Source organism: bacterium (assembly GCA_030647555.1).
GTDB lineage: Bacteria > Patescibacteriota > Andersenbacteria > UBA10190 > CAIZMI01 > CAIZMI01.
Genome location: JAUSJG010000013.1, coordinates 57,672 through 115,342, shown reverse-complemented (window position 1 = coordinate 115,342; position 57,671 = coordinate 57,672). Strand labels below are relative to the sequence as shown.

General features: G+C 42.5%; 57 protein-coding genes and 1 tRNA gene (2 of these 58 cut by a window edge). 18 read left to right on the top strand and 40 right to left on the bottom strand.

The window, feature by feature from the left end:
• The 3 genes in view from Q7S57_04055 to Q7S57_04045 are tightly spaced (at most 4 nt apart) and all read right to left on the bottom strand, a layout consistent with a single transcriptional unit that may run on beyond the window.
• Positions 1-1,950: the 5' portion of a DEAD/DEAH box helicase family protein gene (locus Q7S57_04055; GenBank protein MDO8512421.1), read on the bottom strand. Its footprint begins 738 nt before the window's first position; the window shows 1,950 of its 2,688 coding nt (coding positions 1-1,950); the start codon lies at positions 1,948-1,950; the stop codon falls past the left edge of the window.
• Between the two features lie 4 nt (positions 1,951-1,954).
• Positions 1,955-3,640: an AIPR family protein gene (locus Q7S57_04050; GenBank protein MDO8512420.1), complete on the bottom strand. Its 1,686-nt coding sequence runs from the start codon at positions 3,638-3,640 to the stop codon at positions 1,955-1,957.
• Positions 3,641-3,644: 4 nt separating this feature from the next.
• Positions 3,645-5,741 (bottom strand): site-specific DNA-methyltransferase, encoded by a 2,097-nt coding sequence (locus tag Q7S57_04045; GenBank protein ID MDO8512419.1) that lies wholly within the window; start codon positions 5,739-5,741, stop codon positions 3,645-3,647.
• A 317-nt stretch (positions 5,742-6,058) separates the two neighbouring features.
• On the opposite strand from Q7S57_04045, the gene Q7S57_04040 reads away from it, so the two are divergent.
• From Q7S57_04040 to terL, 3 genes are read left to right on the top strand one after another with little or no spacing between them, the layout of a single operon-like run.
• Positions 6,059-7,408: a DNA methyltransferase gene (locus Q7S57_04040; protein MDO8512418.1), complete on the top strand. Its 1,350-nt coding sequence runs from the start codon at positions 6,059-6,061 to the stop codon at positions 7,406-7,408.
• On the top strand, positions 7,405-7,854 hold the full coding sequence (locus tag Q7S57_04035) for a hypothetical protein (GenBank protein ID MDO8512417.1): 450 nt from the start codon (positions 7,405-7,407) through the stop codon (positions 7,852-7,854). The genes Q7S57_04040 and Q7S57_04035 overlap by 4 nt, the downstream gene beginning before the upstream one ends.
• The gene (gene terL / locus Q7S57_04030) at positions 7,832-9,280 is read left to right on the top strand and encodes a phage terminase large subunit (protein MDO8512416.1); all 1,449 of its coding nucleotides are present in this window, start codon (positions 7,832-7,834) and stop codon (positions 9,278-9,280) included. Before Q7S57_04035 ends, terL begins: the two co-directional genes overlap by 23 nt.
• On the opposite strand, the gene Q7S57_04025 is transcribed toward terL, so the two are convergent.
• On the bottom strand, positions 9,275-9,598 hold the full coding sequence (locus Q7S57_04025; protein MDO8512415.1) for a hypothetical protein: 324 nt from the start codon (positions 9,596-9,598) through the stop codon (positions 9,275-9,277). The genes terL and Q7S57_04025 overlap by 6 nt on opposite strands.
• A 57-nt stretch (positions 9,599-9,655) precedes the next feature.
• Positions 9,656-10,807, bottom strand: coding sequence for a hypothetical protein (locus Q7S57_04020; protein MDO8512414.1), 1,152 nt, complete (start codon positions 10,805-10,807; stop codon positions 9,656-9,658).
• Positions 10,808-11,071: 264 nt separating this feature from the next.
• Here Q7S57_04020 and Q7S57_04015 point away from each other — a divergent pair, with 264 nt between their 5' ends.
• Positions 11,072-12,364: a recombinase family protein gene (locus Q7S57_04015; protein MDO8512413.1), complete on the top strand. Its 1,293-nt coding sequence runs from the start codon at positions 11,072-11,074 to the stop codon at positions 12,362-12,364.
• 1 nt (position 12,365) lies between these two features.
• Here Q7S57_04015 and Q7S57_04010 read toward each other — a convergent pair whose 3' ends face one another.
• The 14 genes from Q7S57_04010 to Q7S57_03945 all read right to left on the bottom strand — a co-directional run bounded on the left by Q7S57_04010 (position 12,366) and on the right by Q7S57_03945 (position 27,334).
• Complete coding sequence (locus Q7S57_04010) at positions 12,366-12,692, bottom strand: hypothetical protein (GenBank protein ID MDO8512412.1); 327 nt, start codon at positions 12,690-12,692, stop codon at positions 12,366-12,368.
• A 91-nt stretch (positions 12,693-12,783) separates the two neighbouring features.
• A complete protein-coding gene (locus Q7S57_04005) occupies positions 12,784-13,362 on the bottom strand; it encodes a hypothetical protein (GenBank protein ID MDO8512411.1) in 579 nt (192 codons plus the stop codon).
• Between the two features lie 55 nt (positions 13,363-13,417).
• A complete protein-coding gene (locus Q7S57_04000) occupies positions 13,418-14,959 on the bottom strand; it encodes a hypothetical protein (protein ID MDO8512410.1) in 1,542 nt (513 codons plus the stop codon).
• A gap of 649 nt (positions 14,960-15,608) precedes the next feature.
• Positions 15,609-16,448, bottom strand: coding sequence for a nucleotidyl transferase AbiEii/AbiGii toxin family protein (locus Q7S57_03995; protein ID MDO8512409.1), 840 nt, complete (start codon positions 16,446-16,448; stop codon positions 15,609-15,611).
• Positions 16,435-16,959, bottom strand: coding sequence for a hypothetical protein (locus tag Q7S57_03990; GenBank protein ID MDO8512408.1), 525 nt, complete (start codon positions 16,957-16,959; stop codon positions 16,435-16,437). The genes Q7S57_03995 and Q7S57_03990 overlap by 14 nt, the downstream gene beginning before the upstream one ends.
• A gap of 222 nt (positions 16,960-17,181) precedes the next feature.
• Positions 17,182-18,534, bottom strand: a complete 1,353-nt coding sequence (locus Q7S57_03985; GenBank protein ID MDO8512407.1) for a sigma-70 family RNA polymerase sigma factor — start codon at positions 18,532-18,534, stop codon at positions 17,182-17,184.
• 182 nt (positions 18,535-18,716) lie between these two features.
• Positions 18,717-20,546 carry a DNA primase gene (dnaG, locus tag Q7S57_03980; GenBank protein ID MDO8512406.1) on the bottom strand — a complete coding sequence of 610 codons (1,830 nt, stop codon included), beginning with the start codon at positions 20,544-20,546 and terminating at the stop codon, positions 18,717-18,719.
• A gap of 21 nt (positions 20,547-20,567) precedes the next feature.
• Complete coding sequence (locus Q7S57_03975) at positions 20,568-21,257, bottom strand: hypothetical protein (GenBank protein ID MDO8512405.1); 690 nt, start codon at positions 21,255-21,257, stop codon at positions 20,568-20,570.
• Positions 21,258-21,419: 162 nt separating this feature from the next.
• Positions 21,420-21,950 (bottom strand): hypothetical protein, encoded by a 531-nt coding sequence (locus Q7S57_03970; protein ID MDO8512404.1) that lies wholly within the window; start codon positions 21,948-21,950, stop codon positions 21,420-21,422.
• Positions 21,947-22,630, bottom strand: a complete 684-nt coding sequence (pyrH, locus tag Q7S57_03965; GenBank protein MDO8512403.1) for a UMP kinase — start codon at positions 22,628-22,630, stop codon at positions 21,947-21,949. Before pyrH ends, Q7S57_03970 begins: the two co-directional genes overlap by 4 nt.
• A 192-nt stretch (positions 22,631-22,822) precedes the next feature.
• Positions 22,823-25,282 (bottom strand): type IV secretion system DNA-binding domain-containing protein, encoded by a 2,460-nt coding sequence (locus Q7S57_03960; protein ID MDO8512402.1) that lies wholly within the window; start codon positions 25,280-25,282, stop codon positions 22,823-22,825.
• Positions 25,279-25,746, bottom strand: coding sequence for a hypothetical protein (locus tag Q7S57_03955; GenBank protein ID MDO8512401.1), 468 nt, complete (start codon positions 25,744-25,746; stop codon positions 25,279-25,281). The genes Q7S57_03960 and Q7S57_03955 overlap by 4 nt, the downstream gene beginning before the upstream one ends.
• Positions 25,747-25,841: 95 nt before the next feature.
• Positions 25,842-26,126 carry a hypothetical protein gene (locus Q7S57_03950; GenBank protein ID MDO8512400.1) on the bottom strand — a complete coding sequence of 95 codons (285 nt, stop codon included), beginning with the start codon at positions 26,124-26,126 and terminating at the stop codon, positions 25,842-25,844.
• A complete protein-coding gene (locus Q7S57_03945; protein MDO8512399.1) occupies positions 26,123-27,334 on the bottom strand; it encodes a hypothetical protein in 1,212 nt (403 codons plus the stop codon). The genes Q7S57_03950 and Q7S57_03945 overlap by 4 nt, the downstream gene beginning before the upstream one ends.
• A gap of 79 nt (positions 27,335-27,413) precedes the next feature.
• Here Q7S57_03945 and Q7S57_03940 point away from each other — a divergent pair, with 79 nt between their 5' ends.
• Positions 27,414-27,779 (top strand): hypothetical protein, encoded by a 366-nt coding sequence (locus tag Q7S57_03940; GenBank protein MDO8512398.1) that lies wholly within the window; start codon positions 27,414-27,416, stop codon positions 27,777-27,779.
• A 175-nt stretch (positions 27,780-27,954) separates the two neighbouring features.
• Here the strand turns inward: Q7S57_03940 and Q7S57_03935 are convergent, their stop codons facing one another.
• Genes Q7S57_03935 through Q7S57_03925 form a run of 3 tightly spaced genes read right to left on the bottom strand, consistent with a single transcriptional unit; the run spans position 27,955 to position 29,850 of the window.
• A complete protein-coding gene (locus Q7S57_03935; protein ID MDO8512397.1) occupies positions 27,955-28,776 on the bottom strand; it encodes a ParB N-terminal domain-containing protein in 822 nt (273 codons plus the stop codon).
• Positions 28,777-28,802: 26 nt separating this feature from the next.
• Positions 28,803-29,042: a hypothetical protein gene (locus Q7S57_03930; protein MDO8512396.1), complete on the bottom strand. Its 240-nt coding sequence runs from the start codon at positions 29,040-29,042 to the stop codon at positions 28,803-28,805.
• Positions 29,035-29,850, bottom strand: a complete 816-nt coding sequence (locus Q7S57_03925; protein ID MDO8512395.1) for a hypothetical protein — start codon at positions 29,848-29,850, stop codon at positions 29,035-29,037. Before Q7S57_03925 ends, Q7S57_03930 begins: the two co-directional genes overlap by 8 nt.
• Before the next feature lie 186 nt (positions 29,851-30,036).
• Here Q7S57_03925 and Q7S57_03920 point away from each other — a divergent pair, with 186 nt between their 5' ends.
• Positions 30,037-30,309, top strand: a complete 273-nt coding sequence (locus tag Q7S57_03920; GenBank protein ID MDO8512394.1) for a hypothetical protein — start codon at positions 30,037-30,039, stop codon at positions 30,307-30,309.
• Between the two features lie 101 nt (positions 30,310-30,410).
• Here the strand turns inward: Q7S57_03920 and Q7S57_03915 are convergent, their stop codons facing one another.
• A complete protein-coding gene (locus tag Q7S57_03915) occupies positions 30,411-30,977 on the bottom strand; it encodes a hypothetical protein (protein ID MDO8512393.1) in 567 nt (188 codons plus the stop codon).
• Positions 30,978-31,682: 705 nt separating this feature from the next.
• Entirely contained in the window at positions 31,683-32,327 is a 645-nt protein-coding gene (locus Q7S57_03910; GenBank protein MDO8512392.1) for an HAD family phosphatase, read from the bottom strand.
• A gap of 358 nt (positions 32,328-32,685) precedes the next feature.
• Between Q7S57_03910 and Q7S57_03905 the strand changes: the two genes are divergently transcribed.
• Entirely contained in the window at positions 32,686-33,657 is a 972-nt protein-coding gene (locus Q7S57_03905) for a hypothetical protein (GenBank protein MDO8512391.1), read from the top strand.
• Between the two features lie 261 nt (positions 33,658-33,918).
• On the opposite strand, the gene Q7S57_03900 is transcribed toward Q7S57_03905, so the two are convergent.
• Both Q7S57_03900 and Q7S57_03895 read right to left on the bottom strand, forming a co-directional pair.
• A complete protein-coding gene (locus Q7S57_03900; GenBank protein ID MDO8512390.1) occupies positions 33,919-34,194 on the bottom strand; it encodes a zinc ribbon domain-containing protein in 276 nt (91 codons plus the stop codon).
• Positions 34,195-34,233: 39 nt separating this feature from the next.
• Positions 34,234-34,776, bottom strand: a complete 543-nt coding sequence (locus Q7S57_03895; protein ID MDO8512389.1) for a hypothetical protein — start codon at positions 34,774-34,776, stop codon at positions 34,234-34,236.
• Between the two features lie 45 nt (positions 34,777-34,821).
• On the opposite strand from Q7S57_03895, the gene Q7S57_03890 reads away from it, so the two are divergent.
• Positions 34,822-35,031, top strand: coding sequence for a hypothetical protein (locus tag Q7S57_03890; protein MDO8512388.1), 210 nt, complete (start codon positions 34,822-34,824; stop codon positions 35,029-35,031).
• A 379-nt stretch (positions 35,032-35,410) separates the two neighbouring features.
• Here the strand turns inward: Q7S57_03890 and Q7S57_03885 are convergent.
• The 5 genes from Q7S57_03885 to Q7S57_03865 all read right to left on the bottom strand — a co-directional run bounded on the left by Q7S57_03885 (position 35,411) and on the right by Q7S57_03865 (position 38,741).
• Positions 35,411-35,497 (bottom strand) — tRNA-Ser (locus Q7S57_03885).
• Positions 35,498-35,665: 168 nt separating this feature from the next.
• On the bottom strand, positions 35,666-36,274 hold the full coding sequence (locus tag Q7S57_03880; GenBank protein ID MDO8512387.1) for a nucleotidyl transferase AbiEii/AbiGii toxin family protein: 609 nt from the start codon (positions 36,272-36,274) through the stop codon (positions 35,666-35,668).
• A complete protein-coding gene (locus tag Q7S57_03875) occupies positions 36,267-36,521 on the bottom strand; it encodes a hypothetical protein (protein ID MDO8512386.1) in 255 nt (84 codons plus the stop codon). Before Q7S57_03875 ends, Q7S57_03880 begins: the two co-directional genes overlap by 8 nt.
• A gap of 110 nt (positions 36,522-36,631) precedes the next feature.
• Entirely contained in the window at positions 36,632-38,059 is a 1,428-nt protein-coding gene (pyk, locus tag Q7S57_03870) for a pyruvate kinase (GenBank protein MDO8512385.1), read from the bottom strand.
• A gap of 256 nt (positions 38,060-38,315) precedes the next feature.
• Positions 38,316-38,741: a hypothetical protein gene (locus tag Q7S57_03865; GenBank protein MDO8512384.1), complete on the bottom strand. Its 426-nt coding sequence runs from the start codon at positions 38,739-38,741 to the stop codon at positions 38,316-38,318.
• A gap of 139 nt (positions 38,742-38,880) precedes the next feature.
• Between Q7S57_03865 and Q7S57_03860 the strand changes: the two genes are divergently transcribed.
• Both Q7S57_03860 and Q7S57_03855 read left to right on the top strand, forming a co-directional pair.
• A complete protein-coding gene (locus tag Q7S57_03860) occupies positions 38,881-39,303 on the top strand; it encodes a hypothetical protein (protein MDO8512383.1) in 423 nt (140 codons plus the stop codon).
• Positions 39,304-39,435: 132 nt separating this feature from the next.
• Entirely contained in the window at positions 39,436-39,639 is a 204-nt protein-coding gene (locus tag Q7S57_03855) for a hypothetical protein (protein ID MDO8512382.1), read from the top strand.
• A 149-nt stretch (positions 39,640-39,788) separates the two neighbouring features.
• Here the strand turns inward: Q7S57_03855 and groL are convergent, their stop codons facing one another.
• The 7 genes from groL to Q7S57_03820 all read right to left on the bottom strand — a co-directional run bounded on the left by groL (position 39,789) and on the right by Q7S57_03820 (position 49,131).
• On the bottom strand, positions 39,789-41,450 hold the full coding sequence (groL, locus tag Q7S57_03850) for a chaperonin GroEL (GenBank protein MDO8512381.1): 1,662 nt from the start codon (positions 41,448-41,450) through the stop codon (positions 39,789-39,791).
• A 175-nt stretch (positions 41,451-41,625) separates the two neighbouring features.
• Positions 41,626-41,919 (bottom strand): co-chaperone GroES, encoded by a 294-nt coding sequence (locus Q7S57_03845; GenBank protein MDO8512380.1) that lies wholly within the window; start codon positions 41,917-41,919, stop codon positions 41,626-41,628.
• 490 nt (positions 41,920-42,409) lie between these two features.
• A complete protein-coding gene (locus Q7S57_03840; protein MDO8512379.1) occupies positions 42,410-43,471 on the bottom strand; it encodes a nucleotidyltransferase domain-containing protein in 1,062 nt (353 codons plus the stop codon).
• 83 nt (positions 43,472-43,554) lie between these two features.
• Positions 43,555-44,445 carry a hypothetical protein gene (locus tag Q7S57_03835; protein ID MDO8512378.1) on the bottom strand — a complete coding sequence of 297 codons (891 nt, stop codon included), beginning with the start codon at positions 44,443-44,445 and terminating at the stop codon, positions 43,555-43,557.
• A 744-nt stretch (positions 44,446-45,189) separates the two neighbouring features.
• Positions 45,190-45,567, bottom strand: coding sequence for a hypothetical protein (locus tag Q7S57_03830; protein ID MDO8512377.1), 378 nt, complete (start codon positions 45,565-45,567; stop codon positions 45,190-45,192).
• A gap of 160 nt (positions 45,568-45,727) precedes the next feature.
• Entirely contained in the window at positions 45,728-48,589 is a 2,862-nt protein-coding gene (gene uvrA / locus Q7S57_03825; protein MDO8512376.1) for an excinuclease ABC subunit UvrA, read from the bottom strand.
• 263 nt (positions 48,590-48,852) lie between these two features.
• Complete coding sequence (locus tag Q7S57_03820; GenBank protein MDO8512375.1) at positions 48,853-49,131, bottom strand: hypothetical protein; 279 nt, start codon at positions 49,129-49,131, stop codon at positions 48,853-48,855.
• Positions 49,132-49,385: 254 nt separating this feature from the next.
• Between Q7S57_03820 and Q7S57_03815 the strand changes: the two genes are divergently transcribed.
• The 5 genes from Q7S57_03815 (at position 49,386) to Q7S57_03795 (ending at position 54,436) form a co-directional block, all read left to right on the top strand.
• Positions 49,386-51,425: an excinuclease ABC subunit UvrC gene (locus tag Q7S57_03815; protein MDO8512374.1), complete on the top strand. Its 2,040-nt coding sequence runs from the start codon at positions 49,386-49,388 to the stop codon at positions 51,423-51,425.
• 157 nt (positions 51,426-51,582) lie between these two features.
• Positions 51,583-51,933: a hypothetical protein gene (locus Q7S57_03810; GenBank protein MDO8512373.1), complete on the top strand. Its 351-nt coding sequence runs from the start codon at positions 51,583-51,585 to the stop codon at positions 51,931-51,933.
• 10 nt (positions 51,934-51,943) lie between these two features.
• Positions 51,944-52,165 (top strand): preprotein translocase subunit SecG, encoded by a 222-nt coding sequence (secG, locus tag Q7S57_03805; protein MDO8512372.1) that lies wholly within the window; start codon positions 51,944-51,946, stop codon positions 52,163-52,165.
• A gap of 81 nt (positions 52,166-52,246) precedes the next feature.
• Complete coding sequence (locus tag Q7S57_03800) at positions 52,247-52,738, top strand: hypothetical protein (GenBank protein ID MDO8512371.1); 492 nt, start codon at positions 52,247-52,249, stop codon at positions 52,736-52,738.
• 15 nt (positions 52,739-52,753) lie between these two features.
• Complete coding sequence (locus tag Q7S57_03795) at positions 52,754-54,436, top strand: ABC transporter substrate-binding protein (protein MDO8512370.1); 1,683 nt, start codon at positions 52,754-52,756, stop codon at positions 54,434-54,436.
• 340 nt (positions 54,437-54,776) lie between these two features.
• Here the strand turns inward: Q7S57_03795 and Q7S57_03790 are convergent, their stop codons facing one another.
• Positions 54,777-55,256, bottom strand: coding sequence for a hypothetical protein (locus Q7S57_03790; GenBank protein MDO8512369.1), 480 nt, complete (start codon positions 55,254-55,256; stop codon positions 54,777-54,779).
• A gap of 111 nt (positions 55,257-55,367) precedes the next feature.
• Here Q7S57_03790 and Q7S57_03785 point away from each other — a divergent pair, with 111 nt between their 5' ends.
• Together Q7S57_03785 and Q7S57_03780 are read left to right on the top strand one after the other, a co-directional pair.
• The gene (locus tag Q7S57_03785; GenBank protein MDO8512368.1) at positions 55,368-55,814 is read left to right on the top strand and encodes a nucleotidyltransferase domain-containing protein; all 447 of its coding nucleotides are present in this window, start codon (positions 55,368-55,370) and stop codon (positions 55,812-55,814) included.
• 4 nt (positions 55,815-55,818) lie between these two features.
• Positions 55,819-56,283, top strand: a complete 465-nt coding sequence (locus Q7S57_03780) for a DUF86 domain-containing protein (GenBank protein ID MDO8512367.1) — start codon at positions 55,819-55,821, stop codon at positions 56,281-56,283.
• 63 nt (positions 56,284-56,346) lie between these two features.
• Here Q7S57_03780 and Q7S57_03775 read toward each other — a convergent pair whose 3' ends face one another.
• A complete protein-coding gene (locus Q7S57_03775; protein MDO8512366.1) occupies positions 56,347-56,694 on the bottom strand; it encodes a hypothetical protein in 348 nt (115 codons plus the stop codon).
• Between the two features lie 101 nt (positions 56,695-56,795).
• On the opposite strand from Q7S57_03775, the gene Q7S57_03770 reads away from it, so the two are divergent.
• Positions 56,796-57,671: the 5' portion of a bifunctional phosphoglucose/phosphomannose isomerase gene (locus Q7S57_03770; protein MDO8512365.1), read on the top strand. 135 nt of this gene lie beyond the right edge of the window; the window shows 876 of its 1,011 coding nt (coding positions 1-876); the start codon lies at positions 56,796-56,798; its stop codon lies beyond the right edge, outside the window.

The following is a 57,671-nucleotide window of genomic DNA, read 5'->3' as shown; positions in this document are numbered from 1 at the left end:
TAATATGGTTGTATGGTGAGTTACTTCACCAACCACATCTTTGAATACTATCTCTCTTTTTTCCTCTTCGGAAAAAGTTTTTACCTTAACTTTTGCGTTTCCAAAAATAGCAACATCTAATTCCGCAAGATTTTTATATTCCCTTTGAATTCTTGGCGACATTACCGGAATTTCTATATCCAATTTCTCAATATCTTTTTTAGGATTGTCTTTATCAACTTCGATAACCATCGGCGCAATTGGTTTTGCCCCGGAACCCATTGCTCTCTTTTCAAGAATCACACCCTCGCCTTTGATTGACTCTACAAAATCCATAAAAGCAGGTGTACCGACTACGCTCACATATTCCTCGATAGTATCGTTTCCAAAAAACATTCTTCTCAAACCACGTCCAAGTGTTTGCTCTGGCAAAATTTTTGATTCTGCGGCGTATGGTCTTAGCCCAACAATTGTCGTGACGTTTTTTACGTCCCAACCTTCTTTCAACATCATGACCGAAATAATTACCTTAAATGGACTTTCCCAACTATCGATATTGTTTGCTTGTTTTCTTAGAATATCTAATTCTTCCTTGTTCTTTCCTGAAACAGTTTCTGAAATTTCACCACTCTTGTTGGTATGAATAGTTAGAACTGCATCCTTCAGATCAGCAAAACTCGTTCGAATATAATCGGCCACTTCATCACAATTGCGCGTATCATCCGTCATAATGAAAAGAATTGATTTTTTTCCCATTGGTTTGAGCGCTTCATATGTTTTACGCCACTCCTCTATACCAAGATTTATATAGTCCCTATATTTCTCGCTGAATAAGGCGCTTTGATTTTCTTTCAGTTTTCCCCTACTGGCCGCATCCGGTACAACAGGATTTTTTACAATTCTCTGGTGAATTGCTTCAACGAGAGGATAGTCTGATATTACTTGCACAAAAATAGAGCCATCATTTTTCTTGGGAGTAGCGGTCACATCTAATTGCAAAGCTAGCCCTGAACCCTTTTGTTTCAACTTATTATCAATATCCAAAATAGACTTAAACCAAGCCATTTTTTCGTCGTGGATATGATGCGCTTCATCATTGATCACTATTAATTCATCAATATCCCTGACAATCATTCCCAAATCAACAGTTGAATCGTTTGTTTTTGTGACAGGTCTGTGACCGAGAAAATATGCAGAAGTATCTTCATCATCCAAACTTGGTTCTCTGACATCACCTTCAAATACTCTATGGATATTCGTTAGAAAAATATTTCCTGTGTCGGAAACGTTTCGTAGATCATCTTGAAGATGTAGTGTTACTTGAAAATCGTCATGCCAATTTTGTCCTTGATAACCATTGTCTGGAAGAACAGGATCACTAAAAAATATCTTTAACCCTTCAAAATCATTCTTTATTCTTTCAAAGACGATTACGTTCGGTGTAATCAAAAGAAAGTTTTTGGCTAGTTGAGAATCTTGCTCATACTTTTTATGAAAATATGCCCAAGCAATAACCAAACTCATTACTTTTGTCTTGCCAGCGCCCGTCGCCATTTTGATGACAAAACGTAGCCAGTCCTCAGTAAACATCTGTGGACTTAAAACACCTGTTGAATTATAGCGAATAAGATCGTATTTATCTTTTACCTTGGCAACTTCGTATAACCAAACGACTGTTTCCATGGCCTCTCTTTGAGCAAAATAGTACCGAAAGTGCGATGCCACGCCCTGTTGGTCGTATAAAATATGTTCTTCTTTGAACCACCAATTAAGAAGTGATTTTGAAGTCTCACTAGCACCTTCATAATGTTTTTCGCGCCATTCTTTAACTCTTTTACGCAAATCAGCGACTAAGGGTGGTAAGAGCTTTTCATATCCCTTATCACGCAAGTCTTCATCAGCGGGAAACCACCGAATGCTCGGGTCTAATATTGCGTATGGATCTTTTGGGAAATCTTTATGAAGTGCCATAATATTATAATAAGTGGTTTGCTTTGAAATATTTTGGTATATCTTCGCGTTGTGTTCCAGATTTTTCAATTGTCATAGCGATTTCTTCTATCGTCTTTTTATAGTCTTCGTTGAAGCACTTTGGTAACTTCTTATTCTTTGCGGTTTTTTCTAAATCTGAATCAGCCCCAAACCACTTTTGATACAATCTTGCCGCTATGTGATATGAACCATGTGAAATGACAAGATCATCTATCTTATATTTTGGAGTCTTTCCTGCTTTTTTTGTCTTTAGTTTCTTCTGTCTATGTTCAGCCTGTCTCACCAAAACAGCATCCAAGACCAAGTGTGAAATAAGCAATCGATGCGCCAGATCAGACTTCTTAGAATCAAATATCTCCTCATAAAGAACACCAAATAATTTCCTCTTTTCCTGCTTCGCCTTGTTTGGTCTTTTAAGTTCACAACAAAGATAGGCCTGTGCAGCATCGAGAGCATCAATTATCAATGCTGTTTCCGAGACATCCTTGAATTCATTCAGTTTGCGTTCATAAAATACATGATACTTGTCCAACAAGGTCTGAATATTATACTGGACTGGATCATTGGAATGTAAATCTCTCTCAGAAATCGCATTTTGCGAGTTTGTGTAAGTTATAACAGACTGAACAAATTTTTGATCATCCGTGCGCTTAATAAATCTACAAGTAATATAAATACTTTCAGAAAGCTTACCATCATTATGTGCCCTAATTAAAGTATTTACCGTTTGGCATCCATTTACAACCTGCAGTCCTTTTAAATATATTGACGGACTATCTCCTGTCACAGCACCAGAAATTTCATCGTAAAGAATCGTTAAACCGTTATTAAAATACTCGAATTCTTCCGACGCGGCATCATCAGTAGCCGTTTCGTAAATTTTTTGATTAATTTTTCTCTCTATACCCAAATCTTTTCTAATATTATCCGTGAATAGATAGTCGCCATATCCTTTGTAATCCTTTAAACCGTCTTTAAATCCAAAGTAAATTTTTATTAATTCATTCACTGGCAATCTACATATAAACCCTTCTTTTGCGGTAAGTGGATAATATGATCTTCCTGATAGTTTTATTGGAATCGCCGTTTTCAGAACAACTCTAGAAGAAAACATTGCGGAAATATTTTGACCATTTATTTCCTCAAAAGAAAAATCTATACCCGATGTGGTTATTTCATTCTGAAACTTTGTCATTTGAGCTTTACTATCATGATTCAATACCACATCAGCACTTGAAACAAATTTAACACTTACTGAGTAATTGTTTTCGTAAGATTCTTTTTGCTCATCGATTTCTGATTTTATTTCCTTTATTTTTTCGTTTATATCCACCGGAGCATCTCCTCCAAACAACAAATAGTGCAGACCAATAATAAAATCTGTTATATCTTTATCCGAAAACGTAGCTTGAGGTTTAGAACTAAAAATACACGTGACAATATTGATTACTAATTCATCTTTACCTTCATACAGATAAACTGAGTCTATTTGATGATCACCACCGCTGTCTGAATAAAATTTTAATAATTTCTGCCCTCTGTATCCAGACAGTTTTTTTAACACCAACAACGAAAATTTCTTTCCGTCGTCATGAGCCTTGGCTTGTGTTGCAAGTTTCTTATCAATTCCATTAACTTCTTTTTTAATCAATTGGTAATTTAGATTCATAATTTCAAACCCTAACCTCAATTACTTTTGTCGTGTCGTTTCCAAAAATATCTACGACTTTAACCGCGACTTTGTAGTTTCCTTTTGGTACAGGCTTGAACGCGGAAATGAGATCCAGATTTCTGTTCTTTTTTGTTCTAAAACTCTGCCATTCGTTATCGAAAATATAATCGCCAGTCCAGACTTCTTTTTCCTTGCCATTTTCCATAACTTTGATTATTTCTTTTCTACTAGCAAAATCGAAGTCCACAGCCCAATAGTCAATCCAATCGCTCCATTTTTTTGTTAAAATTTCTTTTGAAATTTCCTCACTTTTTTTATCTTTTGAAATTTTTACGACTTGCCCGTCTTCCACAACGATCTTTGACGCGCCCGGTCGCAACGCTTCCGCTATTTCCCCCGAATCGTCTTGATTATAGAAAACAGAAAAGTCAGTAAGCTCAATCGCTACTTCTTTATTGTTTTTTCCGCCTTTAACAATTGACTTAACTTCAATAAATGCCACATCATAAAATTTTACTTGCCCTTTTTCAACTACTTTTTTATCAAATACTTCTCTTGGAATAATCCGAAAAGCAATATCAATTCCATGATCTTTATATTCTGAAAAATCCAAGCCCATCTCATAATCGAAGCCAAGAACATCAATTTTAGTAATTCCTTTTTCTTTACACTCCGTCACAATGTCTTGCACTAGTTTTGAGGAAACCGGCATATTTATTGGACCCACTGCCACCAAACGATCTCTTTTCTTGCCTACAATATTCACAAACGATTCTACTGATTCCGCCTTATATGCCGATATAATTAATTTCACAAATTCTTTTTCTTTTCTTTCTGCTTGTTTGGCTTTTTCCTCTGCACGCAAATCATCATTTACGGATAGATAATTTTCACGTTCATATCTCCCCACGTTTAATACTTCAAATGCGCGAAAATCCTTACTTGCTTTTTTTAGTTCTCTCTGCACTCCAACCATTCTCTTTCTAGAAGTATGAATACCAAATTTTCCCAAATCAGATCCGATCCATTTTCTTCCAAGTTTTTCTGCAACAGCAATGGTCGATCCCGAGCCACAGAAAAAGTCGGCGACAAGATCGCCTTCATTTGAAGAGGCTCTTATAATTCTTTCAATAAGTGCTTCTGGCTTTTGTGTTGGATACTCTAAATTCTGAGTCTTATCTGCTGGTTGTAGCATCGAAATCCGCCAGACATCGTCAATTGTTCGTTCTGTAGCCTCAATATAAATAACATGACCATTTTCGTCTTTCGCATTCACAAGTTTACTAGTGTTCTTATCCCATACTCTTTTTATTTGTTTCACCATTTGCTCCCGCTTCTCTCTAATTGGTAAAAATTTATATTTATTAGTCTTTGAGTACCAAATAATCGTATCGTGATTTGAGGCAAAACGACCCACATTCCCTTGCATTTTATTGTAATAATACCAAATTATTTCGTTTCTGAAATTATTCTTTCCGAAAATCTCATCTAACACTAGACGCATGTAGCTATTCACTCTCCAGTCGCAATGCACATAAATACTTCCATCATCCGCTAATAGGTCATACATCAATTTTAATCGCTCATAAATCATTGCAATGAAGCTATCAGCGCCATTCCCCCAAGTATCACGAAAAGCAATTTCTTCAATCACTGAAGGCTTTTTTGTAAAAGACTCTTCACCAATTTCAATATTCATTGAAAAATCCGCACCCACATCAAATGGAGGATCAATATAAATCAATTTCAAACCACCCTGCGCTTCTATTTCTTTTCGCAATGGGCCGTTTTTAAGCGAAGAAAGAATGAGTTTGTTATCACCCCAAATTAACTTGTTAGTCCAACCAGAAATCTGTCTTCCAGAAGTATCGAAAAGTGTATTTTGCATATTAATCTTTCCATCACTCCTCGGCTCGTCTATTTGTTCTATCACTTGAAAAGGTAGAACCACATTTGTCACTTCATTTGTTTTCCCATTCCAAACAAGCTCAACTTCACGGTCATCGTCAAACAGCAAAAAACGATACTTCTCCGGCAGTGGCTTCCCAGCTTCCAAGTATTTGATTACATCCCTTTTTTCAATATCCGACAGTTTCATGACATTTCTACAGAAATTTTATTTAGAATAAAATACCCCTTTAACTCATAGAATATGCTCGTTTAAGCCAAAAATCAACACTCTATTGACATCTTTTTGGGTGGTTATATAATGCGAGGGTAGTTGATCTTTTCGAAGTCATAGAAATAGAGTAAGTGGTCGAACAGTACGCCTCGACCGGCGAAAAAAACGAATGGACTGTTCAGTGAAATCAAGCTTGATTGCTTGATCCTACTGATCAGTTTTTTTGTTAGACAAAAAATACAGATCAAAGGTGTTTTAATAACACTCCATTTTTATCTGTAAGAAATAATACGATGAAAAATTTAAAGTCTAACCAAAATCAGAAAATTGATATCACTTATGTAGACATCAGCCAACTCAAGCCAAGCGTATACAATCCTCGCAAGTGGACACCTGAAGCGATGGAAAACTTAAAAGAAAGTATTCGCCGTTTTGGTGCTGTTGACCCAGTTATAGTGAACTGCGGAGCTGGACGTGAGAATGTGCTTATCGGTGGACATATGCGCATTCAATCGTTGAAGGAACTCGGCGAAAAAACCGTACCTGTGGTTTTTGTAAACATACCAGATCAGGAAAAAGAAAAAGAACTGAATATTCGCTTAAATAAAAATGCAGGTGAATTCGATCTAGATTTACTCGCAGAGTTCGATCCAAATCTGTTAGCAGGCATCGGTTTTTCGAGTGAAGAAATAGATCAAATCTTTGAAGTAGACGATACGCCTGAAGAATTTGATCTGCAAAAAGAACTCGCCAAACTGGATATCAAGGAAATTGAGCTAAAGAAGGGTGATGTCGTACAGCTCGGAGAAAGCCGGCTCATGGTTGGAGATTCCACCATAAAAGAAGATGTTTTCAAACTAATGAACGGGGAAAAAGCCGATATGTGCCTGACGGACCCACCTTACATTTTGGATTACCTTCACGGTAAAACCAAACACGGAACGGCAACGAAAGGTTTTGGTTACAAACGCGACCGGCAGTATCTCGAAACAGATTCCCTGCCTCCAGACTTTACTGAACTCTGGATGAATAACATAGCAGAAATCCAAAAACCTAGTTTCTCTATCATTGTCTACGAATTATGGAAAAATATTCGTGAGATTTGGGGTGAGATGGAAAAACATTGGAGGGTAAAGAACATGATCGTGTGGCACTTGCCGAATCGACATCAGGGATTCTCTGCGAAGTATAAGTTTTTTTCCAAGCACGATATCGCGATGGTTGGGGCAAGTAAAAGTACTGATCTCGAATTTAATTATACACCCGAACAAGATGGCCTACAAGAAGAATACGAAACGGCACTCTACGCCATTTCTGGAAAACCTCACTGGGAAGGGTACAAAAAAGGCAAGAAGATAATGCCGACGGATTTCATCGAATATAACGCTAGCGATGAAAAACATTCTGGACAAGGGGTAGTGTTTGGAACCAAACCAGTTGAAATATTAATCCCCTACATAAAAGTGCTCACAAAAAGAGGCGACCTTGTTGTTGAGCCATTTGGTGGGAGCGGTTCAACTCTCATCGCAGCAACAAAAATGAAGCGCCGTTGTTACATCATGGAAAAATCACCCGTGTATGCCGAAGTAATTAAAAAACGCTGGGAGAAACTTACAGGCCAGAAAGGAATGAAAATTTTATGAACGAAACAATTTTTGAACGCCAAAAGAAAGAAAAAGATGGATTGATCGAACAGCTGAAGAAAACTCCAATCATTCAATACGCTTGTGAAAAAGCGGGAATAAGCAGGGCAACTTATTACCGCTGGCATAAAGATGATAAGGATTTTGCGGAAGCAACAGACACTGCCCTTTCTGAAGGAAGCAACCTCATCAATGACATGGCGGAAGCACAATTAATTGCGGCAATTAAAAATCAAAATATGCCCGGCATAATATTTTGGCTGAAACATCATCACCCAACTTATGCCACCAAAGTGCAACTGGATGTTAATCAGCGCATTCCGGAACAGCTTACACCAGAACAGGCAGAAATGGTGAAACAATCACTTTTGCTTGCAGGCCTATCACACGAACAAGAATCTTTAATTAATAACATTCAAAACGATGAACAACCTAAATCAAATTAATCCAATTCAAGAAATAATTGCGTCGCGTGCAGTGCGCACCAATTTGGCATTTAATAGCCATGAGTGGTTCTTTGCAATCTATTTGCAACACTATCTCACCAATCCGACGGCACCGATGCACAAAGACTTCTTTTCAATTACTGAAAATACTAACGAGAAACTTTCAGTGATTGTTGCTTTTAGGGGATCAGGAAAATCAACGATCATGACACTCTCGTATCCTATTTGGGCAATCATCGGCGTTATGCAATGTAAATTCGTTTTGATTTTGTCACAGACTCAAGCACAGGCAAGATATCACATGATGAACCTGCGACGTGAGCTGGAAACCAATGATCTTCTGCGTTCTGATTTTGTTGCTTTTGAAGAAGACACTGATCAGTGGGGTTTAGGATCTATTGTGATTCCGAAATACAACGCTCGTATCACCGTCGCCTCTAGCGAACAAAGCATTCGTGGTATTCGTAACCAACAATACCGTCCCGATTTAATAATTTGTGATGACGTCGAAGATTTAAATTCGGTCAAAACAAAAGAAGGACGCGACCGCACATTCGGTTGGCTCACGGGTGAAGTCGTGCCTGCAGGACAACCGGGGATCACAAAAATGATCCTCATCGGAAATTTACTTCATGATGATTCCCTTCTGATGCGTCTCAAAGAACGAATTGATCATAAAAATCTCGATGGCAAGTTTTATTGGTATCCGTTGATCGATGAAAACAAGAATATTACATGGCCGGGAAAATTTCCCAGTATGGCACAGATAGAAACTCTTAAACGAAGTATTGCTTCAGAAGCATCATGGCAACGAGAATATCTGCTCCGCATCATCATTGATCAAGAACGAGTGGTACATCCTGATTGGATTCAATATTATCCTAAATTACCAAAACAGTGGGACGGTGATTATCGCTATACCGCAATTGGAGTTGACCTGGCAATTTCTAAAAAAGATACTGCAGATTATACGGCCATGGTAGCTGCAATGGTTTTCGGAAGAAGAGATAATATGCGTGCATATATTTTGCCCAATCCAGTCAATGAGCGACTAACATATCCGGAACAAATAAATCGTGTCAAACTTATGTCAGAAAATTTGCAAGACGCGAAATTGTTTATTGAAGATGTCGGTTACCAAAAATCACTTGTGCAAGATTTAGAACAACAGGGTTATGAAGCAGAAGGTGTGCAAGTACACGGAGATGATAAACGAGCTCGGTTGGCTACTATTACTCATCACATTCAAAGTGGGAAAATTCTTTTCCCTGAACATGGTGCCGAAAATCTTATTAATCAGCTGACGGGATTCGGTACTGAAAAACATGATGACTTAGCTGACGCTTTCTCAATTTTGGGACATAAAATTATTGAAAACGATACACGTTGCGCAAGGGGTTTTACATTTAAACCAATTGGATTATAGACTTTTACGGTTTTTTTCTGCCAGCCACTTTTTATTAAGTTGATCAATCATTCGCCATCTTGCGCTTGCCTTGCTAGCATTTTTCCTTGATTGAAAGAAAACATTTTGGCGATGCAGTTCAAAGTAAGTACTAGCAAAATATGTCGTATAATCTTTGCCTAATACTTGTTTTAAGACATCCAGCTTCTTGGTCTCCTTAAACAAATTATTGACAATCTCGCTATTTCTTAATGTCGGCAAGATAATTCCATCGCGATCACGCTCAAAAACAATTTTCCGACATTGCGCCTTTTTAGGTAGAGATTTGGGTTTGGGCATTAACTTCTAATGTTTTAGATAAACTAAAAATGTGACTGAAAGTTTTCACAACCAATACTATTGTTTTCTATTTACATTTATCATCTCTGATATGATTTGTAGAAATTGTTCCGTCTTGGGTAGCCATTCTGTTGCCATTATACTGGGTCGAATAGTTTTGTAGTTGTCCGGAAACGTTAACCCAATTGATTCCAGTTTAGTTTTGAATATTTCCGCCGTACGCTCGTTGTCTTTTGTGATCCATTCAAAATTGAATGCCAACCGTTTATCAGTAGAAAGTGTAAAAAGTGATTTGTTGGATAATTTTTCAAAAATTGGGCTAAACGAACCATAAGAACCCGTCCCCAGTCGAATCTCTGTAGCGTTTTGTTTTGAAAACTCATATATCCGCTCAAAGGCCACATATTCCTCGTTGGAAAGTTTTTGTTTTGCGTCATCCAACATTTCCGCTTCCGTCCACCTTCTACGAGATCCATTAGCTGACGAAACATTTATGTCTTTTTTCACTTCCGCTCCAAATATTTTCGGGATAATTATTTCGTATTCAGCGTGTTTGTAGTACTCCAATTCGACGGCATAAATATCAAACTGGCTATTCTGATTAATGTAAAGAATAAGATCCTTAAGTCGGTCATCCAATTTGTCCATCGGAATCACAAAATGGAATATTCCATCTCCGAGATTAGACTTTACTTTTTCTATCAGAATTTCGACATCTTCATCTGATATCTGAAAAAATTCCTTTATTTTGTCCGTTGTTCGCAGATTAAATGCTTTTTGCGTATGCTGATCAAGTGTCGCTAAAAACTCACTAAAATCATTGGAGTGCCTCCAGAGTGATGCGCCATAATCGAGAATTTGTGCAACTACGATACGTTTATCGGTGTTTTTATAGAGTTTCGTTTCTACAATATAGATTTCGCCTTCCTTATCTATGCCAATTGCGTCAATCGGACCGCTCTGTGTGGGAAATTCCCGTGCCAAAATCAAAAGTCGGATATCTTCTTTTATTTCATACAACGGAAGACTATCGGGATTATCAAAAATATATTTTTGCAAATGGTCTTCTTGGTCAAAATTGGTCTTATCAATCTTGACTGCATTTTTGCCATTTTTTGAGATAACGATCGCCATGGTATTTCTTGAAGAAATTAACCTGGCGGTAAAACACAAAGCCCGTCGCCAGCCGGTGATCTTGCGACCACCCATACAAGTTTCCCTGTATGACGTTAGGAACGTGCTGAACGACGGGTTCAGTATTCCTAACGTTTTTGTGCCATGCTCCGCCGAAGCGAAGTTTAGGCAACCTTAGATTTTTTCAGGTGATTAGATATTCATAAAGTGATGTATCTGTTGTAGCTTAAAAGGCCCTTTAATTCAACTTTTATAGCGACCTTGCCTTTCTGATATTTCGTGCTGTGTTATTTTCTGGCCTCGCCTTCCTTTGACAGTGGCGGTACTGTCTCCCTTGCTGTGGACAACACTCGATACTGCCTCTACGCCAGAAAATCATCGGAAAGCGATGAACTTCAAGCGCTTTCGATAGATTCTCAGATTAAAGAGATGCTCGAGATGGCTAAACGAGATGGGATCAATGTAGTCGATATTCGCAAAGAAAGTCATTCCGCAAAGGATTCAGGACAACGGCCAGAGTATATGCGGATGTTGGCGGATATAAGAGGTAAACAATTCAATGGCGTTCTGACATGGGCACCCGATCGTTTAAGTAGAAACGCCGGAGATTTGGGGATACTGGTTGATTTGATGGATCAGGGGCTTTTGCACGAGATCCGCACCCATGGCCAAAACTTCCGCAATTCCCCCAATGAAAAATTTCTATTGATGATCCTTTGTTCACAAGCGAAGCTCGAAAATGATAATCGTGGATTGAACGTGAAACGTGGACTTCGTGCAAAGTGTGAAATGGGATATCGCCCCGGCGTTTCCCCGCTTGGTTATCTCAATAATCGTTACCCAAAGAAAGGACAAAAGAAGGTTGAATTGGATTTAGTGCGTGCACCATTAATCAAGCAGGTGTTTGAAAAAGTCGCTTACGAAGGATATAGCGGACATAAGATTTTACACTGGTTAAACAACGAAACAGATTTCACAACAAGATCAGGTAAGAAGATTGTATTGAGCACAATTTATATCATGCTCCGAGATCCCTACTACTACGGACAATTTGAGTACCCAAGAGAAAGTGGCAAATGGTATCAAGTTGGACATGAATCAATTATTACAAAAGAGGTATTCGATATTGCTCAAGAAAATTTGGGGACATTCCAAAAAAGGACGAGTGGAACCAAAGAGTTCGATTTTAACAAATTAATAAAATGCGGAAGTTGTGGATCAGGCATCACACCAGAAGAAAAGTTTAAGAATATTTCTGACGGGACAAGACGGCGATATGTTTATTATCACTGCAGTCAAGGAAAACGAGTGGCCTGCAAAGAACCATACATTCGAGAAGAAGAACTCCTAAATCAACTATTAAGCTTGATAGACAACATAAACGTAGATGAAATCTGCGTCCAAGAAAAACTTTCAAGAGAGTTAGCACGCTACCAAAAATTTGCAGAAGGCGTGCTACATATATCTAACAATCCAGCGTCGCCAAAAGTGGATATAAGAAGTTATGCAAAATACGTACTCAAGGAAGGAACACGAGAAGAAAAACGAGAGGTACTTTCGTGCCTACGAACCCAACTTGTACTTCACAATCAAACTTTGTCGCTCGAAAATAACGCAAAAATTTGTGTCTGAATTATCTACTCTTGGACAACGCGAGAAAGTCCCTAACCGGTTGCGCAACTGTTTTTTCGTTGATATTTTTTTCTTTGCAATAATCTGAATCAAACCAATCCCTTAATATTTTTTGACCTCGACTGGAATTACAACTTCCACAACAAATCACAACAGTTTTCGCGTTATTCCATGGAGGCAAAATATTCAGATGCTCAATTGTTGCCCAGTTACGTTGTTTATCACCAACACAAGGAAAAACCATCTTTTTGTGACAGTATACGCACATCTTATCTCTCTGCCGGATTTTTTCCAGCTCATGATCGGGAATTCCGTACTTGTTTGCCATATTAGTTTATTGCTGAATATTTTGATGCAAAAAAACACATTCCAACCATCTTTCAGCACATGTTTTCTCAACAACAAAGAAAATCAACAGTTTAACCCTTCATGAATGAGTTTTTGATTCCCAGAATATTCCACAGTCCCTCAACCCATGCTTTATCAGTAAGAACGTAATAGGAATAATGATTATAGTGGATAATTTCGTTTTTATAGTTTTGCTTAAAATGTTCATCAAATAACTTGGCTAGCAATGAGGTTGGTGTACCGAGAACAATTAATTTTGTTTTGCTATCTATTGAAATATCTTTCATTTCTTGATTAAAAAATTTAACATTCTCACTTATTATTTCTTTAGTAAGAACGTTTCTAAATTTTGACGAACTTGGTTTAACAATGCCCTTAAAAATATCCGTAATGTATGAGCCTCTTAATTTTGTATCATTACAGGCATATCTCAATTTTCGAGCATGACTGTTGTCATGAAAATTTGACCATGGTTTGTCAGTTAATGGACGAGAGATATTTAATCCCAAAAGTACGTATTTTGAGTGTAATTGATCAATATTTTTATCAATTATTTCTGTATCGCTTGGTTTCTCGCTGTTCCAGACAGCCCAACTAGAATAAGCGCCGTATTTTGAAGTTAAATCGTTATATTTATTTACATCATACATATTCGTAGTAGTACTATGACGCTAACATCTCAAATAGCTTTTATCAATTCTTCTGTTAATTTTCCGTAGAACTAATCAAATCAGTAGAAAATATGTCTCGGTAAACATCCGGAAATAAGCAATTTTCTTTTCCTAATTCTTCTTTAAATCTTGCTGTTAAGTATGATGCCGCAGTCCACGTACTCATTTCCTTATCAGAGACTTTTTCTCCAATAACCCTTCCTATTCCGTGCCTTTGAATAAGAGACAAAGCATCTTCAAATTCCCCTATAGACATAAGAGAAAATGGCATATCATCAATCCATTCCGATGGCAATTTATTTTCTTCAAGTTTTGCTTTTACCTTGTTTTCTATTGTTTTCAGCAAAGGACCCATCAAAAACCAGTCTTCTAACGTAATAACAAGAGGAAGTATTCTTTTATCATCATCAAATTTATAAATTGGATTTTTATATCTGTTATTTTTATAGTGGTCGATGGTCTTATAAATTTGAACAACAGCGTTTGCTAGCTTATCCAATTGGTTATTCAACTCAGTTTTATCATTCAATTCGATTTTTGCAGCAACTGTAAGACGCTTTGTTTTGCATTCTATAAAAAGTGCAACGCCATCTTGATCTATAATCCAATCTATTTTAGGCTCATTTTCTGTGTTTGTTTTTTCTTCAGGAAAATAACTATATGCATAATTTTTATTTGTTTCCGCAATTATTTCCCCAACATATGATTCAAATGCATTTCCAAAATAGTTACTAAAATATTTTTCGTTAATAATTTCGTAATATAGACCGCTTGTAAATCTTTCAAAAAGCAACGAAGGCATAGGACAAACAACACTGTCTTTGGAACTTATAGTCATTCTAATCAAGGGAAATTTCTTAAACGAATGGAAATAATATGCAAACGTATCATCTATTCTGCGCTCCAAGGGAGAAATTAGTTTTTGCTTCAAATCGACAATTGAACAACAAAACAACTTCAAAAAACAATTGAGCTTTTGATTGTCAATTCCAGTTTTTCCTAAATCAATACTAGGAGGATATTCTAGAGAAAAATATTTTTGAAAAACGCCAAGAAGAGCAAACGCGATAATATATATTTCTTTAATGGAAAGATTGGTAACTCCGTACACCATATTAGCAAGCTCTGGATAGTTAAATATCTTGAAATACCTAACAACATATGCCCTGTCGAAACCGTGTTCTTGCCAAGGAAACTGTCTCTGTGAAATTCGATACACCTCCATTAAAATATTTTCTTGATTGGTGTACGTACCACTAATCTGATTTTCTATTTCTCTTACTTTGTCTATAGCATTGGCAAAATTATTCCATTTTTTTAAATCAACTCTAGATATTCCTATTTCCTGAGAGTTTATAATAATTTCTCTTGCCAATATCTCCAGACTCCAAGGATTCAAAACGGAAAATCCTTTTGACAGAACTCTCCGGTCAACTTCAACATCGGGCGAGAATGGTTTCTTTAGCCATAAATATTGTGAATACGCCCTGATTACAGCCAAAGCTTCAGACAAAACCAGTTGCTTTAGATAGTTTCGTAATGGCTTATAAAATTCAAACACTCGTCTGTCTTCCATATCAATAAGGTAGCTTTATATTTCATATTGTTAAATATCCACAAAAATAGTGATGCTAATTTTTCCGTCCGATCCCCGGGTATTCCGGACTCGAACTAAATTAAGACATTTTGCGAAAACAAAAATACCCTGACAAGAGGGTATTTTGTGCTTAATTAAGCTGTTTTCTTGGTTTTTGGGACTGGATGGGGACCGGTCGCCAGGAACCAAATCGAACTGCTCCCGGGGTCGGACTCGAACCGACAACCTACTGGTTACACTTAATTCATATTTTTCAATATGGCGTGGACTATCTCATCATCCTCGACACTGCGGTGGGATGCAGGGCGCTGTGAGTCTCTGAACCTTCAATTCTCCACTTGGAAAAAAGCTTGGCTGCGGATTACCCTGTCCTGTTAAGGATTTAGGCTTCCCGATCCGCTATTTCAGCGGACCCGCTGTGTTAGCGGGCAATTCACCCTGTTTTTCAACCTCGATTACTCGAGGAAGCTGCCATTTTCAACCCTTCGACACTGCTCAGGGTCAATCTACTGATTGACAGCCAGTTGCTCTGCCATTGAGCTACCCGGGAATATTCTAATCTAAAAAGAACAGTAGGATGAATGTATCGCGAAAATACAAGATAGGCAACCTCTTCTTGTCTTGGGCTTTATTTTAGATAGTCCTCAAAACCGTTTTTAATGATTTCCTTAAAAGACTCACTGAACGCTTCAACACTTTGGCTGGATTCGATAAAAGGTTCGAGATCTTTTTTTATCTCACTTTCTTTGATATTTTTCACTTTTTCAAGTACCATCTTCAAAACTTCATTGCGCGATTTGTCGGGAAAAGCACATTCGAGCCGTTTCCAATTCGGCGTAAAATTTCTATCGCTTTTTTTAGCCTTTTCCAAAAACCAAACCAGATCAAAAACATCTCTGGCCTTAAATGGAATTTCTTGATCGTCGCCGTTAAAAAAATCGCGATTTAAAAATGCCCTAATTTTATTGGCAAAAAGCGTTTCTAAATTGTAATTGCGCACAAAGAAAGTAAAATCCCTGGTCGAGAGAGAGCTTGTTTCTAATTTATAACTCCCCAACGATTCTTCCGAGAAATCACAGCGCACGAATAATACTTCTTCATTACTGAACCCCAAACTTTTCAAAACCGGCAACTTAATAAATACCGTATTCCCATTACCACTGATTTTTGTTTCCGCTTGCTTGTACTGCAAGGTTTCCCAAAAGTATTTTTTTAGATCATCAGCAAATTTACTTACGCTAAACTTGCTCAAAAAATCGAAATCCAAATCTTCAGAAAGACGTGGCAACCCGTATATTTTGCGCAAGCAAGTGCCTCCGGTAAATATCAGCTCTTTATATTCCTTGCTATTATAAATAAAATTTAAAATGTAATTTTGCAACTCTTCTTTTAACAGGTTCCTTAAATAAAGCGGTTTAATCACGCTTTTGTTAGCCTCCACTGTTTGCCTTAAATTATCGATTAACATTGTTGTATCTTGAAGTATCCGCCCCTTTATTCAAATATTGTAAATCGGCTAACGCTTTTTCCAAAGAAGCCTCTTTGATTTGTTTGTCGCGCCATAAAATATTTTGATAGCCATTAAACAATTCCTGTTTGATCTGACGATAGGAAAAAGTGCCGAGTTCTGTCTGATAGACTCGCGCCGTTTTTGTGGTCACCGAGGTTATTTTAAATACCGCTTCAGCTGTAACATTTCCTTTCGATAAAACGTATTCCAGCGAAACATATGACGGACTTCTTAAAACATTTGCTAGGTATTCAAGATATTTCGTTTTATCCTCCGGATTTTGGCTTACCAGATCGACATAATAACGCGACGCGTAAACCCCATTTTTTAATTTAATTAGCACACCGCTTTTTAGCATTTTTTTTACCCAGTAATCAACCGCATCCTTCTTTTTATCAAGCAAAATGGACAAATTCTGCTTTGTCAGGATTGGCATACTCTTTATTTTACGCTCCACTTCTAGTAACATATATTACTAATTGTAGAGCCAATTCGGAAAATTGTCAAGCTCTTGTCATACGAAACTGACTCAACCGATCAGGGTCCGGCCCTGACTTCGGCTCCCACTTCACTAAAGTTACGAGGGACAGGCAGGGACGGACCCTCTGGCGACGACAAAATCTCCCGCGCTGGCACCCTCTCGAACATCCACAGGATGTTCTCAGGGAATCCGCCGCGCCCCTGTTCCCTTTTAGTAATCGCGGAGCTTACGGAGCGTTCTGTGCTGGCGGATTTTTTCTAGTGCCTTTGCTTCTATTTGGCGAATACGTTCGCGGGTGACGTCAAATTCTTTTCCGACTTCTTCCAAAGTGTGATGAATGCCGTCTTTCAAACCGAAACGCATTTCCAGAATTTTTTGTTCACGGGCGGCGAGATCGGACAACACTTCCATCACGTGTTCACTCAAAATTTCACGGGACGCCGCTTGTTCGGGCGTTACCGCTTCTTCGTCTTCAATAAAGTCACCGAGTGTTGAGTCTTCTTCGTCATCACCGACAGTTTGATCGATGGACACCGTTTCTTGCGAGATTTTCATAATATGTTGAATCTTGTCGACCGGGAGTTTCATTTCCACGGCAATTTCTTCCGGCAACGGATCGCGACCAAGGTCTTGCAGTAAACGGCGTTGAACCTGGGTAAACTTATTAATTGTTTCCACCATGTGCACCGGAATACGAATTGTGCGAGATTGATCGGCTAAGGCGCGAGTAATCGCTTGGCGAATCCACCAAGTGCCATATGTCGAAAACTTATAACCGCGACGATAATCAAATTTATCAACCGCGCGAAACAAACCCAAATTACCTTCTTGAATCAAATCAAGCAAGGAAAGATTTTTGCGGCCGGTATATTTTTTGGCAATAGAAACAACTAAACGCAAATTGGCTTCCGCCAGTCTCTTGCGGGCTTCTTGATCGCCTTTTTCCGCGCGCTTGGCCAATTCCACTTCTTCTTCGGAACGCAGTAGCGGTACTTTGCCAATTTCCCGTAAATACATTTGCACGGAATCGTTACTGATATTACTGATATCGATCACGTTGTCGTCGCCACTTTTAGTAGCCGTATGTCTTCCTTTCGCGGGTTCCGCTTTTTTCCCTTTTACTTTAGGTTTTTCTTCTTCTTTGTTTTCACTGGGCAATTCATAATCGATGAGTGAGCTAACCGGTTCCTCAATGCGCAACCCACGGCTAGAAAGTTTGTCGTAAAACATTTCGAGCGCCTCAATATTATCTTCCACTTCCGGAATGGCGCGCATAATTTCTTCTTCGGTCACAAAACCAACCTGTTGCCCCTTGCGCAACAAATCCCCAACAGCCGTGGAAGCTAAAATTTCTTCCGCGGTTAATTTTACTACGATCTTTGGTTTAATTGGTTTGGTTTCGTGCTTGTGCGACTTACCGTGAACGCCTTTTTTAAACGCAATTCTAGTTTGTACGGCTGTATGTTTTTTTGCCGCCCTTGAGATTGACTTATTCTGCTTTGACCGAGTAGCCTTTTTGGCTTTCTTCTCGACGTGTGAGGAATGCTTTTTTGAAGCTACCATAAATTAGGCCTCGTCCGTAAATAAATTCCCCATCTTCTGTTCAATACGCTCTGAATACGGCCGCTTTGATTGAACAAAATCTTGAGACGTACTTTCAGTACGTTGAAAGATTTTTGATTGAGAAGTGGTTGTAGTCAGAGATGTAGTGGACATAAGATGGGAATTTATTTATGGACGAGGCCTTAAGATGTCGTAAGACTTTCCGCTTGGATCAGTTTTTCTCTTAGCTGATCAATCTCTTGCATTAAAACTGATTTTTGTCGCGGATCTGCTTGCTCGAGCTTATTACTTTGTTTGTTTAAACATTGACGGAGATAAGACTGGAGCAATTCTTTCAGCAACGTATGGACTTCTTGATCGGGCTGATCGAGGAGACCTTCTTCCTGCTCAACTTCGATGGCAAGAAGGAAGATATCGACCAACCGACGGAGCTCTTCGCTAAGGTTTTCCCGAAGCTTTGAAAAATCAAACGAGGCCTCCTTGCGGTATTGGGCATTATACAACCTAATATACTCATTAAACAAGTCTCTAGTATGGTTACCAGAAAACACCTCGCTTGGCAAGTGTTCGAGAACATACGGAAGCGCTCCCGGCACCACTAACAAAAGAGTTAGTAAACGCTCTTCCTTGAGAACTATGGGATTGAGTTGCGATACTAAATTCTTTTTTTCAGTGACGTTTTGGTCTCCGATCTTGGCCGGGGATGGCGTTGATGCGCCAGTTTTAATTGCTATTTGTTGCAAACGCTTTACCTCTTCGTTGAGATAGCGCGATTCAATTCCCACCGCTTGCCCGAGACGTTGCAAATAATCCCCGCGTGTAATTGCTTCCGGAATTTTTGCTAACAACGGCAATAATTCTCCGGCAATACTTTTTTTATCTTGCGTATCCAATTTGGGATATTTTTTTAAAGCCCTCTGAAGCAAAAACGTAAACGCGTCACGGCGATGCGCGATGGCTTGTCGCCATGCGTCAGGAGTTTTAATTGCTACGTCCGCCGGATCCTGCCCATCCGGTAAAAGCACAACGGTTGCCGAAAATCCCGCCGCGATGGCCATGTCGATGGCGCGCCGATTGGCGTTGTCGCCCGCCGTATCGCCGTCAAAGGCAAACGCGATATTTTCCGTGAACCGTTTAATGATTTGCAAATGCTCTTCGGTTAACGCGGTTCCGGAAGTAGCCACCGCGTTTGTTATACCGGCCTGGTGCGAACCCATCACGTCCGTATACCCTTCGACGATAATAGCGAGATCTTCTTTGCGAATCATGTCACGCGCGCGATCCATTCCGTATAAAATTTTACTCTTACGATAAAGAACAGTTTCCGGACTATTAATATATTTTGCCGCCGGCCGATTGGGATCTTCTTTCAAAATTCTCCCCGCCAAGCCCACCACTGTGCCGTGCATATCAGTAAGCGGAAAAATCACCCGCCCGAAAAATCTTTCGTAATAGCCTCTACTTCCCTGGGCCACGATACCGGTTTGAATTAAATCGTTTACCGTCACACCCCGATTTTTTGCTTTTTCAATTAATGGCGTGCCCGTTGGCGGTACATAACCAATCCGCCAAGCACTAATGGTTTCCTCGGTTAATCCGCGTCCCAATAAATAATCACGCGCGACTTTACCGGCCGTAGTTTTTTCAAAGATAGCTTTATAAAATTCCGCGGTGGTATCAAGAGTGGATCGTAATTGTTCTTTTTCTTCCCGATGTTCCGGTTTTTCAAATGCCAGCGTCACGCCTGCTCGCTGAGCCAATACCCTCAAAGCCTCGGCGAAAGTCATTCCTTCTTTTTCCATCACCCAAGTAAAAACGTCGCCGGATTTGCCACAACCAAAACAATGAAACATCTGACGACTTGGTGTTACAATAAAAGACGGCGTCTTTTCGTTGTGAAACGGACAAAGACCCTTATAATTACCGCCCACACGTTTTAACCGCACCTGCTCACCAATCAGTTGCGCGATATCCGTTCTTTCTTTGACCTGGTCGACATTTGAATCACTCACAAAGATGAGCGTATATCGGTGTTAGTGATTGATCAATACCGGAAGTTTGGTGTTATATAACGGTGGCGTGGGTGTAGGAGTGGCACGAATTATTGTCCCGCTGGAAGAGGGAGTACTTACCGGTGTTGGGATTGGTGTTGGTGTTGAAACACCACCATTAATTAATGTAATTATACTTTCTGAAGAACCGGAACCGCCGGAACTGCTTCCACCGCCTCCGCCTCCGCTGCTTCCTCCTCCACCGCCACCACTTCCGCCAGAGGTCTTGGCTGTCACAATCTTCACCTTTTTATTACTCAAGAGGGTATATGATGTTTTCCCCGAATTAATACTTGTAACCGATATCTTTATATTCGCATCCCCCAATATGTAAGTTACAGGAATCTTAACTATTTTTTTTACTCCAAGCACATTCTTTGCCAATACCGTACATGTTCGTTTTATTAACCCCCGACAGATTTCGATTTGTTTTGTGTTATTCTTTTTTGCTAACGGCATAGCAATGCTAATTGAACCACCCCGTGGAATACTCAACACCACAACTTTTATCGGCAATATTGCCGCGGACACAAAAACCGTACACAACATAATAAAGACAAAAACAAAAATAACGCTCGCACGAAGAAATATTTGAAAGTACGACAACTTTGGATGACTCTCTTGTTCATCGTATAATCGATAGACTTTTTTTTGTTTTTCCTCTTTTTTCATGGTTTTTTATTCAACGCAACCTTATATTAAACTTCTCAATTTACACCACATAATCCACCCTCGCCCTCCTTTAACGAAAGGAGGGTAACGCTTTTCCTCTTTCAATCTTCAGCACAACACGATAAGCATACAAAAAACCGAGCCATTTAGCTATTCCCGTCCTCACCAGCCACAATTTTCCACTATAAGCTTTGCTACTTTATAACTTTGGGTATGACCAAAATCGGCTTCAGTATTTTTTAGCAATAGCTCCGTATATTGTCGCCATTCTTTTTTTCGTTCAGGTTTCATTATGTTGTCGTCGCCGAAATTATCATAAATCGTTGCCACCTTATCAATCACTTTGAGAAATTGAATAAACGTTGATTTGTACGGAACCAGCGTCTTTTCTTCGTCAAAATTTTTATACGTCATCTCACCGACCAACCGCACAACTTCTTCCGACAAATCTTGTGGCAATGGCAAAGTTGTATCCTCCACCACATCATGTAAAAGCAACACATGAAAACCCAATTCACGTTGTTCTTTTGGAAGGCTTAAGTCATTAAGAAGCATCAGTGCACACCAAATGGGATGAACAACAAAAGGCACCATGCCCCGTTGTCTTGTAGTCCATCCGTGATCGTTGATATTTAACTCATGCGCTTCGTAAGCAAAATCAATCAGCTTCTTAAATTCTTCCGGAGTAATCATTCGATCGTTGTTCCTTTAAATTCTTTCCCGTCCAAAATGTTTTTTACATTCTGTAAATCCTTGCCACCCGCCACGATCACGCGCAGTTTTTCTTTTTGGGCAAGTTGCGCCGCCACCGGATCCACAGGGGCATGAATGCCCGGCGACCATTTCTCCGGAATTAATTTTATGTATTCCTCCCAGGTCATTCGCGAAATCGGTTTGGCATCAGAATAAAATTGATTATCTTTGTCATACACGTAATCCGGTTTTCCCAAAATAATTGCTTGCGAATTATGAAAATCAACCGCAATTTGCACCGTCACAAAATCTGTCGACCATCCCGGACGCCAACCCGCACCGATTATTAAAGGATAACTGCCGAATTTCGTAATTTTCCCGCGCGCTTCAAAAATCACGGGGTTTGCTTCTTCACGAAAAACCGTCCGCAGGAGATGCGCATTTAATCTAGTGGCATGAATACCAAGCCAATCTTTATCTTCATCCGGTACTTCCACCACTTCGGCAGCCGCTTTTTGAAACTGACGCGCCGGTGCCCCACCGCCCACCACCAAAATAAACCGCTTTCCTTCCCTTATTTCTCCCCGAATAAAGGCGTGTAATGCCTTAAGATACTCCGTATTAACCTTGTCCGGGCAAATAATCGATCCCCCAACGGCGATGATATAGTCTTTGGTCATTGGGAGAAGTATAGCAGATTTTACAATATAATTATCAATTTTCAATGACCAATTTTCAATTAATGTTCAAACTCCAATTTTCAAACAACGACGTCGTTTTGATAATTAAATAATTGATAATTCATTGAAAATTGGGAATTGATAATTGATAATTTTAACCCCTCTATAGCTGATGGTGATCAAAATATATTATTAACTCCTAGACACACTAGCGTTTCCTCCCACCTTCAATCTCTCTAGTATTCTTTCCTCCACTTCCTGTTTTGGACGGCCGTATTTGAGACGGGATAATTCATACAAACTACTACGCAGTTCTTCATCACCACCCGGTGGCGGTGGTGATGCTTTCATCGAGAACGGCCGTTGCGGTTGGTTTTTAGCCAGTAAGCGCGTGAAACAATTGTAGTTAGGAACATTGATTAAATCGTACTCGTCAAAAACAGGCGCGAGTTGTTTGGCCATTAACTCCGAATCTTCCACACCGACACGATAAGAAATTACCGTACCGACGTTACCAAAGACGGCTTCCCGAATTTCATCCGAAAGCTGTGCAATAAATTGGTGGGTCAAATTCAAATCCAACCGATATTTACGCGCTTCGCTCAAAATTGTCCCTACCGTGTCAGTGGTGAAATTCTGAAACTCATCGAGATAAAGATAAAAGTCTTTGCGTTCATTTTCCGGAATGTCCGTGCGCGATAAAGCCGTGATTTGTAACTTACTGACCAAGATAAACCCAAGTAGATCGGCATTGATATCGCCCAACGAACCCTTCGACAAATTGACGAGTAAGATTTTTTTGTTATCCATTATCTCACGCAGATCAAAAGAACTCTTCGGCTGACCAATAATATTGCGAATTACTTCGTTACCAATAAAACGCCCCAGTTTACTGATAACATAAGACAACATATCGGCCGATTGTTGACCCTTCAACGATTGGGCGTATTCTTTTTCCCAAAACTCTCGCACTATCGGATTTTTTACTTTTGCCACCAACCAGTCGCGAAAAACTTTATCGGTAAAAAGACGAGAAATATCAATCATCGTTGAATCGGGATCCTCTACTAATGTAAGTAGAGCATTTCTTAAATAGTGTTCAAACATCGGACCGATCGATTCCGGGTTCATTCGCGTGGCCAGTTTTTCAATAATCATAATCAATTCGGAAACCACCAAATCGCGTTGGGCCGGATTGCGCGCCTCCAACATATTCAAACCTAAAGGCCTTTCTGTATCACGCGGATCAAAAATGATTACGTCTTCGGCTCGCTCGCGGGGAATCTGCAAAAGAATATCCTCAATCAGTTGACCGTGCGGATCAACCACGCCAACTCCTTCGCCATTACGAATATCCTGCATAATCATGTTTTTAAAGAGCGTCGTTTTGCCGGTTCCGGTTTGTCCGATCATATACATATGACGACGCCTGTCCTCTCTCTGGAGCCGAATGGGAGTCTTTATTCCTCGGTAGTCATTATACCCAAGCAAAATACCGTTTTGGGGCAAATTAGCCGGCGCCGCTACACTTCTTGAGGTGCGCCAACGAATATTGGGTGTTTCGGTGGTAGATAACGGAAAATGAAAAAGTGACAAAAGCTCCGTCAACGACAAAACCATGCACTGTGACCGTTTGAATGTCCGAAAAATATAATCACGGAAAAAACCGCGTTTCGTTTGCCGATGCGTACTCAACTCATTTAATGAGGGATCACCAAATTGCGTCAAAGATTCTTTCAGTACCATAAAGTGCGCTTCCGCCGCCTCTTTGGTTTTGCACGACACTATCATACGCATTGTCACTTCAAATTGATATTCGCCGGTTTTTTTATCTACTCGCTCTAACCTCTCTTGTTCGGCGGGAGACATTTGCGGAAGCCACTTGTCTTCCTTATCGTCTTGCCTTTGATTTTGTTGACTGTTTTTCATCAACGAATTATTCACCGTACGACCCAAACCGCGTGCCGCTTCGCCGAAAACGGAACTTCTATGACGAACCGTTTTTTCCTTACCCAAAGCAACATTACGCGTAATCCTGCGCCCTTTGGCGCGGATTCGCGCGGATGCCGGACGCACAATAAATTGCACCGCACCTCCGTCACCTTTCTCCATTTTAGAAAGCGCTTGCGTAATACCCTGCATCGGATCGGACGGTAAGTCTTCAAATGTTTTTAACGGCAAATATTTTTTGTGGTGCTGTTTTACAATTCCACCCTCCACGGTGTCCCCTTCTTCAAAAATCGTATAATCCGCCACGCGTTTGACATCGGCACGGGGATAAAACGCCAGAATCTGTTTTTCCATAAATTCTTCGTAACGCCTAGGCACCGACACAAAAAAGATAATTTCACCATTCGGATGCGCGACAATTTCAAAACCCCATGTCGGTTTACCAAAAATAATATTCTTAATGAAATTTTCTTCACGCAGTCCCGCCAAACTGGCCAGAAACTGCGAACCGCGCATAATTTGCTCCTGCACCGTTCCTTCCCGATCTTTTTCTTGTTGGGGCAAATCTTTCGGCACCGTTACTTCCAGTAAAATCAAATGTAAAGAAGAAAGCAACCGTTCCTCCTGCATGTATCGCAAAACCAGATAAGCAACTATGCCTACGATAATCAGCAACAAGAAAAGAACAAGCAACTGGATCATCCCGATGGCAACATTTTTCTGGCCGTCATGTCTTGATAAAGATGATCGGTGAGCGTGTCGTGAAACAAATCAAGTTTGCGATACATGGCGGCCTTGTCGACCTTGCCACCCGCCATCATAATTATTTCCAACATAATTTTCTCCACCGCTTTTTGAACAGTTGTAGCGAAAGCGATGTTTATATACTGTTGGACACCGGCGCGATCTTCCGCGCTGTATTGCCACTCGCCTTTTCCTTCCACGGAAGCCACCGGACCCGCACCACTAGTTTCACTTTCCAATTCTTCGCGAATCGCGTCTTTGATCCGTTTTTCCGTCAGCTCGTTTTTTCCTTCCAGGCCGGATTCAGCCTCATTCTTGTTTTCCAGATTTTCTTTAACGCGCTCGGCAAATTGCTTCGCCTTTTCAGGGTTTTCAAAAACCAAACTGCCTTCGGGATTTTCTTTCTTAATTAATTCAACCATACCCACATTATGCTGCTTTTGCGACAGTTAAACAACCGACATTCCATATTTCCAATTCAACACTAAAAACACGTAAATGCGTTCTCTTGCGACTTTTATTTATTTATTTTCCCCAATATTTCAAAGATTCTTTTTTTATCCAATATTTTGCTCTTAACTTTTCGAACTTCTTTAAGTGCCTCCACTCCTTCGCCGATCGCCCGATTTTGAATTTCCTTGATCGCCGTGTCCATTTCAACAGCCTCTTGCAAAAAAGCGAAGATGAGCTCGTTCTTCATATCAACCGGAAACTCGTTAATGTGCTCAATGATAAAAGTCCGTGCAGTAGTTTCTTCACCGGTTACAACAATATCGGAGAGTTGCTCTAAAATAGTACTCATTTGGGTTTCTTTTTAGGAAGTAAACGCTTATTAGGCACATCAATTTTCGAATTTCCTTCCAGGTCTTTAAGAAATTCATCAACAATAGGCTCAATCAACGCTTTGTATACTGCGGCCCACACACCACCACGATCCTTTATGGCCTTTTCCTTTTGTTGTTTGGCAAATGTCTCGAAGAATCCTTCCCTAGCAGACACAAGCATGGCTGGGTTATTCAAATCAAAGTTTTCTTCAATAACAAAATCCGCAAAAGAAGCAGTGGCTGATTTATAAAATTCTTCTCTCATTGGTTCCGTGTTTTTCAATTTTGCCACTTCATCTTTCATTTCCTTGAAACCCATCGCCTTTCCTACAACAAGTTTTTCACCCATGATAACTTTTCCTATTTCATTTGAACCACTGGTTGAACAAAACTCACCCAATTTTATAGCCGTTGATTTTTCTGCAGCTTCAACTTCAACAGCCAACGCGGCAACATCTGTAAATTTATCAAGCCCGGATTTCGTTTCTCCTGGGACAGCAACATCAGAAAACTTGGCAGCATTCATTTCAATTAATTCCTGTTGTTCCTTAGACCATTTTTTACCCTTCCAAAGCCAAAACCCGGTCTCCTCTTTTGGACCTTCACCTTTTGCCTCCAGTAATCGTTCAATCTCCTTCTTTTTAAGCGTTGGATCGACAACCATCATTACTTGTAGCGCCTCATTTTGTGACAAGTGAGAATCTTTCAATAATTCAGCTGCAGCCTTTTGCGCCTCGGCATTATTTTTTTGAACCTCAACCCATTTTGTATACACCATATAAAATTCTTCATGATTACTACCCGGTGCCAATGCAATTTTTTCAACCGTTGCGGCCATTGCCTCCCGTAACCCTTCTTCACCAGTCAATTCCGCAAGCCGACCCAATTCTTTTGGCGCCACTTTTATAAACCCTGCGAGCGCCTCTTTGGTTCCCAGGCCGGTTTTAATTTCCTCTGCCTCAGTGCGTCTTTTTTGAAATTGCTCCCTCGCCGTAGCGAGTGAATCAAGATCGCCCGCTAATAATTCGCCTTTATTTACCAGTTTTGTGGCTAATTCAGGTTTCCCTTGCGTTTCTAACCAGACATTAAAGCCTCGACCAAGGTCTTTGTCGTCCACAATATCCTTAAGGGTTGGCGGTTTTTTCTCTACCGGCTTACCTGCGACTGGAGTAGTTTCTTTTGGCATATATAAATAATATCACAAACTGATACCAATTACACACAATGACATTGTTGACCACGCAAAACAGGTATATGTTTTAAGTATGACTGAAACATACAAAGGCGAAGGAAATATGACCGATTGGGCATTAGAAAACAGTAATGAAGAAAAAGCGGTGCCCGAGAGCACAGAATGGCTACGCGATTTTTTCGCCGTACACGAAAAAGCATTCGCGGATGATCGTGAACGCGCCACTTTTCGCCGTTACCTGGAAGAATATCGCATCCGTGAATCAGAAGCGCCGGTATTCATGACCGCCTATCTGCAGGGCCCGGATCAGATGAAAGCGTATGTAAACCAGCGCTGGAAAACAGGAGAAGAACCAAAAGAACAACCGGAAATTCTGCCATTCAAAAAACCGGAAGAGGAAGCACCAAGACCGGAAACGGAACACAAAACCGCGGCGTAGGAAAATATCAAAGAAAACATCCCACTTCGCCAAGGCTCCCATTCTTCGCTTCCGCCAGCTGGCGGAGCTACGAAGGACAAGCCGCGGGGTTATTTTTGATTCGCACAAAATGCGAATCAAAAATAAAAAACTCGGAACCGATGGTTCCGAGTCACTGAAAAAATCCAGTTTCACGTCACGTCGCTTCACCGTTCACGCGAACGTTCAGGCGTTTTCTCCAATCTTCGATGAGCCGTAAATCCCCTTTGACCTGTTTCTGCAAATCATCAAAGATGTCAATTGCCCTTTGAGGCACCACCTCACCATCACTCACCAGCTTAACAAGTTCGGCCAGGAACCTTCCTCGTGAAGAGGATAGACCGCGATGCCGCTTCCGGCATTGCACCAACCCATCACTAGCAAAGTCGATTATCTTCTTCTTCCGTCCAGGCTTGACACCCAAACGCGTTTTCAGATCGTCGACATCGATGTTGTGGATTTGCGCCGCCTGTGGAATCGTCAACGATTCCGTTGCAACGGCAAGCGCCGCCTTATTGACCCGCCTGCGCTTGATCCGGTTCTCGACACTGTCGACATACTTCCGAGCCAAAGACGCAGGAAGGTTGAGCAACTGACCAATGTTCTTTTTGGTTGCCCCGGCATCCAACAAAGCTTCGATCGTATGTTCCGTGTCATCCTTTGTGGGTGGCAAAGAACCACCGACATTGGCTTTGTAGGAAGCGGAAATCAGTCCGATTTCACCACCAGGAACCTCGGTCAACTGCACCAAAATCTTATCCTTACCACACAGCTCATAGGCGGCCTTGCGATGCCGACCGTCAACGACTCGAAAACGTTCACCAACCGACACAACAACGATTGGGGGCAATTCAGTTCCCGCTTGCACCAGATCGGCAAGTGTTACCACCCAATCTTCGTTGAGCGCCGTGCGAACAAAGAGGTCCGCGTCAACCAACAAAAGATCTAACTCAACTGTGCTTTCGAACTTCTTACTCATTTCTCTTTTCCTTGTTGCTAGGGTTGCTATACCGGACGAACATAACGCGCCGACTTGGCGCGCCACCCGGCTTTCTTCTTCTGAATGTCGGAAACTTCAACTATCGTCCCTTTTTCAGGATACTCACTCTCTTGCCAGACCGGTGGTTCAAGCGAGAAAGTTATTACTCCCAACTTTTCATCACGTCCCACTGCGTATGGTCCGTGTTTGCCGTTGAGGACAACTTTTTCAGTCACCACTTGGCGACTCGCTGATGCGCTACTCATCATTACCCTCCACCTCCTCTTCTTTTTCAATCAGTTTGGATGAGAGAGCGCACAATCCACAAGAAAGGTCCTGAATCGTTCCTCGATACTGAAGATACAAACTTTTCGCTTCATCGGGTGAAAGTTCTTTGATTTGCGGCTGTTGAAGCAGTTTCGCCAGCGCAAAAATAAGACTCCTCGTCGCCTGATGAAAACCGATGTCTGTATGGTCGGGGATACGCAAACGTGGAACTTTTTCCTGTGGAACAACTTCTACGTCTCCTTCCGTTACCACCTTTTCCGTGGTTAAAGGAAAACCCGCAGGATACTCAATTCTACTTTTCTCCTTTCTTTCCTCTAGTTCATTCCTTCTTGCTTTCCATGCGTCGAAAATCCTCCTTCCTTTTTCCTCTGAAATTCCTTCCGCCGGTCTCAAAACGCGAATCAAATGTTGTTCATTGGAATAGCCAATAATCTCCGCCGCGTCTTGTGGCGTCAGAAGACCATACCCAATAAGCTCCGCAAAACCCTTTCTTGTTTTGAGCCCCTCCAGTTCGGAAACACGAAAACCAATCAAATCCAGATAGCACATCAGCCGTATTCGCGTCTCGCCACACGGAAGATTTGAAGAGTCCTTGACCCAACGAACCACGGTGGAATCAGTAACCTGACAGAATCTTCCAATCGAAGCACGAGCTTCCGTTGATTTATGCGAACTCTTGGATAGTTGCGCCCGATAGCACTTCCCAAGATGCTGAACGCACTCCTGAAAAGTTCCACGAAACACTACCAAGGGCTCTACTACTGTTCCTACTGATTGTTCGGCCACATGTCTCCTCCTTTCTAACTCTTGATTTAAGTTGTGACAGTTCAAACAAGGGGAATAACGCATTCCCTCACACGGCAATACATTACATCAACTATATTTTTCTGTCCACACGGGTAGGGTGTAGGCACATTCTAGCCCGAAGTGCAACACCCAGCCCTAAATAAAGCATTCTGTGAAAAACTAGTAGTGAAACCTAAAACTCTCTCACTATTAATCAAACCGACAAAAAAATACGCTCCACACGAAAATCCCGTCGCGGGACGGGATTTTCTGAAAAAGAGCGGAGGGAGTGGAATTCGCCCGCTAGCGCAGCGGGCGCCCGCCGATGTGGCGGGCGAACTTCCGCATCGCCGAGCGGTCGTTGTCGTTTTCCCCCCAATCCGCGTGGCGAATCGCGGCGAAATATCATTCTGCGTCGTTTTGCGACGCTCCGCTTTTGGTCGTTTCGGGCGGATGTGAAACTTGGCGAGCCACTCGGGTTAAGTACCCATGAATTTTGGGAACCATTGGGCTTTTTTGGAGATGTTTTGAGAAGCAGGTTGAGGCACTCGGGGCGAAAACTATTTTCTACGAACTAATATTATAGCTGCGCATATGCCATTTGTTATCACAACAGTTATTAAGTATAGGGATGTGGTTAGATTGAAACTTGTGAGTGCAAAAAGAGCCAGAGCACTAGAAGCTGAACTTAACCCGTAATTTGATGCGGTTTCAGTTTTCGGTTCTTCATAAGCCTTTCTAATTGTTGGTAGAAAACCAATAAAATCAGTTAGAGTTACAACTACAACCGAGAGAAGTGCGTTGTGAAGAAACAAGTATATAAATATGGCAACCAATGCACTAACTAAACAAATTTTATCAAAAGTTTTTATATTGTGAGTTCCATATTTGAAAGAAAGCAAAAATATAAACCCACAAAATAATGCACCAACAGCAAGAGATAATACTCCGATACCAGCACCACCACTAAACATGGCAACAACACCTATCGTTTGTAGAATAGTCCAAACCAACCAACTATACGCATGAGGCTTCGTTGTGCCTCGAAAGACATCTCTTATGTAAGGAATAAAACAGGCTATACCCACCAAGGAAGAAGCGATTGCAAAAATAATTTGTAAATTCATTTTTTTATTATACAAGCAATCTTACTTATAAACACAAAGTCAACTGCGGAATACCTCGGCGCTAAGTATTTCTGCTATTTTTATTAAGATAGATGTTTACTTACAAAAGCTCTTCCAGATCCAGATTTTAGATATTTTTCAAATTCAAATGCTTTGTATTTATCTTGGATCGCAAAATAGAAATCTAATTCCACCGGCAAACAATCTTCTGTAACAGGCACGGCACGGGTCATACGTAAATTGTCTGGAGACAATTTACGTATGACCCCAGCCTACCCCCGTTGACTAATGGGTTAGAGAACCTATAGTGGGATTACAGCACACACTCGACAAGAAACTATAACCATCATTAAGGAGATGCGTAACATGCAACGTTCGATACAAAAACAGAAAGAACGTAAGCAACGAATCGCGCACACACCGAAAAGCATTCAGCTGTCGAAGAGCGAAGATGTCAATATGCATCCCAGCGTGCCAGTCATGGACAATTACTGTTTTCACCAAGAGAGGCTCTCCATGGAAACGATCGAAAAGGTTGAATCCCATCTATCCATCTGTAAAAGATGCCGAGAGGATACGGATCATGGAACAGTAAATACTGACTACTTCCGACGTCTGGAAAAAGCACCGATTGACTGCTAGTCGCCATTGTTCCTTTTTCCAGTTCTTTATTGCCTCGCGCACAGTAATGTGTCCGAGGTTTTTTTATAGACCATTAATTAATGTGGCCACTTCATTCAATGACGTGTATATATAATCTGCTTGGGAAAAATCTTGATTTCGCGAGAAGTTATTTGGTATGGCTGCGCAGAGTAGGCCGGCTGCCTTGGCGGCGGTCACACCAATTGCCGTATCTTCCACCACAATTATACTATGTGATGGCTGATGAAGTTTAGCCAACGCCACAAGATAGGACTCGGGATGAGGTTTACGGTGACAAATGTCATCCGCCGATATAATTACCGTAAAGTATTTAGCAAAACCAAACTTATTAAGAAACATTTCAACAGTAGGTCTACTCGCACTGGTTGCCAGCGCCAAGATAATTCCTTTTTCTTTAAGAGACGACAGTATTTCTAATGTATCAGGCATGAGTACCACCATCTTCTGCCATAATGCGCGGTAGTGTTCGTGGATACTAGAGACAACTTGCACCGGCAATATTGGAAGGCTGTTATTTTTAACAATTTCAGGAATATAGTCGTCAGAATGACGACCGGGAATAAGTAATACGTCCTCATCTGAGAGCGTATAACCAAACTCGGAAAAGGCCTGCTGCGCAGCCTTAACATTCACAGGCTCTGAATCAATCAAGACTCCGTCTAGGTCGAAAATAACTGCACAAATCATTTTTAAGATTGTAGCACTTTTCGAACTAGGCTACTCGGGTCTGCCGATAATAAAATCTGTCTGCGGGCGTTTTTGGACGAAGTTCGAACGTTTTTCGACGCAAACGCGTGACGCCCCCCCCCCAACAACGAAACGCCGACGCGAACGTACGAATGAACTATAACGCGATGCGCTAAGTTGGGAAAGTTTAATGTGAAAACAGATGGTGTCCAGCAGGACCGCGAACCGGTGGCCAGAAACACGCAATATCAATTGCGAGTTTCGAGGCCGATTCTCTCTGAGTCAACAAAACGGTTTTTTGGAACCTAAGACTTATACACTGTTTACATGATGTTTCATGTTGTATCATTAACACAACATGAAAAAGTGGAAGGTATATAAAATTATTGGCGTAATAATTGTTGTTGTTGTGCTTTTGGACATCAGTAATCCTTTAGGAAATTGGAACCGTTCGATCAACAGGTTTGCTGTATCAACCCGGAGCGTCTCACTTTGCTATCTTATGATTGGACAAACAACAAACATTCCTCATGCTTTTATTTCCTTTGATATCTTTGGCGGTGGTGGTGTGATAGACAAAGAAACCTGCATCGACGATGTCGCATCAAAGCTAGGCGACTTTGCTATTTGTAATAATCATTTTACGAAACCAGATTCTGCTCTTGGTACAGGAGGGCTTGGCGGATGTTATATTCACGTTACGATCGCTAATGTTCATAATTACAATGGCAAAAACAAGGGGCCGGAATCATGCTCGGGCATGAATGATAGTGACCGCAAAAAAGATTGTATTCAGGATTTTGCTATAGAAAAAAAAGATCCCTCTATTTGCAATCTCCTGTCAAGTGAGATAATTAATGCGACTGGGTCGCCTCGGGATGTATGCAAAGATCTTGTTGGTCCATTGCCACAAGACTTACAAACTTATGTAAATAATGAATATGGATTTCAGATCGACTACCCAAAAGATTGGCACTTTGCATTGCCTGCCCAAACTCTCGGTGTTACAACCTATGATTTTGGTGGTTCACGTGGGTACCCCATAAGACCTGAACTGTGTGGAATAAGTTTGGTTAGTAACGCTTGTCCACCGCTTTTTGCCGTAAATGCTCCGGGTGACAAGGTTGGTGTAAGTTTATATTTATTTGATAGTAAAAAAGCATCCGATGCTCATCAAGAGATATTCAAAATAGGGACATTTCATGATGGTGCAAATAATAGGTACTACGAACTACGAGGGACAGTTTATGGCGCAGCTAGTCCATTGGACATGCGACTTAAAACGAGTGTATGGAACAAAATGGTTTCCTCATTTAAGTTGATAAAATAAAACAGTTTTATCTACGTTATAATTTTCCGAAGCTCAATTAGTTCGCCAGAAAACCGTTTGCAAAATCCGATCGGGTAGTCCACCCAAAGAAACGTTGGTATAAAAAATAGTGGAGCCCGCCGTCGGTGCGGGGGACGGCGGGCGGGACGACAGGAAATTCGTCTTGGCCTGCGCCGTAAAATCAAAAAGTTCAACCCAATTGGATGAAAGATTTTTGTCTGTGAGAACAGGGTTAGAGTCGATTTTTTGGAAAAACTCTTTCTATGCGAAATAGTTTTCACCTTTTTCCAAAATAATGACTTCTCTCAAAGACAAAACGAAACTCCGCAAGGGTTCGACCCAATTTTTTCTCTGTTGCCCAAAATCCTTAAAACTTTCCTCAAATTTCTTTTTGGTGCAGCGATAATAAGTATATTTTGTGCCAAAACGATTGGTCGCATATTGAGCCGTAATCATACTTCCGCACTCACCGCATCGAGCGAATTGTGCAAACGGAAAATGATTTGGCAGTTTTTGCCTCTTGGAAAGAGGCGACAATTTCAAGTTTTTCTTTAACGGCAAATTCTTTTAAAATACCTACTGACCAATGTACGAAGTCATCTGCGAAGGTGGATAGTTCACGCTTTGTCTTTGACTATCCATATATTTATTTTGTCCCGTTGCAGGATCATAACAAACGGGTCTGTATTGCTCTGGTACATTGTTCAGTTTAGGGCAGTCTGCCACGCTCTGTGCATCTTTTTGAGCTATATGCCACGTACCCGCTTGCTTATATGCAAAAGTGGTACCAGGGCCAGTATTGTATTGCACTTTATCTTGGCCGAATATTCTAAAATAGCCCAATTGACTACGAGTCAGACCAAACTGCGATGATACTTCCTGAAATATTTGATCTAATGTCAAATTTGATTGCTTCGGTGTAGGTGTAGGTGTAGGTGTAGGTGTAGGTGTAGGTGTAGGGCTGGGCTTCTGGGTGTTAGTTGCTTGTGTTGGTGCTGGAGTAGGCGTTTGTTGTGTTATTGGCGCCGACTTTTTAACAACCGCAAAATACCCACCCGCACCTATAAGTACGACAATTATTACGACCAAAATTATGTTTGCAAAACCTTTTTGATTCATATTTTTGAAACTTATGTTATTAAATATTTTATTCGACTGAATAAAATGATTAAAAATTTTATTTTCCCAAAATTAAAATTTAGTTTGAGCCAATATTTTTATCAGGTTCATTGGCAGTTTTTAAGTTCAGGATTTTGGTTCGGAATTTTTGGCCAGACCTTCGCCACCGCAGGCGGCGAAATGCGTCCGAACTGCTTTAAGAATAAACCACCAAACAGGAAATTGCAAGCAAGACTGCATCTGTTTTCACATTAAACTTTCCCAACTTAGCGCATCGCGTTATAGTTCATTCGTACGTTCGCGTCGCGTTTCGTTGCTGGGGGGATGTCACGCGTTTTCGCCGAAAAACGTTCGAACTTCGTCCAAAAACGCCCGCATATTAAAAAACAGGGCTTCCCCTGTTTTTTAATATGCGGAGAGGGTGGGATTCGGCCTCAAAACTTGCAATGATTTGCAAGTTTCGAGCTGGCACCTTTCGTCCTGCCACTGGCAGGACTACAGCAACCGCCGCTCCCAGCAAGCGGTCTTGCGAGACATCGCTTGCCGTTCGAATCCCAACACGACACGCGCAGGCGTGTCGATCCCTCTCTCGCAATTTTAAAACGGGATTTTATCCCGTTTTAAAATATGCGTGCGGAGAGGGTGGGATTCGAACCCACGGTACTATTTCTAGTACACACGATTTCGAGTCGTGCGCTTTCGACCACTCAGCCACCTCTCCAAATTACGTCCAAAGACTATACTACTTGAACATTGCTTTTACAATCTATTCCAATAAACTATTCGATAAGCGACATAATGACAATCCTTCTATTTTATGTATACTTACCATATTCAGATGAGAAGGGATCCGGACGGCTTACTGCCTAAGGAGCCCTTTTTCATGTTATTACAGACTCGCTTCCACCAAATACGCTTTAATTGTTTCGTCTTGCACGGAAAAACCTTCTTTGAAAACTACCTGTTCGGAATAATCGATATCTTCAAAAAATGCGAGTTGGGTGCGAAATATTTTTTCGTTAAATTCGTTACCGAATACTTCCTTACCCTTCTCCGTGATTTCTTTCACGGTATGCCCCGCTTTTAAGATGAAATACAGATCAACGTAATCCCTCCATTTGGCGCGTCTGCCTAGCGCAAACGCTTTCATTGCGGCAAGCGTTAGCAGATTTGGCAATTTTACAACATCATCCAATGATTCTGAAAAATCGATTTTGTAGGGAAACTGAAAGAATGTAAACCTGACACCGTTGCAGATAAGCGTAAATTGGCCTGTTTCATCTCGCAACACAGTATCAATTTTTGCGAGACGCAAAATTTTTCTTCTTATTTTTGGGTTGGAAAATTCATCAAACATAAACAAATCAAAATCGATTGATTCTCGATGACCAAGATGAAACGCGATTGCCGTTCCACCCACCAATCCAAAATCTTTCAAAAACAATTTTACAACTGGCAATAATTGTATTTGCGCGACGGTAAGAATTTCCTTATGCATATTTTTTGAAATACAGTGAGAAATAATTAATTATTTTTGGATCATAATTGACACGCGGACGATTTGTTTGTTCTCTAAATATCTTTGCCACTTCTTTTATTCCTATCAATTTGAACAGCTCGCGCACGTCATCCATATCGCCGTAATTTAACACACCCTCAATAATCGCCCCGTTTGAAAGGCCATCATAATTTTTCGTAGACCAAAAAAGATGTTTCCTTTTTCGAACAAAATCACCCGTTGTCATAGGTGAATTATAGCATATTTAAGGCATAAATAAAGACAACGCTAACCTCAACAAAACGGCACGCATTAAGGTCCGACCTCTGCAGAGGTCGGACCTTAATGTTTCTAGATTTACACTTCGAACACGCGTACCGATTCGTCCCAATTGCCGTGACGGTTTGAGGTTAAACCGGAAACAGCGATAATGCGGTCGCCTTTTTTGAATTTGTATTTTTTCTTCAGTTCCGGTGCCAAAATCGCCCAGGCTTCACGGGCTTCGCTGAATTTTTCAATCGAATAGGGATCAACACCCCAACTCAACGCTAACTGGTTTCTCGTAGATGCTTCAGAGGTTGCAACAATAATTGGCAAAAGCGGACGATGACGAGAAACACAACGGGCGGTGAACCCGGTGCGACTCATCACAAAAATCGCCTTAGCGCCAATTTCTTTAGCGATAATACAGGCGGCCGCGCTCATTGCCAAAACGGGCGGTGCGGTGCCATCCAGAGGAGGTAAAGTTACCATATCATCTAATGGTGAAGCCTCCGTCGAGCGTGCAATATCAGCCATTGTTGTAACGGTTTCAACCGGATACTTACCCATTGCCGATTCTTGCGAAAGCATTGTGGCATCCGTATGATCAATCACCGCGTTGGCCACATCCGAAATTTCCGCGCGAGTTGGACGGGGCGCGTTGGTCATTGAATCTAACATTTGCGTCGCCGTAATCACAGGCTTGGCGGTTTCCAAACACTTTTGAATCATTTTCTTTTGCCAAATTGGTACTTCGGAGGCCTTAGTTTCCAACGCCAGGTCCCCGCGCGCCACCATAATACCGTCGGTTTCCGCCACAATTTCATCCAAATTCACTAGCGCTTCATGTTTTTCAATCTTGGAAATAATCAAAGGTACGGCCATTCCTTCAGGCAATCCTTTTTTGATTAAACCGCGCAATTCACGAATGTCAGACGGACGACGAACAAAAGAGATGGCGACAAAATCCACGCCTTGTTTCAAACCAAACACCAAATCTTCTTTATCTTTTTTAGACAAGGCGGAAGTACTCAACGATGCCGTGGGGACGGTAATCCCTTTGTGAGAAATCAGTTTCCCGCCAATAATCATGCGACAGTGAATTTCTCTGCCGTCAACTTTTTCAACGGCCACTTCCAAATTTCCGTCATCCAATAGGATGCGATCACCTTCTTTAACGTCTTTGTGCAAATTCTTGAACTGCACCGGAATTACTCCTTCGGAATATTTTTCTGTACCGGTGGTTAAAATAATTTTCGCATCTTTTTTTATCTCCACGCCACCGTCCGGTAATTTTCCAACGCGTATTTTCGGGCCCTGCAAATCCAACAACAATGCGACAATCGCCCCATTCTTTTCGGCGGCTTTCCGAATATTCTGGATCAACAACGCGTGGTTTTCATACGTACCGTGCGACATATTTAAGCGAGCAACATTCATGCCGGCTCTTACCATTGCCGATAATTTTTCTTCCGACTGGCACGCCGGCCCGATGGTGCAGACGATCTTGGTTCTTTTAAGCATGTTGGTAGCTTATCAAATAATAATGAATAAGAAAAACTTGGAGAACAACCAAACTTATAAATTATCAATTTTCAATGACCAATTATCAATTAATGATCAATTCTTAAATTATCAAAAGGCGACGTCGTCATTGATAATTGAATCATTGATAATTAATTGAAAATTGGGAATTGATTATTGAAAATTAATCACGCCCTTGTTCCCCAACAAAACACTAAGGTTTTTTACCTTTTCTACTTGCGTAACCCGAAAAATACTAAAAGTTAATCTTTTCCGCCAATTGCGAAACTAACGGCATTTTGTACCATTTGCCTTGCGCGGCGGAAACGATACCAATGATTGCTATTACTAAAACCACAACATTCAAAACCCCACCAATTCTTGGAATAAATCCGCAAATTAAAAAGGCAATAAACAAAACGAAACCTTGTTTGGCATGAAATTGCGCGAACGGACTGTCTTTTTTAACCAACAAGATGATCAAGCTGACGATAAAGATATATGAAATTGCGGCTAATGCTTTATTCTTTTGCACGTCGTCAGCTGGATTCGGCGTGGCAGGTGTTTGTGGTAATGCGTCCATGATGTTATTTAATTTAGATTTAATAACTCTATTATATGTGGAGATTGTCTGTTTGTCACGCAAAGTGACGGTTGACCAGAGACCGACCTTGGACCTCATTTCGCTCACCCTTCGCATAAAGCTACGGAGTGACGCAGTAAAGATATGAGGGGCAGGCAGGCCAAGGTCGGTCCCTGGTTGGCAATTGGTGTATAATAATTTCGCACAAACATGTGTTTTAACAATTAAACCAAAAACTATGAACAAGAAATTAGTAGTTGCTCTCGGGATCAGCGCATTGGCGCTAGGTTTATTCGTCACTGGTGCGCAAGCAAAAAAGACTGTTTCTCCAGCTAAAGCAAGCTGTGTCCAATCAGCCGTGGCAAAGAGAGAAACAGCGACGATTGCCGCTTTTGATCTCTACACGACCCAAATGCGCAACGTTTTGGGCACCAAAAAAGAAGCTCTACAAAGCGCCTGGGGCAAAACAGTGTTGGCGGAACGCCGTGCCGCTTTAAATAGTGCCGTGAAAAATTTCAAAAACTCCCGCCTAGAAATCCGCAAGACATACAAGACCACCCAAAAAGCCTCTTGGGATTTGTTCAAAGATGAACAAAAGAATTGTGGCACAGCCGGGTTACAAGAAGACAACGCCGGACAAGCGGAAGAAAATTTGATTTAGAAAATACTTAAAACACGTTATTAGGGAGTATCCTGCGAAAGGATACTCCCTAATTATTGACATTTCTTTATATTTAATTATGCTGGAACGGCGTTCTTTAGTAGACCCAACAAAATATGCAGGGAGAATTCAATGCCCAACGAAACACCCCAAGACGTCAACGCCGGCCAGCCCGTCAGTTCCCAGAATTTTGAGAAGTTACCCACAATGAAGGATTTCGATTTGACCGATGGACAAAAGTGGGAACTCAAAAGACTGCAGCAGGTCCACGAGATGGGAATAAATCCCGAAACCGTTCTTGGAGAGCCACGAGAATTCACCGCTTGCCTCACCTAACACTGACCTTCACCGGTCAGTTTTTTCTTCACAAACACCGTAGGGGCAATTCATGAATTGCCCCTACACGTATAACCCTTTGTTTCGCGCTTACCCCGTACTAGAACTGATGTTCAGTACGGGGTTGCGGTTTGCACTTGGTGCAAACCTTACATCCCGCCGAAATCGCCCATTCCACCGCCACCCGGTGTTTCTTTGTCTTTCTTTTCCGGGATATCGGTCACAACAGCTTCGGTTGTGAGCAAGGTCGCGGCAATTGACGCGGCGTTTTGCAATTCAAGACGAATTACTTTCTTTGGATCGACAATTCCCGCCTTAAACATATCGGTGTATTCGTTTTGCATCGCGTCGTACCCAACCGCGAAGTTTTGCTTACGCACTTCGGCGATTACTACCGAACCTTCGCGACCGGCATTGCTAACAATTTGGCGAATTGGCTCTTCGATAGCGCGTTGAATAATACGCATCCCGGTAATAATATCCGGGTTAGCATTTTCTTTCGCGCGCTTGTCGATGACTGCTTGCAACTCGTCTGCCGCTTTTAGCAAAGCCAGTCCACCACCGGCGACAATACCTTCTTCAATCGCGGCTTTCGTAGCATTCACGGCATCTTCCACACGATACTTCTTCTCTTTTTGTTCCGTTTCGGTAGGTGCACCAACCTTAATCACACCAACACCACCGGAAAGCTTGCTCAAGCGTTCTTCCAGTTTTTCACGGTCGTAATCGGAATCGGTTTTGGTAATTTGCGCCTTGATTTGATCGGCACGTTCCTTAATTTTAGCCGGATCGCCCTTGCCACCAACAATAATGGTTTTTTCTTTTTCGGCGACCACGCGGTGGGCGGAACCCAACATATCCAGCGTGACGTTTTCCAGTTTCAACCCAAGGTCTTCCGAAATCAACGTCGCGCCGGTCACCGTGGCAATATCGCCCAACAATTCCTTGCGACGATCACCAAAACCGGGGGCTTTAACAGCCAAGCCATTAAAGATACCGCGAATCTTGTTGAGAATTAATGTCGCCAACGCTTCACCGTCCACATCATCGGCAATAATCACCAAATTCTTTTGGCCGGCTTGCATCATTTGTTCCAAAAGTTTGATCAAGTCTTGCTGAATCGAAGAAACTTTTTTGTCTGTCACTAAGATCATCGGGTTTTCCATTTCGGCGTTCATCTTTTCCGCGTTGGTGATCATATAAGGCGAAACATAGCCCTTATCGAATTGCAAACCTTTAACCACTTCTTTTTCCACACCAACAGACTGTGAGTCTTCAACAGTGATTACACCCTGTGACCCGACGCCGTCTTTTTCATCCATAATGTCCGCGATCAGTTTTCCGATGCTTTCATCTTGGGCGGAAATTGTCGCAACTTGAGTAATTTCTTCTTTGGAACCGATTTTCTTTGCGTCGTTCTCCAGAGTTCTTACCGCAGCAGCTGTAGCCTCTTCAATACCCTTTTTCAAGAGAATCGGGTTCGCACCGGCGGCAACATTTTTCATTCCTTCGCGCACGATTGCTTGCGTCAAAATTGCGGCGGCGGTTGTTCCATCACCGGCAGTTTCATTCGTTTTTTCAGCAGCTTCTTTTACCAAAGATGCACCAACGTTTTCAAAACGGTCTTCCAGTTCAATATCTTTCGCAATAGTTACGCCGTCATTGGTAATAACCGGTGTTCCGTAACCTTTATCCAAAACGACGTTACGACCTTTTGGACCAAAAGTCACTTTTACCGTGTTCGCCAGTTGATCAACACCGGAAAGTAGCTTCTTTCTTGCTCGTTCGTCGAAAATAATTTGTTTAGCCATGATTTTCGTAATTAATGATTATTGTTTAATAATTCGTAGTCTTTGCGAGCCCGAAGCCGCCCATCTGGGCGAGCCTCGCCCTGCAGGGCGGGCAATCTCCCGCGTCATATCATTTAGGGGATTGCCGCGCCTCGCCCATCCCAAAGGATGGTCGATGGCTCGCAATGACGATGCTTTATGCTTCAACTACACCGAGAATTTTTTCTTCCTCGATAACGAGATACTTAATACCATCGATTTCCACTTCGTCCGGCGAATATTTTGTAAACAAAACGCGGTCACCGACTTTGACGGACATTACAGCGCGAGTGCCATTGTCTAACATTTTACCTGTCCCAACAGCCACCACTTCACCCTGTTCCGGCTTTTCTTCGCGCGCGGAATCTGGAAGAAAAATCCCGCTCTTCGTCTTTTCATCTTGCTTCAACGGTTTCACCACCACTTTATCGTTCAACGGTTTGATATTCATCTTTTTGAACTTGAAATTAAGAATAAGATAAGTTCTGAACATTTTAGCACTCAAGTCATTAGAGTGCCAATGGATTTATTGTAGCAGGAGACAAATTAGTGTCAATGGGAAACCAATATGGGAAACCAATAACCGATCACGGAACGGAGCAACCTCTTTGTCCCGCCGTAGCCTTGTGCGAAGGGGGATGCTCCGTTCCGTGATCGGTACGCAGGTCACAGGAAAACGCAAAGCAGACCGTTCGCTTTCCTACGACGATCTCAAAAAACTTGCCCTAAGGGGACAGACGTAAATAAACTATCCATCTTATGTCCACTACATCTCTGACTACAAGCACTGCTCGGTCACAAAATCTCTCAACGTACTGCTAGTACGCTTCGAAATTTTGTTCGGTCGCAGTACTTGTATTCAGAGCGTATTGAACAGAATATGGACAGTTTATTTACGTCAGTCCCCTAAAATAAAACCTGGATGCTTAAGCGCCGATTGGTTACGGCGGGTCGGCATCCGAGGATGTCGGGATCATATATCCGTTTGCATTTTTTGTCAAGCCGGAATCTTTTTGCCCACCAAACGCGTCCAATCCCATTTCCGCCATTTTCTCATTAAACTTTTTCAGCAACGGCGCTTCTTTGCTGTGCGGATGAAACTCCAAATGCAATGGACTGGCCACGATCCGACCGCCCGCCGTCGCATTTTCCTCGTTTTTTACAATTCTCTCTTTCTGTCTTTTTCCTAACCACTCTTCTAGTGCGTCGCCAACCATACCGCACAACAAAAGCTCAACTATTTTTTTAATCCCCGAAAGAAAAAAGGATTTTCGCACTTGTTTAAGATTATCAATTTCATCGGGCAATAAACGTACCAAATATTTCTCAATCCATTCTCTATTCGCTTCCCGAAATTCCGCACAAACTTTATCACCAATGAGTGGGACGATATGCGCATACTCCAAAGCGGTATATAAACTTTGATACGGAAGCGCTAAACCGTCCTGTGCCAAATAATGATTCAAACAAACCAGGTCACGGGTGGGTCCTGTCGGACGCCGGCGCAAGTGAAACAAGTCCAAAATTACCGTCACAATAAACCGCACGGTCCAAATCCTACCCGCTTTTGTAACCAACAAAACATCCAGATCACTATCTTTATGCGTAAACTCGCGGGCAAGCGAGCCGCTCGCCGCCACCATCTCCAAAAAAGGAATCGCCTGCAAAAACCAAACGATGCGTCGCAACCGTTTCCACTTAATTTGCGCCAACGCGTGCATTTTTAGACGCTTTTCAACTAAATCTTGTCGTTCGAGGAAATAGTAGTAGCCTGAATGAAATTCGATTTCATTAAATTTGTACAAATTCTTAAGTATGTTTTCTGTTTCCGTAAGCGATGCGCCAATCAGGGACCGTCCCTGTATGCAGGGTCGGTCCCTGATTGGTTGTTCTCTAAACAAATACCGCCAAATTTCGGTCGCCGTTAACGGCATATTCAAAATATCGTGGTAGGCCAGCGTGGCAAGAATCGCTTGTTCGATTTTTAAATTATTAGTTTCCACACACATAGCGTACCCTATTTTTTGAACAAAAAAACGGGTGCCACTTCGCGTGAACACCCGTGACTCTACCCCACTTGACCAACCTACGCGGGGGCCATCTCGCGACGATCCGCACGCGGGCTCTCGCACCGACTGACACTCCGCTCGTGATACTCCACCCCGAGCAAAGCGCAGCGCAACGCGATCGGTTGATTGGCCGCCGAGCGAACCCTATCCAGGGCATCCGGCCCCATATAGGTTTCGACCCGAAATGGGAGCCGACCTGCCTTGATCAGCCGCTGGACGGCCGCCAGTCCGACTTCACCGAAATCGCGAGCCAGCCGGGAAGCGTCCTGTTTGGCGCCATCCTCCATCCACTCGACCACAAGTTGCAACAAGCGGGTAACGATCCGTTCCGCAGCCTCATTGAGGTAGCTCGAGAACTTCAGTCCCCAGGGAATCTGTAGTTCTTGGATCTGACCGACCGTGTGCAGAAGATTAACCAACTCGCGCGCCTGGTCGGTGTGGATCAGTTCTTCCAGTTGACCAACCGTTGTGGCGAAATTCGGCCGTCCCTTTTCGCGCAACAACCGGGCCGCTTGCCGAGTGCTCATGAACTCGTCGTCGTCCCTGGCAAGCTCTTCCGGAATCTCAGCCTGTGCTTCGCCTGAACCTCCGAAAACCTGGCGCTGTTTGTAGCCCTCGATGGCCGAAAGCAGCACTTCGAGTTCAACGACGTCGCCCAGCGCCTCAACCGCTTCCGGTCGCGCATTCGCGCACAGCCGAAGCAGATTTTCAGCCGCGTCACCCACACCTTCGCTGGCCGGCACAATCAAAGACTCGACGATTTCCCGGAACAAGTCACGATTCGCCATGGTTGATGTCCTTTCATGAACAATTTGTTGGATCTGTCTCGCGGCCCATGACAGCCGCCCTGATTTTGAAAAAACAATTATGCTTTCGTCCCGACAGATTCGAACCAAAGCAACCTTCATCTTTACTCGCAATACTGCGAGCAAAGAGAAAGCGAGGAGGTGGCGAGTTGAATCGCGACCTCCTCAAAACAAACTACTTGCGGCTACCCTTTAGTTACCACCAAAGCCGGATCACGGTTGCCTGTCGGCGGACAATCCTTTGTCCAGTGGGATTCAGAGTTGAGCCCGAGTTTATCGGCCTTTGCGTTAGCCCCATGAAGGTCGTAATCGATTTCATGGGCACAAAGTTGATCCCTCACCCGGACACCGCGGAAATTTTTACCGGTTTGTAGAACACGAGGATGTCTGTCCCAATATTGGTTAGACGCCAGCCAAACGTTTTCTCGCATCCACTCCATCGGTTTCAGCCACTTTCCAAGGCTGTGGGCAGTAATTCCCTCATCGCCTACTGCGACTTTTGAGGGTATTTCTGTTCTAGCGCCAATTCTGCCAAGGCGCTCTTTACGTCGTCATTCGTTATCTCCTTTGGGTTTGAAAAAACAATAACGGGTAATTATACACCCGTTGGCAGTTTTTGTCAAGCGTGACCGGTGTAACCGCTCACAGGTCGAGGAAAAATTTGAATCGTCGCACTCACTTCCGATGTGGGCCACGCTTGGCCTTCATCGGAAGTGGTGTGGGTTAGTAGCGTCGTAACGACGTTACGCGAACCTACACCACATCCAAGGAAGCCATGAATGGCCACCTTGGATGTGTCCGCGACGGCTTTTTCCTTAACCAGTGAGCGATTACTGAGTTTTTACTTTACTGCGGCGCCACTTGTCGTCGCGAACTGGCGATAATTGGGACAACCAACAGCAAAGCATAATGTCCCCAAATGATCCACGTTTGATAGAAACCCAAATCACCGCCATTAAAGCCACGAACAATCACCGTGTAGTCCAACAACATATTGATTGCCAACCAAGCACAACCCACAAGCAGGCCTTGTGACATTGATACAAGATGCAACCGACTGGAAAAAGTCCAACAGAGTAAGACTGCCGCTAAAAACAAAACAAAATCTGTCGGGATAGAACGATTAGTCAGACCCAACAAAACCAAAAGAGAAATAACCGCAAAAACAATCACCCAGAGGGCAAGACCATAGAACACTACTCTTTTCCAAAGATTTAACTGCATGGGGTTATTATACACGATTTAAAATAATGATTGGTAATAAAACCCAAACCCCAATGACCAATGTCCAACAAAATCCTAATCACCTAAATTCCAAAGACTAACCGTTTTGGTCATTATGATTTTGGGATTTTGTTGGGTTTTGGGATTTGGAAATTGGGATTTATTTTGTCTTTTTCTTCCCCAGCATCCCCTTCAAATACTGCCCTGTGTAACTCTTCGCCACGCGTGATACTTCTTCCGGCGTACCTTCGGCGATAATTTCTCCGCCTTTGTTTCCACCTTCCGGGCCCAAATCAATAATCCAATCGGCCGCTTTAAGAACATCGAGATTGTGTTCGATGACTAAAACAGAATTACCTTTGTCGACCAACGCATGCAAAACAGTTAACAATTTACGGACATCATCGAAATGCAAACCCGTTGTCGGTTCATCCAAAATATAAATTGTTTTACCGGTGGCGCGACGGGAAAGTTCTGTGGCCAATTTAATGCGCTGTGCTTCACCACCGGAAAGTTGCGTCGCCGGTTGACCCAAGTGGACATAGCCAAGACCAACTTGTTCAAGCACGGCCAATTTCGATTCAATCGCCGGAATAGCACGGAAAAATTCGTGCGCCCGTTCCACCGTCATATTCAAAATTTCCGCAATCGTTGTTCCTTTATAAAGAATATCCAACGCTTCGCGATTGTAACGTTTACCGTGACACTCTTCGCACTCCACGTAAACGTCCGGTAAAAATTGCATTTCAATCCGAATCACTCCGTCACCCTGACAGGTTTCACAACGACCACCACGTACATTGAAAGAAAAACGTCCGGCATCATAACCGCGCACTTTTGCTTCCGGAGTGGCCGAAAACAATTCGCGAATCGCGGTAAAGACGCCGGTATATGTGGCAGGATTACTGCGTGGGGTGCGACCAATTGCCGATTGATCAATCATAATTACTTTGTCGAGATTTTGCAGACCTTGAACACTATCGTGTTTACCCGGCAAATCTTTGGCCCCGTAGAATTCTTTGGCCAAGACCTTCGAGAGAATATCGTTAATCAATGTCGATTTTCCGGAACCGGAAACACCGGACACGCAAACAAATTTACCCAACGGAATTTTTACATCGACGTTTTGTAAATTGTGTTCGGTCGCGCCTTTGATGACCAATGTCTTTCCATTTCCGGCGCGCTTTTTCTTCGGCACAGGAATTTCCATTTTTCCGGCGAGATATTTGCCGGTAAGCGTGTTGGATTTTTCCAATGCTTTCGCCGTTCCCGCGAAAACAATTTGCCCGCCGTGTTCACCGGCGCCCGGCCCGACATCAATCACATAATCCGCATTACGAATCATCTCTTCGTCGTGTTCCACAACAATTACCGAGTTACCCAAATCACGCAAAGTTTTCAATGTGCCAATCAAGCGCGAATTATCGCGTTGATGCAAACCAATTGACGGTTCGTCCAAAATATAAAGCACCCCAACGAGACCGGAACCAATTTGTGTGGCTAAACGAATCCGTTGCGCTTCACCGCCGGCCAATGTGGCGGCCGAACGATCTAAAGTCAGATAATCCAAACCGACGTCGAGTAAAAACTTCAAGCGAGCACGAATTTCCAGTAATACCTGCTTGCCGATAATTTGCTCACGTGGACCAAAAGTTTCGTGTGATTTCGGGTTTTGCGCGAGATCAGAAAAGAGTTTGTAGTTATCAGCGATAGTTAATGACACAACTTCGTGCATATTTTTTCCGGCCAAGAAAACGCTTAATGATTCCGGCTTAAGACGCTTCCCTTTGCAAACCGGACAGGGCTTGCTCACCATATAACGCTCGATTTCGCTTCTGGCATAATCCGAATCCGTTTCTTTGTAGCGACGCATCAAATTGGGAACCACACCTTCAAATTTTGTTTCCATCGTCGTACCCTCTTCGGTTTTCACAGTGATTTTTTCGTCACCCATACCAAACATAATAATTTCCATTACTTCTTCCGATAACTTACTAACCGGCACATCCAACGAAAAATGGTTTCTTTTAGCCACTGCTTCCAAAATCCACATCGCCCATGAACTGCCACGCATCCGGCGACTCCACGGTTTAATGGCGCCTTCGGCCAAAGTTAATTTGCGATTAGGAATTACAAGTTCTTCGTTTACTTCCAATTGCGTACCAAGACCGGTACAAGCCGGACACGCGCCGTGCGGACTATTAAACGAAAACATTCTTGGTTCCACTTCGGTCAAACTGATCCCACAATCCGAACAAGCAAATTGTTCAGAATAAACAAAATCTTTTTTCGCGGTGCGATCTTCGATGATCACAATGCCCCCACCAATACGGGTTGCTGTTTCTACCGAGTCGGCAATGCGCGGACGATCCAAGTTGCGCTTATCAATTAACAAGCGATCGATCACAACCTCAATAGAATGCTTTTTTTGTTTATCCAATTCCAATTGTTGCGCTTCTTGCAAATCATAAACCGAGCCGTCGACACGAGCGCGCACATAACCCTGCTGTTCAATTTCTTTGAAAATTTGTTTGTGCTCACCTTTGCGGTCGCGAATCTTGGGCGCCAACACCATAATGTTTGAGCCGTCCGGCAAATTCAAAATCTGATCGGTAATTTCCTTGATTGTTTGACGACGAATCATCTTTCCACACTGCGGACAATGCGGGACACCGGTTCTGGCAAAAAGCAAACGAAGATAATCGTAAATTTCTGTAACAGTACCTACCGTAGAACGCGGATTGCGTGTCCCGGATTTTTGATCGATGGAAATTGCCGGACTTAGCCCGTCAATTTGGTCGGCGTCCGGTTTGTCCATCAAACCCAAGAACTGCCGAGCGTAAGCGGAAAGCGATTCAACATAACGACGTTGCCCTTCCGCGTAAAGTGTATCAAAAGCGAGAGAAGATTTACCGGAACCCGAGAGTCCGGTGATAACCACCAGCTTGTCGCGTGGAATGGTTACATCGACGTTTTTTAAGTTATGAACGCGCGCCCCGCGGATGGTGATAACATTTGCCATTGCAAAAGTAATTTAAAAGTGACTGCGCGAGAGTGTAGCACGGGATCACCCTCATGGCAAGTGCAACTAAGCGACCCCTCTGTCTATCGAAGCAAGCTCAAGAAATCAACCTCCCAATTTTTAATTTGAAATTTAAAATTTTTCCGCCATCGGGCGGACCCGCCGTCGTGGCGGGTATTCAATTTCAAATGTTTTAAAATCTAAAATAAAAAAGCTCTCACATGGAGAGCTCGACGAACGACGACTTCATGGACATGACCCACTCAATTCGGAACCACTGTGCCTGGCGAGATTAGTGGCGGAGTTACGGCCTCCGTTCTTTCAATTTCTTGCTGAACAGGGTCATGATGTCCTCGATCATATTCCTCACGAACCACAACAAAGGTGGAAAATCCAGAAAGTGTCATCAAAATCATTAATATCAACTGCAACCGTGCATCTTTACTTTCCTTCCACAACGACAGGCAAACAGCCACCCCCAGCAACCCGACCAGGAACGAAACCAACGAAACACAGAGACATACCAATTCAAGAATGGACATGTTTTACTCCCATGCACACAAATAAAACCAAGAACCGCCCCATCTCACGACCCGCCATTATTGCTTATTACAATATATATGTCAAGCTAGGGGCGGACGACGAATGACCAAATCCCAATGGCCAATGACCACTCAATAACCAATTAACTAATAGACACTAAACACGGATTCAAAATTGGACATTAAATCATTTAATAATTGAGTGGCCATTGAGTATTGGTCATTGGTCATTTTTGCCCCTAAAATCATCCTGAATGGAAAATGAATTAAAAAATCAAGCCAAAAACCTTCCCGACTTACCCGGTGTTTACCAATTTAAAGACGCCAAAGGCGCGATCCTTTATATTGGCAAAGCGAAATCACTAAAGAAACGTGTCGCCCAATATTTTGCACCAACTCGACTTGAACCACTCAAGGTCGAGATGGTGAAGCTCGCTTTTTCGGTTGAGACAATAATTGTAAAAAATGAAACGGAAGCCCTGGTATTGGAAGGCACGCTAATCCATAAACACCGACCACCATATAATGTGCGCTTGGTTGATGATTCATCTTATCTATACGTAAGGATTTCTAATGAAGCCTATCCAAAAGTTTCTTTGGAACGAAAAGTTGCAACGGATGGTGCGTGGTATCGTGGCCCTTATCCAAATTCTCGAGCGGTACGACAGACATTAAAAGAAGCGCGAAAGTTTTTTCCTTGGTGCGGATATCCTGACCCGGGAAAATCCACCCCCGCCCTCCTTTGGAAAAAGGAGGGAAGCGTTGGCGTCCCCTCCCTTTTTCCAAAGGGAGGCGGGGCCACCAAGAACGTCCAGCGGACGTTTGAGGGGGTGCCAGCGCGGGAGGGATTACGTCGTCCCTGTTTCGCCTATCACATCGGTTTGTGCCCGGGAATTTGTGTCGGCGCGATTAGCCTCGAAGAATACCAAAACAATTTCGTCCGCTTAAAAAAGTTTTTGGATGGCGATACTGATGCAGTACTTGGTGCAATAACTGAACGAATGAATGAGCTAAGTGAACAACAACATTACGAAAAAGCCGCCGCTTTACGCGACCGGATTAAAGCGATTCAGCAAACAATGATTCCACAGGACGTGATCACAACAAGAAATGAAAATGCGGATGTGTTTGGTTTGGCGCACCGTGGCGGTCATGGCAGTATCGCCCTTCTGCAATTACGCCAAGGTCGGATTATTGGACGACAAATTTTCCCATTGCTTTTACCGGACAAGAAAGAAGAAAAAGACATTTGGGAAGAATTTCTAGCGCAATATTTACCGACAGCACAAGGAGGAGCAAAGATTATTTATTTGCCGACACCGTCGTCGTCATTGCGAGCCATCACCGCAGTGAGGCGAAGCAATCCCCCGATTCAAAACGCCGACGAGATTGCTTCACCCCGCCAAGGGCGGGGTTCGCAAAGACTGACTATCAAATTTCCAGAACGTGGCTGGAAAAAACAGTTAATCGACATGGCAAATACAAATGCCCAAGAATCATTGAACCGTTCTGAAACAGAATTACAAAGTCCCCAAAATTTACTCAAGAGTATTACCGACCTACAGGAAAAGTTGAATCTTCCAACCCTACCAAAACGAATTGAGACATATGATATTTCAAACATTCAAGGAAAATTGGCGACCGCTTCGATGGTGGTTTTCATCGACGGAAAATCCGTGCCATCGGAATATCGCAAATTTAAAATTATCAACGACGGTGAACCAAACGATGTAGGAATGATGCGGGAAACACTGACACGAAGATTTAAGAGCCGTCTCCCCCTTGATAAAGGGGGAACAAGGGAGATTTCGCGGCCCAATAACAAAATCCCTCCCCGCCTCCCTTTATCAAGGGAGGAAAAATCGCGCTGGCCTCTACCTGACCTGATTGTTCTCGACGGTGGCAAACCGCAATTAAATACGATCAATAAACTTTTTACTGAACTTGATTTAAAGATCCCATTAATTTCTCTCGCCAAACGAGAAGAAGAAATTTTTACCACAAAAAATTCTTCTTCAATCATCCTCGATCGTACTTCCCCCGCTTTTTATTTAATGCAACGGATGCGCGACGAAGCGCACCGATTCACAATCAGTTATCACCGCCTCCTTCGAAAAAAGCGAATGACAAAATCAATCCTCGAAGAAATTCCGGGCATTGGACCAGGCACTCGCAAAAAGTTACTCCGCGCATTTGGATCATTGGCCGGAATCAGAGCAGCAACAGTTGAAGAATTAGAAAAAATATTAGGTTCTAAAAAAACAGAGATATTAATAGAATTTTTAAGAAGATAGAATATAAGTATCAATTTTCAATGGCCAATTATCAATTAATGATCAAATTCCAATTTTCAATTCGGCGTCGTCATTGAAAATTAGTTAATTGATAATTCATTGATAATTGGAAATTGATTATTGAAAATTTTTCGCATGTTTGGTGTATAATACCCACATGAAAAGGTTCTTGTTTAGATTTCTCCTCGCCACTGCCGGCACATGGGTGGCGGCCACCCTAATCCCCGGAATCAATTCTGATGGTGCTTGGCAAACATACGCCCTTATGGGTTTATTTGTCGCGATCGGCGAAATGGTTCTCTTTATTATCCAAGGCGGTGCCGCTTTAATCCTTTTTTTCATTCCAAGACCGGTCCGAATCTACGGCTTACGCATAATTATAGTCGCCATTGCCATTGGTCTGACGTCCGGTTTTGGCCTTACTCCCCCCATTACAAGCCAACTAATAGGGCTAGCCGGAACGACCCTGATTTTCTCCATCCTTTTCCTTTTGCCGTTTTCGTCCTAAGCTATCATCTATGAACTCCAAAACCATCTTCCTCGTTATCCAAGTAGTAATTTCTGTCCTCCTTATTACGGCCGTTTTACTTCAGAATCGTGGCGCGGGCCTGGGACAGTCTTTTGGCGGCAGTTCCGCTACATATCACACCAAACGCGGTTTCGAAAAACGCCTTCACCAAGCTACGATTTTGCTCGCCGTGGCTTTCTTGACAGTCCCGTTGCTTCAGATTATCTTCTAAGACGCAACGAAAAGACCTTTCGCCATGAGTCGTAAACTGTTTTCAGTCTCGAAATCATTAGAAAACAGTTAACTACAAGTGATGAAATTCTCTGCGCAGATATTCAAGAATAGGTACACCTTCCCTTTGGTGACCGTGGTTTTTGTGCTTATTGGCGCTTGGGCCTTACGTTTACAAGCTTTACAAGCCCGCGACATTGTGCGGAAACATGACATTGAAGACATAGAATTAGCCTTGGGTCGCTTCGAAAAAACCCACGGTACTTACCCACCGGAAAACGCTTCCTCTTGGTGTGGCACCTTATCCGATTCCGCCAATAAAGACATTTTGAATAAAATTGAAGAAAGCTTACGTCAAGACAAAAAATATGCCAAATCAGAAAAACTTTTTCCAACCGATCCTGTTTATAAAAATACCACCAACGATTATTTCTATTGGAAAACCAGCCCATCGAGTTTTGAATTATTAGCTAAATTGGAAGCTGACAAAAACGGCAATCGCGACGCCAGCCCATGCGGAAATAAAACCGCGTATGATTATAGTGTCGTAAGTTTTTTACGTAATCCTTTTTAAAAACATATGTCTTTAATGAATAGAATTTTTTCCACTCTTGGCCACAGTCTTTCAAAGCGTGAACGAAAAACACTAATGATTTGCGTAACGGTTGTAATTGTCGGCGTTATTTGGGGTGCCGGTTTATTCATCCGCGAAAAAACAGTTTTAATTCCAAAGGAAGGTGGCACCTACCGCGAGGGTGCGGTTGGGCAACCACGCTATATTTCTCCTGTTCTGGCACGCACAAACGATGTTGATATGAATATTTCCCGCTTAGTTTATTCAGGACTAATGCGCGTAGATGAAAATAAAAATATTGTCGGTGATTTGGCGGAAAAAGTAGATATTAGCGACGATGGAAAAGTCTACACGGCGCATCTCCGCACAGGGATCAAGTGGCAAGACGGTGAACAATTTAATGCTGATGATGTCTTGTTTACCATCCAAACAATTCAAAACCCCGACGCCAAGAGTCCTGCCGCACCGATTTTTCAAAGTGTTGTAGCCAACAAAATAGATGACCAAACAGTGAGTTTTACCTTACGCGAACCATACGCCCCCTTCCTTTACAACCTCACCCAGGCAATTATGCCCGAACATGTTTGGGCCAATGTTGAACCAAAAAATATCACTCTCGCGGAACAAAACCTAAAACCTATCGGCACGGGACCATTTATGTTTAAGAAGTTGAAGAAAAGCACAATGGGGGAAGTGCGCGAATATGAACTTGCCCGCTTTGACGGTTACTACGGAAAGCGTCCCCTTATCAACAACATTATTTTCTCTTTTTATCAAAGTAACGATGAATTACTGCGTGCTTTTCAGGGCAACAAAGTCGACGGTATGAGTTTTGTGCCACCATCATTAGTTAGCGAAATTAATCGCATTCGTAGTGCAAAAATATATCGCGCTAAACTACCACAGTATTTTGCCGTCTTTTTCAATCAAGCCCGTCAACCAGTGTTGGCCGATCAAACGATTCGTACAGCTTTAGATTTAGCCATCGACCGCGATAAAATTATCCGCGAAGCGTTGTACAATGAAGGAACACGGATTGATACACCAATCCCGCCGGGTTTCTTGGGCTACCAAGAAGGTTTGGGTCGGGTTGAATATAATCCGGAAAAAGCCAAGCAAAATTTGGACGATGCCGGCTGGAAGGTTAACGACAAAACAGGCATTCGCGAAAAAAATGGAAAACCTTTTACTTTCACACTCACAACCACCGATTGGCCGGAATATACCAAGACGGCGGACTTATTGGCGGAACAATGGCGCGCGATTGGCGCGGATGTAAAACTGGAAGCGCAAACCGTAGGAACTGTTCAAAGCGAAGCTATCCGCCCACGTGCCTACGATGCCATTCTTTATGGCGAAGTTTTAGGAGCCGACCCAGATCCATATCCTTTTTGGCACTCCACAGCAACTCGCGACCCGGGCTTAAATTTGGCTTTATACAAAGACACCGAGTCCGACAAGCTTTTGGAACAAGCACGCAAAACAACCGACATCGCCAAACGTGAAGAAACGTATAAAAAATTCCAAGAACGTCTAATTGGTGCTGTTCCCGCATTATTCCTTTACAGTCCAACCTATAATTACGCGTTGCACAATAATGTTCGTGGCCAAATGCTGGATGCGATTCAGCTACCGGCCCAACGCTTCAATACAATTTCCACTTGGTACATGAAGACAAGGCGGGTGTGGAAGAAGTAGGGAGTAGCATGTCATTTCCTATCAACATCCTATAAAATCCTATATTTTTACTGTATTTAGATTTGTATATGGTATTTGGTATATAGTATAAGGATTTGAGAAGTTAATCGGGGACCGTCCCTGCGGTCAGGGTCGGTCACCGATTTCGTGTAAGCAATCTTCCGTTTGTATCGATATAATCGATACAAAACAAGGCAACATCCCCCGTCGCTCTGATGAGCTAAGGGGGATTATTGCCCATTCCGATGGGCAATAAAAAAATCGCGACCGAGGTGGTCGCGATGCTAAGACCGTTCAAGAAGTACGTGCCAATTACTCATCTGGCAGATTCCGTACAAAACTATTTCACGACCCCCCGAAAGTGTAGCCAACACTCATCGAATGAGGGACCATAGCTATCCAACGGCACAAGAAACACCGCCTCCTGCAAATAGCAGTATTTCTTCAGCAAATTATACGTAGGCAAATCTGCATCAAAAACGAACACCGGTGCAACAGGAATCCTTACCGCGTCCCATTCTCCAGTCCATCCTTTTCCGTGCCACACATCTTGACGACGCTTTTCTTTCCAGAATTTTTTCTCCGCCTTCTGGAAATCACGTCGCAGAACGAATCCAATTCGTTTACTGCCATTTGGACGACACATGTAAACAATTGGTCGCGGTCGCCCCATCTTCCACCTGTTCCAAAAATAGTGAAGATTCCGACACAAAACAGGAAATAGATAGGGACAACAAAGAATGGAAACAACACAGAGAATAATAGATAAAGTTTGCAAAGAACCCAACATCTCAAATTCCTCCCGAAAAAGTGTTCCCACTAGTCCCCTTCCGGCACGCTTGCACGGGGTGTGGGGTAAGCTAAAGAACACCCTATTTTGCCCCCTTTTTGATTCCTTGTCAATAGCGCATTAATAAGCTAAATTTGACTGATGAAACGCTTTGGCGCGAAGAAAATTACTGTCACAGACGATTTAAACAAACTGGCCGAAAAAGAAATGGCCGGCCTTCCGATTTTGTTTGCCTATATTTTCGGTTCCGCCGTTTCCGGCGACATACATGAGGAAAGCGATATCGACATCGCCTTATTTTTGGATCCCAATGCTTCAAAACAGACACAGTTTGACGCGCGTTTAATCGCGCACGAAATAATTGGAAAAATTTTTGATGTACCAACAGAAGCGCTGGATATTTCCGTACTCAACCAAGCCCCGCTCGCTTTGCGGATGGCGGTGATCAGTGAAGGTATTGTTCTAGCGGAAAAAGAACATGGAGAACGCGTAAAATTCGAGATGGCGGTTTTACGTGAATACGACGACCAAAAAGATTTTCTGAAACTTTACAACCAATCTTTCTTAAACAATTTAACCGCATCATAATATAATGACTGAAATAACTAAAGAAATAGTCGTCAATAAATTATCCTCGCTGGAAGAAACACTGGAAAAGCTGAAAAAATACCAAGCGCTGTCGAAAAACGAATACTTTGCCGATGAACGCAACGAACTTTCGGTGGAACGCCTGTTCCAAACAGGACTGGAGACCGTTGTTGATATCGCGCGTTATTTAATAATTGAAAACAAATTACAAAAGCCCGGCGAAAAAAATAGTGAATTTGAAATATTGGCAAACTCGGGAATCTTGTCCGAAGAACTCGCTGTCAAACTGACAAAAGCGAAAAGTTTCCGCAATGTCTTGGTCCACGATTATTTGGACGTTGATCCGGAAATAGTATACGAAAACCTCCAAAACAATTTGGGAGATCTTGAACAATTCGTGCAAATAATCAGCAAGGTAGTGGCGACCAACACCGATCACGGAACGGAGCAAGGTTGCTCCGTTCCGTGATCGGACACAGGTTCGCATTATCGAATAAAAAAATCGCGGCCGAGGTGGTCGCGATGTGACGTTTTATGGCTCTTCGCTCAGTTCCAAAGCACTGAGCAAAGTATCAATATTGCGCACTTCCAGTATGGCAGTACTACCCTCCTCAAACCTTTCTCCTTCGGCGTCAAAATACTGCCCAGCCGGCACAACCACTGATTCACAACGAACCAACGGATAGACGTCACCTCGAGAGATTTCACCCAAAGGAAACTCCATCATAGAAACGGCACCACACGGACAACAAACCCGCGCATTGATTTCTGCCGCTTGAGCAATTTCCAAAATATCTGCGCCTGCATCAGGAATCGCCCCCTTGTGAAAGAAAATGTGACCACTAACGCAAAGCCATTCGCGTAATTCTGCGGTAATCATTTTTGTTCTCCGGAAAATGTGGTTGGTTATTAAACTTAAAGGAACTTTGTATTATCATTCCATTGGCCAACTTTGTCAAGCAGGCATAAAATAAAAACACTATGACAAACCCATTAGATAAAGAGAACATGGAGCAGGTCATTCTTGACTCGCCCCAGCAATATTTAGATGGTTTAAAGTCCGCTGAACAAGTGGCAACCTGGACACCATCCGAGAAAATTGAAAAGGTTTTAGTGTGCGCTATGGGTGGCTCTTGGATGTTTGCCGCACTACTGCGAGACAGCGGAATAATTACAACATCAATTCATATTCATCGCGCATATGGCTTACCGCATTGGGTAAACAAAAATACTCTGGTAATCGCCAGTTCTTTTTCCGGCAATACGGAAGAAACGCTTTCAGCATACGAAAAAGCAAAAGAACTTGGTTTGCCACTGATGGGAATTGCGGCGGGTGGTGATTTGGAAAAACGGTGCATAAACGATGGCATCCCATTTATAAAAATCCCAGCGACACCATCCAACATTCAACCACGTTGCGCGACCGGTTATACCATAGGAATTTTTGCCGCACTTCTTTCCCGTTTAGGATTGGCTGTTCCGAATGCAAAAGAAAGAATTGAAGCGGTTTCAAAAAACTTAACGGAATCAATGGCGGAAGCGCGGCGCCTTGGCGAACAAATGGCGCCGGAATTCAAAACCGTCACACCGATTATCTACACAAGCAATGAATACAAGTCAGTAGCCCGCATCTGGAAAATCAAGTGCAACGAAAACGCCAAAACACCCGCCTTCTGGAATTTCTTCCCGGAACTCAACCACAACGAAATGTGTGGGTGGACTTTGCCTCACGGCAGTTTTCATATCGTCATTTTGCGTGACCAAGCAACCGAACCAATGATTCTAAAGCGGATGGAAATCACCGCGCGATTACTCACCGAAAAAGGTATCAAGGTTTCGTTCGTAGAAATCAAAGGC

Bases quoted from the DNA above. Each gene is read 5' to 3' on its own strand.
- terL (MDO8512416.1), top strand. From the start codon at position 7,832: ATGAACAACCTAAATCAAATTAATCCAATTCAAGAAATAATTGCGTCG.
- Q7S57_03860 (MDO8512383.1), top strand. From the start codon at position 38,881: ATGAACAAGAAATTAGTAGTTGCTCTCGGGATCAGCGCATTGGCGCTA.
- Q7S57_03940 (MDO8512398.1), top strand. From the start codon at position 27,414: ATGACTGAAACATACAAAGGCGAAGGAAATATGACCGATTGGGCATTA.
- Q7S57_03910 (MDO8512392.1), bottom strand. From the start codon at position 32,327: ATGATTTGTGCAGTTATTTTCGACCTAGACGGAGTCTTGATTGATTCA.
- Q7S57_04010 (MDO8512412.1), bottom strand. From the start codon at position 12,692: ATGGCAAACAAGTACGGAATTCCCGATCATGAGCTGGAAAAAATCCGG.
- Q7S57_03780 (MDO8512367.1), top strand. From the start codon at position 55,819: ATGACTGAAATAACTAAAGAAATAGTCGTCAATAAATTATCCTCGCTG.
- pyrH (MDO8512403.1), bottom strand. From the start codon at position 22,630: ATGACCAAAGACTATATCATCGCCGTTGGGGGATCGATTATTTGCCCG.
- Q7S57_03815 (MDO8512374.1), top strand. From the start codon at position 49,386: ATGGAAAATGAATTAAAAAATCAAGCCAAAAACCTTCCCGACTTACCC.
- uvrA (MDO8512376.1), bottom strand. From the start codon at position 48,589: ATGGCAAATGTTATCACCATCCGCGGGGCGCGCGTTCATAACTTAAAA.
- Q7S57_03800 (MDO8512371.1), top strand. From the start codon at position 52,247: ATGAAATTCTCTGCGCAGATATTCAAGAATAGGTACACCTTCCCTTTG.
- Q7S57_03785 (MDO8512368.1), top strand. From the start codon at position 55,368: ATGAAACGCTTTGGCGCGAAGAAAATTACTGTCACAGACGATTTAAAC.
- Q7S57_03995 (MDO8512409.1), bottom strand. From the start codon at position 16,448: ATGTTAATCGATAATTTAAGGCAAACAGTGGAGGCTAACAAAAGCGTG.
- Q7S57_03865 (MDO8512384.1), bottom strand. From the start codon at position 38,741: ATGAGGTCCAAGGTCGGTCTCTGGTCAACCGTCACTTTGCGTGACAAA.
- groL (MDO8512381.1), bottom strand. From the start codon at position 41,450: ATGGCTAAACAAATTATTTTCGACGAACGAGCAAGAAAGAAGCTACTT.
- Q7S57_04040 (MDO8512418.1), top strand. From the start codon at position 6,059: ATGAAAAATTTAAAGTCTAACCAAAATCAGAAAATTGATATCACTTAT.
- Q7S57_03845 (MDO8512380.1), bottom strand. From the start codon at position 41,919: ATGAATATCAAACCGTTGAACGATAAAGTGGTGGTGAAACCGTTGAAG.
- Q7S57_03795 (MDO8512370.1), top strand. From the start codon at position 52,754: ATGAATAGAATTTTTTCCACTCTTGGCCACAGTCTTTCAAAGCGTGAA.
- Q7S57_03915 (MDO8512393.1), bottom strand. From the start codon at position 30,977: ATGAATTTACAAATTATTTTTGCAATCGCTTCTTCCTTGGTGGGTATA.
- Q7S57_03820 (MDO8512375.1), bottom strand. From the start codon at position 49,131: ATGTCCATTCTTGAATTGGTATGTCTCTGTGTTTCGTTGGTTTCGTTC.
- Q7S57_03855 (MDO8512382.1), top strand. From the start codon at position 39,436: ATGCCCAACGAAACACCCCAAGACGTCAACGCCGGCCAGCCCGTCAGT.
- Q7S57_03945 (MDO8512399.1), bottom strand. From the start codon at position 27,334: ATGCCAAAAGAAACTACTCCAGTCGCAGGTAAGCCGGTAGAGAAAAAA.
- Q7S57_04050 (MDO8512420.1), bottom strand. From the start codon at position 3,640: ATGAATCTAAATTACCAATTGATTAAAAAAGAAGTTAATGGAATTGAT.
- Q7S57_04035 (MDO8512417.1), top strand. From the start codon at position 7,405: ATGAACGAAACAATTTTTGAACGCCAAAAGAAAGAAAAAGATGGATTG.
- Q7S57_03775 (MDO8512366.1), bottom strand. From the start codon at position 56,694: ATGATTACCGCAGAATTACGCGAATGGCTTTGCGTTAGTGGTCACATT.
- Q7S57_03895 (MDO8512389.1), bottom strand. From the start codon at position 34,776: ATGAATCAAAAAGGTTTTGCAAACATAATTTTGGTCGTAATAATTGTC.
- Q7S57_04005 (MDO8512411.1), bottom strand. From the start codon at position 13,362: ATGTATGATGTAAATAAATATAACGATTTAACTTCAAAATACGGCGCT.
- Q7S57_03890 (MDO8512388.1), top strand. From the start codon at position 34,822: ATGATTAAAAATTTTATTTTCCCAAAATTAAAATTTAGTTTGAGCCAA.
- Q7S57_03975 (MDO8512405.1), bottom strand. From the start codon at position 21,257: ATGAAAAAAGAGGAAAAACAAAAAAAAGTCTATCGATTATACGATGAA.
- pyk (MDO8512385.1), bottom strand. From the start codon at position 38,059: ATGCTTAAAAGAACCAAGATCGTCTGCACCATCGGGCCGGCGTGCCAG.
- Q7S57_03830 (MDO8512377.1), bottom strand. From the start codon at position 45,567: ATGCAGTTAAATCTTTGGAAAAGAGTAGTGTTCTATGGTCTTGCCCTC.
- Q7S57_03985 (MDO8512407.1), bottom strand. From the start codon at position 18,534: ATGGTAGCTTCAAAAAAGCATTCCTCACACGTCGAGAAGAAAGCCAAA.
- Q7S57_03935 (MDO8512397.1), bottom strand. From the start codon at position 28,776: ATGAGTAAGAAGTTCGAAAGCACAGTTGAGTTAGATCTTTTGTTGGTT.
- Q7S57_04000 (MDO8512410.1), bottom strand. From the start codon at position 14,959: ATGGAAGACAGACGAGTGTTTGAATTTTATAAGCCATTACGAAACTAT.
- Q7S57_03810 (MDO8512373.1), top strand. From the start codon at position 51,583: ATGAAAAGGTTCTTGTTTAGATTTCTCCTCGCCACTGCCGGCACATGG.
- Q7S57_03960 (MDO8512402.1), bottom strand. From the start codon at position 25,282: ATGATCCAGTTGCTTGTTCTTTTCTTGTTGCTGATTATCGTAGGCATA.
- Q7S57_03880 (MDO8512387.1), bottom strand. From the start codon at position 36,274: ATGCATAAGGAAATTCTTACCGTCGCGCAAATACAATTATTGCCAGTT.
- Q7S57_04045 (MDO8512419.1), bottom strand. From the start codon at position 5,741: ATGAAACTGTCGGATATTGAAAAAAGGGATGTAATCAAATACTTGGAA.
- Q7S57_04020 (MDO8512414.1), bottom strand. From the start codon at position 10,807: ATGGGTGGTCGCAAGATCACCGGCTGGCGACGGGCTTTGTGTTTTACC.
- secG (MDO8512372.1), top strand. From the start codon at position 51,944: ATGAACTCCAAAACCATCTTCCTCGTTATCCAAGTAGTAATTTCTGTC.
- Q7S57_03955 (MDO8512401.1), bottom strand. From the start codon at position 25,746: ATGGTTGAATTAATTAAGAAAGAAAATCCCGAAGGCAGTTTGGTTTTT.
- Q7S57_03970 (MDO8512404.1), bottom strand. From the start codon at position 21,950: ATGATTACTCCGGAAGAATTTAAGAAGCTGATTGATTTTGCTTACGAA.
- Q7S57_03990 (MDO8512408.1), bottom strand. From the start codon at position 16,959: ATGTTACTAGAAGTGGAGCGTAAAATAAAGAGTATGCCAATCCTGACA.
- Q7S57_03930 (MDO8512396.1), bottom strand. From the start codon at position 29,042: ATGAGTAGCGCATCAGCGAGTCGCCAAGTGGTGACTGAAAAAGTTGTC.
- Q7S57_04025 (MDO8512415.1), bottom strand. From the start codon at position 9,598: ATGCCCAAACCCAAATCTCTACCTAAAAAGGCGCAATGTCGGAAAATT.
- Q7S57_03875 (MDO8512386.1), bottom strand. From the start codon at position 36,521: ATGACAACGGGTGATTTTGTTCGAAAAAGGAAACATCTTTTTTGGTCT.
- Q7S57_03835 (MDO8512378.1), bottom strand. From the start codon at position 44,445: ATGAAGGTTGCTTTGGTTCGAATCTGTCGGGACGAAAGCATAATTGTT.
- Q7S57_03905 (MDO8512391.1), top strand. From the start codon at position 32,686: ATGAAAAAGTGGAAGGTATATAAAATTATTGGCGTAATAATTGTTGTT.
- Q7S57_03950 (MDO8512400.1), bottom strand. From the start codon at position 26,126: ATGAGTACTATTTTAGAGCAACTCTCCGATATTGTTGTAACCGGTGAA.